43 protein-coding genes and 2 pseudogenes are annotated in these 57,671 nt (G+C 72.4%); 18 read left to right on the top strand and 27 right to left on the bottom strand.

What is annotated here, in order from left to right:
• On the bottom strand, window positions 1–5,695 hold a 5,695-nt coding region (locus GTY47_RS12480; protein ID WP_158688453.1), incomplete at its 3' end, for a type I polyketide synthase.
• A gap of 226 nt (window positions 5,696–5,921) precedes the next feature.
• Window positions 5,922–6,917 carry an NADPH:quinone reductase gene (locus tag GTY47_RS12485; protein ID WP_010045472.1) on the bottom strand — a complete coding sequence of 332 codons (996 nt, stop codon included), beginning with the start codon at window positions 6,915–6,917 and terminating at the stop codon, window positions 5,922–5,924.
• A gap of 214 nt (window positions 6,918–7,131) precedes the next feature.
• Here GTY47_RS12485 and GTY47_RS12490 point away from each other — a divergent pair, with 214 nt between their 5' ends.
• Window positions 7,132–8,697, top strand: coding sequence for an AMP-binding protein (locus GTY47_RS12490; protein WP_029181554.1), 1,566 nt, complete (start codon window positions 7,132–7,134; stop codon window positions 8,695–8,697).
• 54 nt (window positions 8,698–8,751) lie between these two features.
• Here GTY47_RS12490 and GTY47_RS12495 read toward each other — a convergent pair whose 3' ends face one another.
• Window positions 8,752–10,794, bottom strand: a complete 2,043-nt coding sequence (locus GTY47_RS12495; protein WP_010045476.1) for a CocE/NonD family hydrolase — start codon at window positions 10,792–10,794, stop codon at window positions 8,752–8,754.
• 61 nt (window positions 10,795–10,855) lie between these two features.
• Window positions 10,856–12,151: an ATP-grasp domain-containing protein gene (locus tag GTY47_RS12500; protein ID WP_010045478.1), complete on the bottom strand. Its 1,296-nt coding sequence runs from the start codon at window positions 12,149–12,151 to the stop codon at window positions 10,856–10,858.
• A 213-nt stretch (window positions 12,152–12,364) separates the two neighbouring features.
• On the opposite strand from GTY47_RS12500, the gene GTY47_RS12505 reads away from it, so the two are divergent.
• Window positions 12,365–13,270 carry an SDR family oxidoreductase gene (locus GTY47_RS12505; protein WP_010045479.1) on the top strand — a complete coding sequence of 302 codons (906 nt, stop codon included), beginning with the start codon at window positions 12,365–12,367 and terminating at the stop codon, window positions 13,268–13,270.
• 7 nt (window positions 13,271–13,277) lie between these two features.
• On the opposite strand, the gene GTY47_RS12510 is transcribed toward GTY47_RS12505, so the two are convergent.
• Together GTY47_RS12510 and GTY47_RS12515 are read right to left on the bottom strand one after the other, a co-directional pair.
• Window positions 13,278–15,686, bottom strand: a complete 2,409-nt coding sequence (locus GTY47_RS12510) for a SpoIIE family protein phosphatase (protein ID WP_010045481.1) — start codon at window positions 15,684–15,686, stop codon at window positions 13,278–13,280.
• Window positions 15,687–15,783: 97 nt separating this feature from the next.
• The gene (locus GTY47_RS12515; protein WP_029181555.1) at window positions 15,784–16,401 is read right to left on the bottom strand and encodes a LysE family translocator; all 618 of its coding nucleotides are present in this window, start codon (window positions 16,399–16,401) and stop codon (window positions 15,784–15,786) included.
• A 111-nt stretch (window positions 16,402–16,512) separates the two neighbouring features.
• Between GTY47_RS12515 and GTY47_RS12520 the strand changes: the two genes are divergently transcribed.
• The gene (locus GTY47_RS12520) at window positions 16,513–16,965 is read left to right on the top strand and encodes an Lrp/AsnC family transcriptional regulator (RefSeq protein WP_029181556.1); all 453 of its coding nucleotides are present in this window, start codon (window positions 16,513–16,515) and stop codon (window positions 16,963–16,965) included.
• 20 nt (window positions 16,966–16,985) lie between these two features.
• Here GTY47_RS12520 and GTY47_RS12525 read toward each other — a convergent pair whose 3' ends face one another.
• Window positions 16,986–17,924 (bottom strand): phosphotransferase, encoded by a 939-nt coding sequence (locus GTY47_RS12525; RefSeq protein ID WP_010045487.1) that lies wholly within the window; start codon window positions 17,922–17,924, stop codon window positions 16,986–16,988.
• A 188-nt stretch (window positions 17,925–18,112) separates the two neighbouring features.
• Between GTY47_RS12525 and GTY47_RS12530 the strand changes: the two are divergent.
• The 4 genes and pseudogenes from GTY47_RS12530 to GTY47_RS12540 all read left to right on the top strand — a co-directional run bounded on the left by GTY47_RS12530 (window position 18,113) and on the right by GTY47_RS12540 (window position 20,414).
• Window positions 18,113–18,876, top strand: a pseudogene (locus GTY47_RS12530) (alpha/beta hydrolase).
• A gap of 196 nt (window positions 18,877–19,072) precedes the next feature.
• Window positions 19,073–19,279: pseudogene (locus tag GTY47_RS41830) on the top strand (hypothetical protein); the annotation flags it as partial.
• A 41-nt stretch (window positions 19,280–19,320) separates the two neighbouring features.
• Window positions 19,321–19,812, top strand: a complete 492-nt coding sequence (locus tag GTY47_RS40785) for a helix-turn-helix domain-containing protein (protein WP_010045492.1) — start codon at window positions 19,321–19,323, stop codon at window positions 19,810–19,812.
• On the top strand, window positions 19,758–20,414 hold the full coding sequence (locus GTY47_RS12540; protein ID WP_010045495.1) for a DUF5701 family protein: 657 nt from the start codon (window positions 19,758–19,760) through the stop codon (window positions 20,412–20,414). Before GTY47_RS40785 ends, GTY47_RS12540 begins: the two co-directional genes overlap by 55 nt.
• 107 nt (window positions 20,415–20,521) lie before the next feature.
• Here GTY47_RS12540 and GTY47_RS12545 read toward each other — a convergent pair whose 3' ends face one another.
• Entirely contained in the window at window positions 20,522–21,043 is a 522-nt protein-coding gene (locus GTY47_RS12545; RefSeq protein ID WP_324604466.1) for a helix-turn-helix transcriptional regulator, read from the bottom strand.
• Between the two features lie 78 nt (window positions 21,044–21,121).
• The gene (proP, locus tag GTY47_RS12550; protein WP_010045496.1) at window positions 21,122–22,618 is read right to left on the bottom strand and encodes a glycine betaine/L-proline transporter ProP; all 1,497 of its coding nucleotides are present in this window, start codon (window positions 22,616–22,618) and stop codon (window positions 21,122–21,124) included.
• A 219-nt stretch (window positions 22,619–22,837) separates the two neighbouring features.
• Between proP and GTY47_RS12555 the strand changes: the two genes are divergently transcribed.
• Entirely contained in the window at window positions 22,838–24,346 is a 1,509-nt protein-coding gene (locus tag GTY47_RS12555) for an MFS transporter (protein WP_010045497.1), read from the top strand.
• Window positions 24,347–24,404: 58 nt separating this feature from the next.
• Here GTY47_RS12555 and GTY47_RS12560 read toward each other — a convergent pair whose 3' ends face one another.
• Complete coding sequence (locus GTY47_RS12560) at window positions 24,405–24,905, bottom strand: ATP-binding protein (protein ID WP_010045498.1); 501 nt, start codon at window positions 24,903–24,905, stop codon at window positions 24,405–24,407.
• A gap of 236 nt (window positions 24,906–25,141) precedes the next feature.
• On the opposite strand from GTY47_RS12560, the gene GTY47_RS12565 reads away from it, so the two are divergent.
• The gene (locus GTY47_RS12565) at window positions 25,142–26,884 is read left to right on the top strand and encodes a SpoIIE family protein phosphatase (protein ID WP_010045499.1); all 1,743 of its coding nucleotides are present in this window, start codon (window positions 25,142–25,144) and stop codon (window positions 26,882–26,884) included.
• 37 nt (window positions 26,885–26,921) lie between these two features.
• Here GTY47_RS12565 and GTY47_RS12570 read toward each other — a convergent pair whose 3' ends face one another.
• Complete coding sequence (locus tag GTY47_RS12570) at window positions 26,922–27,929, bottom strand: alcohol dehydrogenase catalytic domain-containing protein (RefSeq protein WP_029181558.1); 1,008 nt, start codon at window positions 27,927–27,929, stop codon at window positions 26,922–26,924.
• A 103-nt stretch (window positions 27,930–28,032) separates the two neighbouring features.
• On the opposite strand from GTY47_RS12570, the gene GTY47_RS12575 reads away from it, so the two are divergent.
• Entirely contained in the window at window positions 28,033–29,748 is a 1,716-nt protein-coding gene (locus GTY47_RS12575) for an IlvD/Edd family dehydratase (RefSeq protein ID WP_010045501.1), read from the top strand.
• A 20-nt stretch (window positions 29,749–29,768) separates the two neighbouring features.
• Here the strand turns inward: GTY47_RS12575 and GTY47_RS12580 are convergent, their stop codons facing one another.
• Entirely contained in the window at window positions 29,769–30,980 is a 1,212-nt protein-coding gene (locus GTY47_RS12580; protein WP_010045503.1) for a cytochrome P450, read from the bottom strand.
• A gap of 127 nt (window positions 30,981–31,107) precedes the next feature.
• On the opposite strand from GTY47_RS12580, the gene GTY47_RS12585 reads away from it, so the two are divergent.
• A complete protein-coding gene (locus GTY47_RS12585) occupies window positions 31,108–31,776 on the top strand; it encodes a TetR/AcrR family transcriptional regulator (RefSeq protein ID WP_102514906.1) in 669 nt (222 codons plus the stop codon).
• Between the two features lie 14 nt (window positions 31,777–31,790).
• Here GTY47_RS12585 and GTY47_RS12590 read toward each other — a convergent pair whose 3' ends face one another.
• Window positions 31,791–32,504: a phenylalanine--tRNA ligase beta subunit-related protein gene (locus tag GTY47_RS12590; protein ID WP_010045509.1), complete on the bottom strand. Its 714-nt coding sequence runs from the start codon at window positions 32,502–32,504 to the stop codon at window positions 31,791–31,793.
• Window positions 32,505–32,684: 180 nt separating this feature from the next.
• Here GTY47_RS12590 and GTY47_RS12595 point away from each other — a divergent pair, with 180 nt between their 5' ends.
• Together GTY47_RS12595 and GTY47_RS12600 are read left to right on the top strand one after the other, a co-directional pair.
• Window positions 32,685–33,269, top strand: coding sequence for an XRE family transcriptional regulator (locus GTY47_RS12595; RefSeq protein WP_010045511.1), 585 nt, complete (start codon window positions 32,685–32,687; stop codon window positions 33,267–33,269).
• 406 nt (window positions 33,270–33,675) lie between these two features.
• On the top strand, window positions 33,676–34,224 hold the full coding sequence (locus tag GTY47_RS12600) for a DUF1062 domain-containing protein (protein ID WP_029181560.1): 549 nt from the start codon (window positions 33,676–33,678) through the stop codon (window positions 34,222–34,224).
• Window positions 34,225–34,348: 124 nt separating this feature from the next.
• Here the strand turns inward: GTY47_RS12600 and GTY47_RS12605 are convergent, their stop codons facing one another.
• Window positions 34,349–35,254, bottom strand: a complete 906-nt coding sequence (locus tag GTY47_RS12605) for a helix-turn-helix transcriptional regulator (RefSeq protein ID WP_010045514.1) — start codon at window positions 35,252–35,254, stop codon at window positions 34,349–34,351.
• A gap of 150 nt (window positions 35,255–35,404) precedes the next feature.
• Between GTY47_RS12605 and GTY47_RS12610 the strand changes: the two genes are divergently transcribed.
• Together GTY47_RS12610 and GTY47_RS12615 are read left to right on the top strand one after the other, a co-directional pair.
• Window positions 35,405–36,319, top strand: coding sequence for an SDR family NAD(P)-dependent oxidoreductase (locus tag GTY47_RS12610; protein ID WP_010045516.1), 915 nt, complete (start codon window positions 35,405–35,407; stop codon window positions 36,317–36,319).
• Window positions 36,320–36,370: 51 nt separating this feature from the next.
• Window positions 36,371–37,501 (top strand): acyltransferase, encoded by a 1,131-nt coding sequence (locus GTY47_RS12615; protein ID WP_231911191.1) that lies wholly within the window; start codon window positions 36,371–36,373, stop codon window positions 37,499–37,501.
• 6 nt (window positions 37,502–37,507) lie between these two features.
• Here the strand turns inward: GTY47_RS12615 and GTY47_RS12620 are convergent, their stop codons facing one another.
• The 7 genes from GTY47_RS12620 to GTY47_RS12650 all read right to left on the bottom strand — a co-directional run bounded on the left by GTY47_RS12620 (window position 37,508) and on the right by GTY47_RS12650 (window position 44,877).
• Window positions 37,508–38,071 (bottom strand): CGNR zinc finger domain-containing protein, encoded by a 564-nt coding sequence (locus GTY47_RS12620; RefSeq protein ID WP_010045520.1) that lies wholly within the window; start codon window positions 38,069–38,071, stop codon window positions 37,508–37,510.
• 69 nt (window positions 38,072–38,140) lie between these two features.
• Window positions 38,141–39,352, bottom strand: a complete 1,212-nt coding sequence (locus tag GTY47_RS12625; RefSeq protein WP_010045521.1) for an FAD-dependent oxidoreductase — start codon at window positions 39,350–39,352, stop codon at window positions 38,141–38,143.
• Window positions 39,353–39,455: 103 nt separating this feature from the next.
• Window positions 39,456–40,400 (bottom strand): RNA polymerase sigma-70 factor, encoded by a 945-nt coding sequence (locus GTY47_RS12630; RefSeq protein WP_010045524.1) that lies wholly within the window; start codon window positions 40,398–40,400, stop codon window positions 39,456–39,458.
• A gap of 26 nt (window positions 40,401–40,426) precedes the next feature.
• Window positions 40,427–41,431 (bottom strand): TAXI family TRAP transporter solute-binding subunit, encoded by a 1,005-nt coding sequence (locus tag GTY47_RS12635; RefSeq protein WP_010045526.1) that lies wholly within the window; start codon window positions 41,429–41,431, stop codon window positions 40,427–40,429.
• Window positions 41,428–42,819, bottom strand: coding sequence for a HAMP domain-containing sensor histidine kinase (locus GTY47_RS12640; RefSeq protein ID WP_010045528.1), 1,392 nt, complete (start codon window positions 42,817–42,819; stop codon window positions 41,428–41,430). Before GTY47_RS12640 ends, GTY47_RS12635 begins: the two co-directional genes overlap by 4 nt.
• A gap of 27 nt (window positions 42,820–42,846) precedes the next feature.
• Window positions 42,847–43,506: a response regulator transcription factor gene (locus GTY47_RS12645; RefSeq protein ID WP_010045530.1), complete on the bottom strand. Its 660-nt coding sequence runs from the start codon at window positions 43,504–43,506 to the stop codon at window positions 42,847–42,849.
• A gap of 21 nt (window positions 43,507–43,527) precedes the next feature.
• Window positions 43,528–44,877 carry an MFS transporter gene (locus GTY47_RS12650; protein ID WP_010045532.1) on the bottom strand — a complete coding sequence of 450 codons (1,350 nt, stop codon included), beginning with the start codon at window positions 44,875–44,877 and terminating at the stop codon, window positions 43,528–43,530.
• Between the two features lie 238 nt (window positions 44,878–45,115).
• On the opposite strand from GTY47_RS12650, the gene nshR reads away from it, so the two are divergent.
• Window positions 45,116–45,925: an NshR/TsnR family 23S rRNA methyltransferase gene (gene nshR / locus GTY47_RS12655; protein WP_010045534.1), complete on the top strand. Its 810-nt coding sequence runs from the start codon at window positions 45,116–45,118 to the stop codon at window positions 45,923–45,925.
• 121 nt (window positions 45,926–46,046) lie between these two features.
• Here nshR and GTY47_RS12660 read toward each other — a convergent pair whose 3' ends face one another.
• From GTY47_RS12660 to GTY47_RS12685, 6 genes are all read right to left on the bottom strand, one after another.
• Window positions 46,047–46,400 carry a hypothetical protein gene (locus GTY47_RS12660; protein WP_040903945.1) on the bottom strand — a complete coding sequence of 118 codons (354 nt, stop codon included), beginning with the start codon at window positions 46,398–46,400 and terminating at the stop codon, window positions 46,047–46,049.
• A 59-nt stretch (window positions 46,401–46,459) separates the two neighbouring features.
• Entirely contained in the window at window positions 46,460–47,227 is a 768-nt protein-coding gene (locus tag GTY47_RS12665; protein WP_102515047.1) for a DeoR/GlpR family DNA-binding transcription regulator, read from the bottom strand.
• Between the two features lie 29 nt (window positions 47,228–47,256).
• Window positions 47,257–47,631 (bottom strand): hypothetical protein, encoded by a 375-nt coding sequence (locus GTY47_RS12670; protein ID WP_010045540.1) that lies wholly within the window; start codon window positions 47,629–47,631, stop codon window positions 47,257–47,259.
• Between the two features lie 53 nt (window positions 47,632–47,684).
• A complete protein-coding gene (locus GTY47_RS12675; protein WP_010045543.1) occupies window positions 47,685–49,085 on the bottom strand; it encodes an FAD-binding oxidoreductase in 1,401 nt (466 codons plus the stop codon).
• A gap of 17 nt (window positions 49,086–49,102) precedes the next feature.
• Window positions 49,103–52,180, bottom strand: coding sequence for an AAA family ATPase (locus tag GTY47_RS12680; RefSeq protein WP_010045544.1), 3,078 nt, complete (start codon window positions 52,178–52,180; stop codon window positions 49,103–49,105).
• Between the two features lie 180 nt (window positions 52,181–52,360).
• Window positions 52,361–54,973: a LuxR family transcriptional regulator gene (locus GTY47_RS12685; RefSeq protein WP_010045545.1), complete on the bottom strand. Its 2,613-nt coding sequence runs from the start codon at window positions 54,971–54,973 to the stop codon at window positions 52,361–52,363.
• A gap of 85 nt (window positions 54,974–55,058) precedes the next feature.
• Between GTY47_RS12685 and GTY47_RS12690 the strand changes: the two genes are divergently transcribed.
• Both GTY47_RS12690 and GTY47_RS12695 read left to right on the top strand, forming a co-directional pair.
• Window positions 55,059–56,387, top strand: a complete 1,329-nt coding sequence (locus GTY47_RS12690; protein ID WP_010045546.1) for an NAD(P)/FAD-dependent oxidoreductase — start codon at window positions 55,059–55,061, stop codon at window positions 56,385–56,387.
• Window positions 56,388–56,531: 144 nt separating this feature from the next.
• The gene (locus GTY47_RS12695; RefSeq protein WP_010045547.1) at window positions 56,532–57,509 is read left to right on the top strand and encodes a nitronate monooxygenase; all 978 of its coding nucleotides are present in this window, start codon (window positions 56,532–56,534) and stop codon (window positions 57,507–57,509) included.
• Window positions 57,510–57,671: the final 162 nt, after the last annotated feature.

A 57,671-nucleotide genomic window follows, 5' to 3' on the forward strand; every position in this document is an offset into this window, starting at 1 on the left:
CGAACGCCACCTTCGAAGCGGCCTTCGCGCTGCCTTCGAGCACGCCCTTCGACGGATCACCGGACAGGAAGGACTCCAGCCCCTCCACCAGTTCTCCGGACGACTCACCCACGACAGCCAGCCGACGCCGCGCCGCGGTGCGCCCCGCCAAAGCAGCCGCCACCGATCCGGCACCCACCTCGGACCGCGCACCCAGGAACGACGCCAACCGCTCCACCCGGCCCCGCATCTCACCCTCGTCGTCCCCGGAGAGCAGCCACGGCACGGGCCGGGCCGGCTCGATCTCCCGGTACCAGTACGGGCGGTGCTCCCACGGGTAGCCGGGGAGGCTCACCACACGGCGGCCGGGCGGTGTCGGCTGCGGGGCCGGACGGTATCCGGCCGCGTACAGTTCGGCGGCGACCAGAGCGGGCCGGTCGCCGCGGATGCCGTCGTGGGGGAGCGGGGTGGGGCCGAGCAGGACGTCCACCGCGGTCGTGGCGGGGACCGTGTCCCAGTCGACGGTGTCCGCGGCGGGCGCGTGCAGGAACGGCACCCGTGCGGGCCGGGTGAGGTCCTCCGGGAGCTCTGAGCGGCCGCTCAGCAGCTGTCGTAGGGCCTCCTCCACGGTGAGTTGTCCGGCGGCGCACGCGGCGGCGAGTCGGCCGGCGCCCACCCCGACGACAGCGGCGGGGACGATGCCGAGCGCGTACCAACCGCTCGTCGCGGCGGACTGATGGGCCAGCAGGAAGGCGTCGCCCAGCCCGGCCGGCGGTTCCGCGGTCAGGTCACAGGGGGCGCCGAGCAGCCGGTTCAGCGTGTCGCCGCAGTGGGCGAGGGCGGCCTCGTAGCCGGGCGTGGCGAGGGCGAACGCCCGACGGGCGGCCGCGGACGGGAGGGCCGTGCCGTAGAAGAGGGCGACGGATGGTTCCTCGTCCTCGACGGCACGGCCGAGGCGGGTCTTTGGCGTCGTCCGGCCCGCGGCGACCTCGTCCAGCGCCTCGGCGAGTGTGGTGGCGTCGGAGCCGACGACGACGGCACGGTGCTCCAGCAGGGTACGGCGGTGCCGTGCCGTGAACACCACGTCGGCCACGTCGTTCCCGCCGGTGCGCAGCGCGTCGGCCAGCCGTCCGGCGGCGGTGCGCAACGCGGCCGGGGTGGCCGCGGTCACCGGCAGGACGTACGGCGCGGTTCCGGGGGCGGTGGCCGGGGCCGGTGCGGGGACGTACTGCTCGACGAGGACGTGGGCGTTGCTGCCGGTGAACCCGAACGCGCTGACGCCGGCCCGGGCCGGGCGGCCCTCGGCGGGCCACTTCCGGGGGGTGTCGACGAGTGCCACCGGCAGCCGGTCCCAGTCGATGTGGGGCGTGGGGCGGTCGACGAGGTGCGGCGGAAGCTCACCCGCGGACAGGGCCAGTACGACCTTCAGCAGTCCGACGACACCGGCCGCGGCGCCGAGGTGGCCGACGTTCGCCTTGGCCGACCCGATGAGCAGCGGCCGGTCGGGCGCGCGCCCGGTGCCCAAGGACTCGGCGAGGGCCCGCACTTCGATGGGGTCGCCGAGCGGGGTGCCGGTGCCGTGCGCCTCCACGTAGTCGACGTCGGCGGGTGACCAGCCGGCCCGGTCGAGGGCCTGCCGCACGACATCGGCCTGGGCCGAGGGATTGGGCACGGTCAGGCCCCCGGTCGCGCCGTCCTGGTTGAGGGCACTGCCACGCAGCACCGCGTACACGCGGTCGCCGTCGGCGACGGCCGCGCGCAGCGGCTTGAGGACCAGGGCGACGGCGCCCTCACCGCAGGCGAACCCGTCGGCGTCCTGGTCGAAGACCTTGCAGCGGCCGTCCTCGGAGAGGGCCCCGCCGCCCGCCATGGACGCCACGAGCGGGCTGGGTGCCACGATGGCGCTGGCACCGCCGACGACGGCGACCTCGCACTCGCCGGCCCGCAGCGCCTGGCAGGCGAGGTGCACCGCGGTCAGCGACGAGGAACAGGCGGTGTCGACGGCGAAGCTCGGGCCGCTGAGACCGAGGGTGTACGACAGCCGGCCGGCGACGGCCGCGTACGAGGTGCCCGTGCCGTGGTGCAGGCCGAGGTCCTCGACCGTCAGGTGCCGGGCGATCAGATGCTGGTAGTCGGCGATCGAGATACCGGCGTACACGCCGACCGGCCGGGACGCCAGTGTGTGCGCGGGGCAGCCGGCGTCCTCCAGTGCCTCCCAGGCGACTTCCAGGTACATGCGCTGCTGCGGGTCGAGCAGCTTGGCCTCGCGCGGTGAGATACGGAAGAACGGGGCGTCGAAGTCGGCGATGCCGTCGACGTACGAGCCACGGGTGGGGATGGCGGCGCCCAGCTCGTCCCACAGGGGGTCGGCCCGTCGGCCGGGCGGCGGCTCCGACGCGGTGTCGCGCCGCTCCATGAGCAGTCGCCAGAACTCCTCCGGGGAGGCGGCGGCCGGCAGTCGGCAGCCGACTCCGATGACCGCGACGGCGTCCGCCTCCGCGACGGCGTCCGCGCCGACGTCCACAGCGTCCACGGACGCGGGAGCGGCGGGTGCCGCGGGCGTGGCGGCCGGAGTGGCGGAGGTGGGGGCCACGTCCGTGAGATGCTCCGCGAGCGCCGCCACCGTCGGTCGTTCGAACACGATCGGCGTGGGCAGGTCGACGCCGAACTCCTCCTCCAGGCGCCGCCGCAGCGTGACCGCGGTCAGGGAGTCAAGCCCCTGCTCGAAGAGCCCCCGGCGACGCCCCAGCCGGTGCCCGTCGCGCAGGCCGAGGACCTCACGCACCAGCGCCTCGACGCGGTCGGCGACGGGGCCGGCGGAGGAGACGGGTGCCGTGGAGGAGACGGGCGCCGCCCCGGGCCGGGTGTCCGGCCGGGACTCGGCGACCGGTGAAGGCTCCACGGACCTCGGCGTGCCGCCGCCGGGATCCGCCCACAACTCCCCGGTCACCCGGTCGTTCTCGTCCAGCAGCGTGAGCCGGATCCGCGCCGGGGCTCCACCGGACGCCGGGGCCCCGGCCGCCGATGCGGTCTGCCGACCGCGCGGCACCTCCGGCAGCCAGTAACGGTCGCCGCCCCAGGAAGGCACCGGCAGCGAGCGATAGCGGTGCGGCCGGCCGGTGACCCGCTCCCAGCGCACCGGAACACCCGCCACGTGCAGACGGGCCAGGGCCTTGTGCGCGGCCAGCGGCCCCGGCTCGTTGCGGTTGAGCACCGGCAGGGCCGGTGCCTGCCTGCCCCGGCGGCGCTGTGCGTCGGCGAGCGGAGGCACCAGCACCGGATGCGGGCCGATCTCCACCAGCGGGTGGTCGTCTTCGGCCAGCAGCCCGTCGACGGCGGGCCACAGCAGCACGGGGCTGGTGAAGTTCCGTGCCCAGTACGCCGCGTCGAACGAAACGTCCCGCGCGTCCGGGTCGACGGTCGACACCAGCCGCACCGCCGGTGCCTGCGCGGTGATCCCCTCCAGTGCCCTCTCCAGCAGCGGTCCGCAGTGCGCCACCAGCGGGCTGTGGGCGGCGGCGTCCACCCGCAGCAGCCGGCAGCTCATGCCCCGCGCGTCCAGGGCCGCGGCGGTCTCCTTCACCGCCGTCGTCTCCCCGGCGACGATCAGCGACTCCGGGCCGTTGACGGCCACCACGGTCACCGGCAGCCCGATGTCGGCGAGCGCGTCCCGCACCTGGTCCCGGCTGCCGCGGACCGCGTACATCAGGCCGGTGCCGGCCGTCTCGCCGAGCAGACGGGCCCGGCGCACGATGACCTTGACCGCGTCCGGGAGGCTGAGCGCGCCCGCCGTGTGGGCCGCGGCCACCTCGCCGAGACTGTGCCCGACGATGGCGCCCGGGACGACACCCCGCTCGCGCAGCCACCTGGCGAGCGCGACCTGCACGGAGAAGATCGCGGGCTGCACGATCTCCGTCTGTGCGAGTCGTGACGACTCCGTGGGACGGCGTATCTCGTCCAGCAGCGACCACGAGGCCTCGGCGGCGATCAACTCGGCGCACTCGTCGAGGGTTTCGCGCACCAGCGGGTCGGAGCCGTACAGGTCGGCGGCCATGCCGGCCCACTGGCCGCCCTGGCCGGAGAAGACGAACACGGGCGGCGGCACGGCCTCCGGGTCGTCCACCACACCGGTGTAGACACCCTCCGGCGGATCCAGCGGGTCCTCCAGCGCCGCCGCCAGACCCGACCGGTCGGTGGCTACGACGGCGTAGCGGTGTGCCTCGTGGGTGCGGCGGGTCGCCGCGGAAGCCACCAGGTCGCCGAGCGGAACGTCGTCCTCGGCGACGGCCGCGCGCATCTGCGCCACCTGCTCGCCCAATGCCGTCTCACCCGCGGCGGACACCAGCAGCACCCGGGGCCCGTCCTCCGGCGCCGGGCACGGGGCCGCCGCAGCCGGTTCCACGGCCGGCGGCGCCTCCACGATGACGTGCACGTTCGTGCCGCTGAGCCCGAAGGAGCTGACGCCCGCGCGCAGCGGCCGTCCCCGGCCGGACAGGTCGACGTCGCCGAGCGGCACGCTCACGGCCCCGCCGCGCCAGTCGACCGCGGGGTTCGGGCGCTCGACGCGGGGCTGCGCGGGGACCCGTCCGGAGGAGACCACCCAGATCGTCTTCAGCAGGCCACCGATGCCGGCCGCCGCGTCCATGTGCCCGAGTACCGCCTTGTGCGAGCCCACGAGCACGGGGGAGTCCGCGGTACGCCCCGCCCCGTACACCTCGCCCAGCGCCTCCACCTCGATGAGGTCGCCGATCGGCGTCCCGGTGCCGTGCGCCTCGACGTAGTCCACCTCGTGCGGGGCGAGTCCGGCCCGGTCCAGGGCGCGCCGCAGCAGGTCGCCCTGAGCGGCGGCATTCGGCACCGTCAGGCCCAGACTGGCGCCGTCGTTGTTCACGGCCGACCCGCGGATGACGGCGTGGATCCGGTCGCCGGCCGCCACGGCGTCGGCGTACCGCTTGAGGACGACCACGCCGCAGCCCTCACCACGGACGATGCCGTCGGCGGCGGCGTCGAACGGCCGGCAGGCCCCGGACGGGGACAGCGCGCCGACGCTGCTGAGGAACACACTCAGGTCCGGCGTGATGAGCAGGCTGACGCCGCCGGCGACGGCCGTGTCGCAGTCCCCGGCACGCAGGCTCTGGGCCGCCTGATGCACGGCCAGCAGGGAGGAGGAGCAGGCGGAATTGACCGTCGACACCGGCCCGCTGAGGTCGAAGGTGTAGGCGAGACGGCCGGCGGCGAAGCTGAACTCCATGCCGCTCACGTGGTGCGGGCCGATACGGTCCAGGCCGAGGGTCCGGGCGTGCAACAGCTCGTAGTCCTTGGCGAGCATGCCCAGCACCACGGCGGTACGCGAGCCGCGCCACTCCTCGCGGGGGCGGCCCGAGTCGGCCATCGCCTCCCAGGCCACCTCCATCACCAGGCGCTGCTGCGGGTCCAGCACGCCCGCCTCACGCGGTGTGATGCCGAAGAAGGAGGCGTCGAACCGGTCGATGTCCTCCAGGAAGACGCCCACGCCGTTGGAGATGGTGCCCGGCCCGCCGGCCGGGTCGGCACGCTCCGGCCCCCACCGCTCCGCCGGCACGTCGGCGAACAGGTCGGGGCCGCTGCTCAGCAGACGCCCGAAGGAGCCGAGAGTCCGCACCCCGCCCGGGAAACGGCAGCCGACGCCGACGACGGCTATCGCCGTAGTGAAATCTCCTGGCGGTCGGGTCGTCATGTTCTGCCCCTCCGAATGGTCGAAGTAATCTCGTTCGGGAAGGCAGGCAAAACAACCCCCCGTGCAGATGTCCGTATCGCTCCGCAGCAATTCCGCAAGGCGCGGAAGGCCGATTCTGAGAAGGCCGATTGGCGACACGAGATTACTGTCGGGCGGTCCTGGAGTCAGCCCCTATCCGTCCCCTACGGGCAGGTCCCCACGGCAGGCCCCGCCCGGGGCCGCACCCCTATCGCAGGGCCCCGGCCCCCGGTGGGGTGAGGATGACGCGCCGCGCGTTCAGCTCACCGCGCTCCATGCGCCGGTGCGCCTCCGCCGCGGCGGCCAGCGGGAGCGTCTCGGTCCGCCGCGGCCGCAACAGCCCGTCCGCGAGCAGGGTGTTGATGACGTCGGCCGCTTCGGCCAGCTCCGTCACCCGCGCCCGGGAGATGACGAAGCCGACGATCGAGGCGTCCTTCATGTACATCTCGCCGGCCGGCAGGGCGGGCCGGGACGCGGCCCCAGCGAGCACCACGACCCGGCCGCGCGGCGCCAGCAGCGGCACCACCCGCTCCAGGTCGTTGCGGCCGGAGGTGTCGGTGTACAGGTCGATGCCGTCGGGTGCGGCCGCCCCCAGGAGTTCCCACTCCTCCTCGGCCCGGTGGTCCACGACCTCGGCTGCTCCCAGCCGGCGGCAGTACTCGGCGTCGCGGGGACGGGCGGTGGCCACGACCCGGGCCCCGGCCCACGCCGCCATCGCCACCAGCGCGCTTCCGACGTTCCCCGCCCCGCCGGCCACCACGACCGTCTCCCCTTTCCGCAGCCGGCCGTGGGTGAACAGCGCCAGGTGTGCCGTGGCCGCCGGATGCACCGTGGCGAGCGCGGCGTACGGGTCCACGCGGTCCGGCAGCCGGTACAGCCGGTCGGCCGGCACCACGGCCTGCTCGGCCGCGGCGCCCTGCCGGCCGCCGTGTCCCAGGCTGTTGCACCACACGCGCTCGCCGACCGCGAAGCCCCGCACGTCGCCGCCCGTCGCGGCCACCGTGCCGACCAGGTCGCGGCTGATGACGAACGGGAAGTCCATGGGCGTGCGGAACAGACCGGAACGCACGAAGGTGTCCACCGGGTTGACCGTGGTGCCGGCGACGTCGACAAGGACGTCCGCGGGTCCGGGGACCGGTGCGGGCACTTCGCTGTACCGGATGACGTCAGGGGGACCGAGTCGCTCGATGAAGGCTGCCTGCATGCGCCCAGAGTGGCGCAACCGTGCGAGCGGGTCCGTGGCGCCCGGGAATCTCTGTCACCTTCCGTGGAGACGGCCCCGCGCGACTTGACGAATTCACCGGACACTTCTTGAGGGCCGCGGAAAACACTGACACGCTCCCGGTCACTGAAGCCAGGCCGCTCTCTGCGGGCGATGCCGAAATACACCCCGAATCTGATGGTGGAAGCGTGACAGCATGATTCTGCAACGCATAGCGAACCGTGGTTTCCGGCTGGGGTCATTGTTCGAGCGGGCGGCGGCGCGTCATCCTTCGAATGTCCTCATCCTCGACCACGACCTCGACGTGGCCCCGCAGCTCGGCCGCCGGGCCACGATCGCCGAGGTCGCCGAGACCGTCGCCGACCTCGCCTCGCGGCTGTGGGCGGCGAAGGTCCGGCCGGGAGAGCGGGTCGTGGTCTACAAGTCGAACGCCTTCGACATCGTGCTGCTCGCCTGCGCGGTGGCGCGGGTCGGCGCGGTCCCCGTGCTGCTGTCGCCGAAGCTCGACGGCGACACCGTCGCGACACTGGTACGCCGGGCCGGCCGGCCCCACCTCGTCACCGACCAGGCCAAGCTGGAGCAGGAGCTGCCGGCCGACATCTTCGAGGTGAGCGAACGTGTCCTTGTCACCTCGGGCACCTTCGAGGGCACCGTCGACCTGCACGCCCTGGCCGGCTGCGAGCCCTTCGACGGCATCACCATGCCACCGGACCACCCCACACTGATCACGCACACCTCCGGCACCACCGGTACGCCCAAGCTGGCCGTGCACACCGGCCGCACCCTCCAGGCGCGCTACCGCCCTCAGGTCTCCGCGCTCGCCCCGATCGTCCGGGGGCGCGAGACGATCGCGGTACACGTGTCCTTCGTGCACTCCAGGATCTTCACCGCGCTGGCCATCTCCCTGTTCCGCGGCTTCCCGATCGTGATGATGGCCGACTCCGACCCCAAGCGCGCCGCCGACCTGTTCGCGCGGCTGCGGCCCGGCATCCTGGAGGCGCACCCCAACTCGTTCATGCACTGGGAGGAACTGGCGGACGACCCGCGCGGCCCGCTGCGCAACGTGAAACTCTTCAGCAGCACCTTCGACGCCATCCACCCGCGCACCGTGCACCGGCTGCTGAGGGCGACGCGCCGCCGCGCCCCGATGTTCGCCCAGTTGTACGGGCAGAGCGAGGTCGGCCCGGTGGTGGCCCGCTCCTTCTCCGCACGGCGCGCACCGGACGCCGACGGCCGCTGCGTCGGCATGGCCATCCCCGGTATGACCGAGGTACGGGTGGTGAGCCGCAACGGCATGCCGCCGTCCCCCGAACACCCGGGCTACATCGAGGTGCGCAGCGACGGCAGGATCGTCACCTACCTGGGCGAGCAGGACCGTTACGACCAGCAGGTCACCGACGGCTGGTGGCGGATGGGCGACGTCGGCTACCGCACGAAATGGGGGTGCGTGCACCTGCTCGACCGCGAGGTCGACCTCATCGAGGACTTCGGCAGCACCCTGGCCGTGGAGGACCAGCTCTTCGGGAAGCTGGACAACCTGCTGGAGGTCGTCATCGTGCCGGGCCGGGGCAACCTGGCCACGCCCATCGTCTGCACCAAGGACGACGTCCCCCTGGATCTGGAGGCGTGGCGCTCGGCGGTCGTCGGACTGCCGAAGATGGCCGACCCGGTGCAGTGGCGGCACGAGGACCTGCCCCAGACCGCGACCACCAAGATCAAGCGGCTGGAGCTGGCCCGTCTCCTCGCGGAACGGGCCGCCTGACCGCAGGAGTCGCGGTGGTAGCCCGCGACCTGCCGAGCTCGGGGTCTGGCGCCGCTACAGCAGGTCGCGCGGGATCTTCTCGTTCCAGGTGCGGGAGAACACCCGGCGGTCGGCCTCGTACGCGTCGAGGGTCGCGTCCACGAAGAAGTCCGTGTCGTCACAGGTCAGCTGGGTGTGCGTCACCACCCGTACGTCCCAGTCGTCCCGCTGGAAGCGCATGGTCCACGTGGACTCGCCGCTGACCGAGGTGAAGTCGTCGGCGACCGCCGTGTAGCGCTCGTGGGCGCGGCGCCCCGCCTCCAGGTTGATGTCCTCGAAGCGGACCGTGCCGCGGTCCTTCATGATGTCCAGCTCGGAGTGGTAGCCGATCAGGTCCCGCTTGACCTCCCAGCGCTCCTCGGGGGGCGTCACCTGGCTCGTGGCGAGCGGGGGAGTGCCCTCCGGTTCGCCGAAGGGGGACGCCGGCACCTCGTCCGGTTCGTCCACGGGCCGCACCGGGAGCGTGAGCGTGCTGGAGTGCTCGTGGACGCTCAGCAGGGCGGGCTTCGGCGGCGGCCAGGCCAGCGGCCAGTAGGACGTGGAGAGGGAGAGCCGGATGCGGTGGCCGGGCGGGAACGCCTGGGCCACTCCGTTCAGCGGGACGGTGGCGCGGTAGCGGCGGCCCGGCTCCAGCGGCTCGGGGGACTCCGTGCTGTCACGGCGGGTGAGGTTCAGGATGCCGTACGAGACACGGGTCGCGGAGCCGTCCGGGCTCACGTCGGAGAGCCGCGCGGCCACCATGGCGACCGGTTCGCTGACCGACAGGTCGAGTTCCACGGTCGGTGAGCCGAGGATCTCCAACTGCTTGGTCAGCGGCTCGGTGTCGAAGACGAGGGAACCGCCGTCCTCCTCCCGCTGGTCGTACGGCAGGTCCGGGGGCGCGTTGTAGGAGGCCCACTTGCCCGCGAACTGGCCCACGGACAGCGGCGACTGCACGGTCATCGCGTCACCGTCGGGGACGTCTTCCTCGCCCGCCGCCTCCCGCGGAGGTCCGATCGTGTGCCGGGTGAGCGGATGAACGGCCTGCCGGATGTGCGGAGAGGGCCATTCCGGCTCGCCGACCCAGCGGCCCGGCCGCTCCTCGTACGCGGTGGAGGGCGGCACGCTGTCCTGCATCCACGTCCGCAGCATGGGGCCGTCCATGACGCCGTTGTCGACGCCCTTGAGCCAGTGGTCCCACCACCGTACGAGCTCCTGGAGGTAGCCGATGGCGGGGCCGGGCTCCCCGAGGTGGGGGAACTTGTGCGACCAGGGGCCGATCAGCCCCTTGCGGGGCACGTCCAGGTGGCCGAGCAGCCGGGTCACGGCATTGGAGTAGCCGTCCGCCCAGCCGCTGGAGGCCAGGACCGGGCAGCGCACGCTCTTGTAGTCCTCGCACACCGAGGCGTGCCGCCAGTAGTCGTCCCGGCGCTGGTGGCGCAGCCACTGGAGGACCCAGGGTTCGGTGTTCTCCAGCCGCTCGTGCCACATCTCGCGCCAGCGGTCGCCGACCACGGCCGGGTCGGGCGGGCAGGTGCCGTAGGCGAACATCGTGCCCGCCTCGGCCAGGTTGTCCGACAGCAGGGCGCCGCCCATGTAGTGCATGTCGTCGGCGTGCCGGTCGTCGGTGAAGGAGGCGATGGCGATGGCCTTCAGTCCCGGCGGCTGCCGGGCCGCCACCTGGAGCGCCGCGAACGCGCCCCAGGAGATGCCCATCATGCCCGTGCCGCCGTCGCACCAGGGCTGCTCCGTCAGCCAGGCCAGGACCTCCTCCGCGTCCGCCTGCTCCCGCTCCAGGTACTCGTCCCGCAGCACGCCCTCCGAGTCGCCGGTGCCGCGCAGGTCGACGCGGACACAGGCGTAGCCGTGCCCCGCGAGGTACGGGTGGTGGATCGAGTCGCGTACGGCCGTGAGGTCGCGCTTGCGGTACGGGATGTACTCCAGCACCGCGGGCACCGGCTCCTGGTCCGACGAGGTGGGGCGCCAGATGTGCGCGGAGAGCCGGACCCCGTCGGACATCGGGATCGTGACGTGCTCTTCTTCCTTCGTCGCGTAGGGCAGGTTGGTCACGTAACGCATGGAACCCACGTGCTCCTCACTCTCGTGGGGTTTCACTCCGGCGGGGTTTTCCCGGAGGGTTTCACTCCGGAGGGGCTTCGTCGAAGGCGAGGCCGAGCGCCGCCACGCAGTGGTCGAACTTCTCCCGCAGCTCCTTCTCGTCGGCACCGCCGGTGAAGATGTGCGCCAACTCGTAGCTGTAGCTGTCCTGTCCGGGCAGTTCCGAGAGCCGGGTGCCCTCCTCGGGGACCACCTCGATGCGCACGCCCGGCGTTTCCCGCTCGATGCGGGCGATCTCCTCGCGCCCGGGCACCCGGCGCACCACGCCGTCGGTGAACCAGCGGTGGTACCACTTCGCCGCCATCGCGTACGGGCCCTCGCGGTGCGGCATGCGCGGGTCCTCGCCGAGCGCGAGGCGGACCATGCAGTGGTGGTTGGGGACGCCGTCGACGTACTGGAACAGCTCCGCGTGCGACTGGGAGTGCCGGGGGTTGATCTCCAGCAGGCTGATCGACTGTGTCCGGGGGTCGTAGAAGTACTCGATGCTGAAGGTGGCCGAGTCCATTCCGATCTGCCGCATCACCCGCTCCGAGACGTCGTGGAGCTCCGCGATGACCGCCGGTGGCAGCGACGAGGGGTACTGGTGGCGCAGGAAGCAGGGGGAGTCCGGGTACTGGATGGAATCCAGGACCCCGTAGACCGTCACCTCGCCCCGGTGGACGTAGCCCTCCACGGCGACCTGGACGCCGGACATCGCTTCCTCGGCCAGACAGACCCGGCCGCCGACACCGTCCATCTCCGGCGGCAGGTCGATGCGTTCGAGGATGTGCTCGAAGGGGCGGCCGATGCGGGAGATGCCGTCGCGGATCTCGGTCACGGCCTTGCGGAACTCCTCTTCGTCATCGACTCCGAAGGCGAGTTCGGACGAGTAGGAGAGCGCCGGCTTCACCCACATCGGGAAGGTCACGTTCTCGGGCGGGCGAGGCGGCTCGGCCGACAGGTCGACCCTGTCGAAGGCCGGGTGCCGGTCGGTCGCCTTCTGCTGCTCAAGACGGCTCCAGTACTTGTGCTCGCACTTGACCACCGACTCCAGGCTGGTGCTCCGCGTTCCGTAGCGTTGGCTCAGCATCGGCACGAGGGTGCTGACCGGGAAGTCCCAGTAGCCGACGATGGCGTCGATGCTGCCGTCGAAGGCGTCCAGCACCTCCCGGGCCTTGTCGAACAGCGTGGGCAGGTGCACCTCGCCGACCTGGAGTTCCTCCACGGTCAGCAGTTGGTGAAAGCGCAGCCGGTCAGCTCCGGGAACCTCCCGCAGCGTCGGCAGATTGGCCTCGTCGAGCCCGATCACGAAGACGTTCTTCACCGTCTCGTCAGACACGGATCTCCTTCCGGACAGCAGGCCCTCCCGCCGGGCCTTCCAAGATCGACTGAGTACCCCTTGCGGGTGCGGCCATGCCGGTCGGCGCCGACGCTCGTCCGCGACCACGGGGAACATGTCCGCCGCCGTTGTGGGCACCCCGTGCGGGGAAGCAACGGCGTGGCCCGAGGTGAGCGGCCGTGCCGTGGACGACACCGGCGAAAGGAGCAGCCCGTGCAGCCCGAGCAGGAACAGACCGCACCGCAGGTCGTGTCCGAGCCCGACCCGCCCTACGACTCCGACAAGCAGCAACGCCCCGGGCTCGAGGCCGACATGCGCACCGCGCCGCGCTACCGGGCGAGCCGCTACCGGGCCAGCGGGAAGCTGGAGGGCAAGGTGGCGCTGATCACCGGCGGCGACTCGGGCATCGGCCGGGCGGTGGCGTTGCTGTACGCGCGGGAGGGCGCCGACGTCGCCCTCGTCCACCTGCCCGAGGAGCAGGTGGACGCGGAGCGGGTCCGGCGCGAGGTGGAGGAGCAGGGCCGGCGCTGCCTGCTGCTGCCCGGCGACCTCAGCGACCCGGAGTTCTGCCGTGAGGCCGTCGAGCGGACCGCGGCGGAACTCGGCGGGCTGAACATCCTGGTGAGCAACGCCGCGTACCTCAACAGCAAGCTCGAACTCGACCAGTTGACCGCCGAGGACTTCGACCGGACGTTCAAGACGAACGTCTACGCGTTCTTCCACCTGCTCATGGCGGCGCTGCCCCATCTGGAGCCCGGCGACGCGGTCATCGCCACCGCGACCGAAGAGGCGCTCAAGGGCAGTACGACGATGATCGACTACGCGGCGTCCAAGGCGGCGCTGATCACCCTGACCAAGTCCGTCGCCGTGCACCTGGCCAAGCGCGGCGTGCGCGCGAACGTGGTCGCGCCGGGCCCGACCTGGACGCCGCTCAACGAGGCGGACCCGAACATGCCGCCGGACGGGCTCGCCCACATCGGCAGCGAGGCCCCGCTCGAACGCGCGGCCCAGCCGGAGGAGATCGCACCTACGTACGTCTACCTCGCCTCCGACGCCGACTCCAGCTACACGGTCGGCGAGGTCATCGCGGTGACCGGCGGCATCGTCGACACCCGCTAGCCGCAGGTCAGAAGGACCGCTCCGTGGGCAGCGGTTGTTCCGCCCAGATGGTCTTGCCCGTCGGGGTCTGGCGGCTGCCCCAGCGTTCGGAGAGCTGGGCGACGAGCAGCAGTCCTCGTCCGCCCTCGTCGAAGACGCGCGCCCGGCGCAGGTGGGGTGCGGTGCTGCTGCCGTCGGACACCTCGCAGATGAGGGCCGAATCGCGGATCAGCCGCAGCTCGATGGGGGAGCCGCCGTACCGCAGCGCGTTGGTGACCAGCTCACTGACGATGAGTTCCGTGGTGAACTCCGCCTCCGCCAGCCCCCAGGCGGCCAGTTGCCCGGCCGCCACCTTGCGGGCCCGGGCCACGGCCGTGGGTTCGGGCGGCAGTTGCCAGGTGCGCACCTTCCCGGCGCCGAGCGCGGCGGTACGGGCCAGCATCAGCACGATGTCGTCGGCGGGACGGCCGGTCAGCACCGCGCGCAGCACCTGCTCACAGGTCTCCTCGAGCGCCTCGGCAGGCCGGCCGAGCGCCTCGCGGAGCAGGGTGAGCCCGACGTCCACGTCGTGGTCGGGGGCCTTGACCAACCCGTCGGTGTAGAGAGCGAGGAGGCTGTTCTCCTCCAGCTCCACCTCGACGGCTTCGAACGGCAGGCCTCCCAGGCCCAGCGGTGGCCCGGCCGGCAGATCGAGGAACCGTACGGCGCCGCCGGGCGTGACCAGAGCGGGCGGCGGATGCCCCGCCCGGGCCATCGTGCAGCGGCGGGACACCGGGTCGTACACGGCGTACAGGCAGGTGGCGCCGACCTGCCCCGACGCCTCCGCCGCCTGCCCGCGCACCTCCGGGCCCTCTTCCCGGTCGATCCGGACGACGAGATCGTCCAGCTGGGTGAGCAGCTCGTCGGGGGCGAGATCGACGTCCGCGAGCGTCCGCACGGCGGTCCGCAGCCGGCCCATCGTGGCCGAGGCGTGGATGCCGTGTCCCACCACGTCGCCCACGACCAGGGCGACCCGGGTGCCGGACAGCGGGATCACGTCGAACCAGTCGCCCCCGATGTCCGCTCCGGAACCGGCCGGCAGATAGCGGTAGGCGACCTGCATCGCCGCCAGGTCCGGCGGCCGGTCGGGCAGGAGGCTGCGCTGGAGCGCCAGCGCCGTCCGGCGCTCCCGGGTGTAGCGGCGGGCGTTGTCCACGCTCACCGCCGCCCTGGCGACGATCTCCTCCGCGAGCAGCAGGTCGTCCTCGCTGAAGGGCTCCGGCGTGCGGTGCCGCAGGAAGTGCACCAGCCCCAGGGTCACCCAGCGGGCGCGCAGCGGCACCATCATCACCGAGTGGATCATGTACCTGCCCACCGACCTCGCGCGGGCCGGGGAGGACCTGATCCACTCCCGCAGCCCCGGATCCCCCGGCCGGTGCCGGGAGCCCCGGCCTGCGACCAGCGTCCGCACCGGCAGCGTGCCGACGGGGTACAGCGTGGTGTCACCCGAGGCGACCACCGACTCCGGGCAGCTCTCCAGCACCGACCGCTGGGCGGTGCGCCGCACGGTGACCGGCGCGTCCAGCGGCACCGGTTCCGGCTCGTCGCCCAGGGCCACGGACTCCAGCAGGTCCACGGTGACGAAGTCCGCGAACCCTCTCACCGCCACCTCGGCCAGCTCCTCGGCCGTCCGGGTCACGTCCAGGGTGCTCCCGATGCGCAGGCTCGCGTCGTTGAGCACCGCCAGCCGGCGGCGGGCCCAGTACTGCTCCGTGGTGTCGAACACGGTCGCGGACATGCCCTGCACCGCGCCGGTCTCGTCCGTCAGCGGCGACATGAACATCGACCAGGCATGGTGCCGGGTCTCGCCCGGGGCCTGGCCGTGCTCCTCGTGGAAGATCATCTCGCCGGTGCGCAGGACCTCGCGCTGCAGGCGGTCGTACTCGTCGAAGGGCGGGCTGGGCTCGATCTCCCGGAGCGTCAGGCCCTTCATCTCCTCCTCGGACCGGCCCATCACCCGGGTCATGATCTCGTTGGCGGCCACGAGTCGGGCCTCACGGTCGTAGACCGCCACCGGCACGGGGAGCTGTGCGAGCGTGAGGTCCCACAGGGTCAGGGCTCCGTGTCCGGCCCGCCGCGCCGTGTGCGCCGGTGCGGTGCCGGTGACGAGCCAGAGCCGCCCGCGGTCCGCGTCCAGCATCGGAGTGCCCTGCAGCCGGACCACGACCCGGTCGCCGTCCCGGTGCCGAAGCGCCACCTCACCGGCCCAGCGCTGCCCGTCGGCCACGTGACGTCGCGTGGAGCCGGGCAGGTCGGCGGCGAGCAGGCGGGTGACGGCCCGGCCCACGATCTCGTCGGGTTCGTATCCGAGCAGCCGTCGAGCACCGTCGCTCCACACCGTGATCACCCCACGGGCGTCGACGACGACCGCCAAGTCCTCCGGTACGCGTTCCTGCACGGTGCCTCCGGATGTGACGCCCCTGCCGCTTCCCCGGTCATCATCTCAGGAAGGGCCGCCGGTGACCCCTTGCCGGCTTCCCGGAGCGCGCGCGTCGTCAGCAGGCCAGGCGTTCCACCAGCAGGAAGCCGCCGATGGCGATCATCATCGCGCCGGAGACGCGGGTGACCGCCCGGGCCGCCGAGGGTCTGGTCCTCAGGACGGTGCGGGCCAGGACTCCGACGGTGAGGTAGACGACGGCGCAGGCGGTCATGTGCAGCGTGCCGAGCAGGCCGGTCTGCGTGGCGACCGGCCAGCCTCCCGCGGGGTCGATGAACTGCGGGAACAGCGAGAAGTACAGCAGCAACGCCTTCGGGTTCAGGCCGCTGATCCCGGCGCCCCTGAGCATGATCCGCAAGCGGGAGGAGCCCACCTCGCCCTCGGGGGCCGTCAGGACGGCAGGCTGCCTCAGCACGCCGCACCCGAGCCACACCAGGTAGCCGGCCCCGGCCACGGTCAGCGCGGTGAGCAGGGTCGCCGAGTTCGCCACGATCACCACCAGGCCCGCGACCGCGAGCAGGGTGTATCCCGCGTATCCGGCTATCAGCCCGGCGACCGCCGGGACGACCGACCGGCCCCGGATGCCCGCGGTGATCGCGTAGGCCCAGTCCGCGCCGGGGGTGAACACCAGCAGCAGATCCACTGCCAGAAATGCCGCCAGCGTCGTCGTATCCATGGATCGGTCCCTCTCACGTGCCGTGTCGCGAGAGGAAGGCTAGGTCGGATCAGCCCGAAAGTGTTCCCTTGTTTACTCCTTGATCCCGCCTTCTGGGGCAGAATCTTCTGCATGGATGCCCTTGACCGGAAAATTCTTACCGAGCTCCAGTTGGACGGCCGTCTCACGGTCACCGAGCTGGCCGCCCGAGTGAAACTGAGCGTTTCGCCCTGCCACCGCCGCCTGCGCGACCTCGAACGCGAGGGCGCCATCCGCGGTTACCGGGCGGTCGTGGATCCGGCCGCCGTGGGCCTCAATTTCGAGGCCCTCGTCTTCGTCACCCTGCGCTGGGAGGACGCCGACACCGTCTCCGCGTTCGAAGAAGGCGTGACCGCCGTCCCGCACGTACTCCAGGCGCAGCGCCTGTTCGGCGACCCCGACTACCTCCTGCGCGTCGCCACCACCGACCTGGCCGCCTTCCAGCAGCTCTACGACCGGCAGCTCGCCCGACTGCCCGGCGTCCTGCGCCTGAACTCCACCCTCGTCATGAAGCACGTCGTCGACGACCGGCCCCTGCCCGAGTGAGCGCAGCCGCCGCCCCTCGCTCAGCCGTCCAGACCGCCGGCGAACGGCATCGTCCGCCACTGTTCGACGGCTGGCTTCAACGCCTCAACCAGCAGGGGCAGTTGCGGCGCGAGCGCGAGGCACGCCACCGCGCGGGACATGCCCACGGCGTTGACGACGCGCAGCACACCCTCGTCCAGCCGGCGCAGGCCCCGGCGCTCGGCGGCCGTGTTGTAGGCGGCCTCGCACGCGGGGCCCAGAGCCGCCAGGTCCCACTCGACCGGCCCGAACGTGGTCAGCTCGAAGTCGGAGTACAGCTCGCCGCCCCGGGCGGAGACGATGTTGGCCGCGGGGGAGTCCCCGTGGACGGGCTGGAACTCGATGCCGGGGAACGCCGCCTCGAACGCCGCGCGTGAGCTGATGACGGGCTCCAGGACGTCCCACTCGCGCCGGGCGCGGTCGAGGTCGGCCGGGTCCAGCAGGTCGGGCCGTCCTTCGAGTGCGGCAAGTCCCTCGGACACGAACCGTGGTTCCGCCGCCGACAGGAACGGCAGCTCACCCGGGTACGAGCGCAGCGCGGCGTGCAGGCCGGCGACCAGTCCGGCGTTGTGCACGTAGTCGGGCTCCACGCTCCGGTCCAGCTCGACGAACTGCCAGAACGTCATCGAGAAACCGTCCCGCAGCACGGGCTCCCGCGGCACGAGCGGACTCGGTGGAACCACCGGGTGCCCCTGGTCCGCGAGCCACCCCACCACATCGAGCTCCAGCCGCTGCTGCGCCGCCTGGGACTCGGGACCGGAGTACGAGGGCAGGACGGTCGGCACCCGCACCACCACGGGCGACGGAGCCAGATGCACCACGACGGAGAACACGTCGTGGAGCACCCTCGCGTCGGTCACCGCGAGCCCCAGATCACGACCCGCGGCGACGGCCGCCGCGAGAGCACGTGACGTGCGGGCGTCGATCTGATCAGACGTCAAGAACCCATCCATACCGAGAATGCTGTCACGCCGGTCTCGGCGGTGCGACGGATTAACGATCTCCGGAGGCATGCTCCCGCGCGCCCCCGGTCAAGAACCGGTGCGCTGCCCGGCAACCGGCCGTACGGCCCCGGGCCTAGCGTGGCCGGGTCCCGTCACCAGCCACCCGGAAACGAGGAAGCCAGCGCATGCCGTACATCACCGTGGGCCAGGAGAACTCCACCGCCATAGACCTGTACTACGAGGACCACGGATCCGGACAGCCGGCTACCGCGTGATCACCTACGACCGGCGCGGTTTCGGGCAGTCCTCCCAGCCGACGACCGGCTACGACTACGACACCTTCGCCGCCGACCTGAACACCGTGATGGACACCCTCGACCTGCAAGGCGCTGTCCTCGTCGGGTTCTCGACGGGCGCCGGCGAAGTCGCCCGGTACGTGTCCGCCCACGGCTCCGGCCGGGTCGCCAAGGTCGCCTTCCTCGCCTCGCTGGAGCCCTGCCTGCTCAAGTCCGACGACAACCCGCAGGGGGTCGCCCCGAAGGAGTTCTTCGACGGGATCGTCGCGGCCGTCAAGGCGGACCGCCACGCGTACTACACCGACTTCCACAAGGACTTCTACAACCTCGACGAGAACCTCGGCACCCGGATCAGCGAGGAGGCCGTCCGCAACAGCTGGAACGTCGCTGCGGGCGGCGGGTTCTTAGCGGCGGCCGCCGCGCCGTCGACCTGGTACACCGACTTCCGGGCCGACATCCCGGCGATCGACGTGCCGGCCCTGATCCTGCACGGCACGGGCGACCGCATCCTGCCCGTGGACGGCACCGCCAGGCAGTTCCACAAGGCTCTTCCGGCCGCCGACTACGTCGAGATCGAGGGCGCCCCGCACGGTCTGTTGTGGACCCACGCGGAGGAGGTCGACTCGGCCCTGCTCGCCTTCCTGGAGAAGTGAGCCGGATTCTTCCTCCGGTTCTTCCTGGACCGCCGAGGGCCGGGATGGTGACATCGTCAAGGCCGGCAGCGTACGAACCTGCCGGCCTTGATGATGCCCACCAGCTGGGCTCCTGAGGGACGGCAAGCAGCACCTCATCCTCACCCCTCAGCAGCGGGGCACCGCCCTCAAGGAGCAGGACGGCAGGGAGGCGCGGATCGGGCCGGGCGACTTCTCCCTCTCCGACTCCTCCCGGCTGTTCCGGAAGACAGTGCCGAGCGACTTCGCCTTCACCTCCTTCCACTTCCCCCGCACCGACCTCCGCGTGCGCGACGAGGATCTGCGGGCGGTGACCGCCACGGCGTTCTCCGGACAGGAGGGCAGTGCCGCACTCGTGGCGACGTACTTCGCGCGCCTGGCCCGCGAAGCGCCGAGCCTGCGCCGGAGACCGCCGCGGCCACCCTCGTGCGCGTCAAGGACCACATCCTGCGCAACCTCTCCGACCCGGGCCTGTCACCGTCCGACATCGCCGCCGCGCATTTCATGTCGGTCCGCTATCTGCACAAACTGTTCGAGCTCGAGCGCGTGACGGTCGGGGAGTGGATCCGCACGCAGCGGCTGGAGCGGTGCCGCAGGGACCTTCTGCGCTCCCCGGCACTCGGGTACGGGGTCGCGGCCGTCGCCCGGCGCTGGGATTTCGTGAGCCCCAGCCATTTCAGCAGCGCCTTCCGCGCCGCCTACGGTGTGACGCCGCGCGAGTGGCAGACGAACGGCCTGTCCGGCGACGGGCAGAACGGAGGTGAGGACCGGCAGTACGGAGGTGAGGGCGAAAGGGAAGGAACGCCTCCGCCAACCGGCTCGTTGCACGGGAGTTCACCCACGTCACCGACCATGGGAGCATCGTGCCCGACACCACGCCCGGCCCGTCCACCCTCCTCCCCGCACTCCCGCCCCTGAGCGCGCAGGCCGAGTTGCTGATCGAGCTGGGGGTGCACGAGATCGCCGGGCTGTCCGCCGGCGAGATCCGTGACTTCGCCGCCGAGACCGACAGCGAGGGCGCCCTGCTGGCCGTGCACCCGGACAGAGCCCCCGCCTCCGCCGTCGCGCCGCTGCTGCGCCGCGACGGCAAACCGGGCTTCGTCGTCGTCGACATGCCCGACGTCGACGCGTTCACGCCCTGCGCCGTAGAACTGCCCGACGCCCCGCTCTACGTCGTCACCGGCCTCGATCGCGGTGACCACATGGGCAACTGGAGCCCGGACGAGGCACTGCCCGCCCTCACCAAGGAGGACCGCACCCCGCTGCTGCTCACCGAGGGCATCCACTGGGTGCTCCAGCAGCCGGAAGCCCTGGAGCGCAACCGCTGCTTCATGACCATCGGGTCCCGGCTGCGCAAGACCGACGGCAGCCTGGACGCCCGCACCCCGGCGATCTGGATCAGCAACGGCACCGGGCGCGACGGCCGCGAGCGCCGCAACGCCCCGAAGGTCGGCTGGTGCTGGTGGAACAACCGGCACACGTGGCTGGGCTTCGCCTCCACGACGGGCCGCAGGCCCTGAGGGGCCGTCACTGCCCGAACCGGGTGGGTGGTGCGGGCCGGCCCGCGGTCAGGGCGGCGAGGCCGGCCGCGCCTCGTCCCGGACGTCCGCGGGCAGGCGGTCTTCCATCACGTTCCCGGCCGTCCCGGCGAGACGCAGCGCGCGGGTGGCCGCCGCCACGCCTCGTCGTGTCTGCGCGCACCGCCGCCACCGCCTCGTCGTGTCGCGCACAGGCCCAGTACGCCCCCGCCAAATAGTTGCGATGGGTCGCCTCCAGCCCCGCGTCGCCCAGCGCGGCGCCGGCCGCGGCGGCACGCTCGTAGACCTCGACCCAGTGGCCCAGGACACCCAGTGGTCGGAGAACCAGTGCATGGCCTCCGCGGCCTCGACGACCCGGGCGTGCTCGCCGGACGTCGCCGCCTCGCGGAACACTCGGCGGGCTGGGCGCCGGGCGAGCCGCGCGGGCGGCCGCGAGGAGTCGCGCGTGTGCCGCCTCGTCCAGGTCCAGGCCCTGGGAGAGGGCGGTGATGGTGCCTCGGTGCGGACGCCGGCTCCGCCCGCTCCATGTCGCCGATGGCACGCCCCGACACCCCCGGTGCCTCGGCCAGTTCCTCGGTCGTCAGCCGACGGTTGTGCCGCAACTCCCGCAACAGCCGCCCGAACGGCTCCGAGAGCCCCCTCCTGTGCCCACCGCGCGATGATGCGTCCGGTCGGCGGGCGCAGGAGGGTCAGAACCTGGGGCGGGGGGCCTGCTCCTCGACGATCTTCGCGGCCTCGGCCTCCGTCTCCACGGACGGCGGGGAACCGGCCAGGGGCTTGTTGGCGGTCTCCTTCATGCACAGGACGGCGATGACGCCGATGACCGCGGCCCCCGTGGAGTAGTAGGCCGGCATGAGGGTCGAGTCGAAGGCGCTGATCAAGGCGGTGATCACCAGGGGAGTCGTGCCGCCGAAGATCGACGTGGCCAGGTTGTAGGCGACCGAGAGGGAGCCGTACCGGACGTGGGTGGGGAAGATCGCCGGGAGCGCCGCCGACATCGTGCCGAGCATCATCACCAGGGAGAGCCCCAAGAGCAGCAGCCCCAGGGCGATCAGGGCGACACTGCCCTGCCGGACGAGCAGGAAGGACGGCAGGGACAGCAGGAGGAACCCGAGCATCCCCGCCATCAGCAGCGGCCTGCGCCCGAAGCGGTCCGACAGCCGCCCGACCTGGTTGATGACGCACATCTGGAGCACCATCACGATCAGCAGGATCAGCAGCCCGTGATTGGTCCCGTACCCCAGCTCGTCGGACAGGTACGTCGGCATGTACGACAGCAGCATGTAGTCGGTGATGTTGTACGCCGCGACCAGCGCGAGGCACAGCAGCAGCGGCCGCCAGTACCGGGTGAAGATCTTGCCGAGGTCGGCTGCGGCCGAGGTCTCCACGGCCTCGGCCGCCTCGCTCGCCTTGACCTGGCCGCCCTCCAGCTTCTGGAAGGCGGGCGTCTCGTCCAGCTTCAGCCGCAGGTAGAGGCCGATGAAGCCGAGCGGGGCCGCGACCAGGAAGGGGATGCGCCAGCCCCACGCCAGCATCTGGTCGTCGCTGAGGAGGGTCTGCAGGACGACGACGAGACCGGAGGCCCCGACGTAGCCGGCGAGCGTGCCCAGCTCCAGGAAGCTGCCGAAGAAGCCGCGCCGCTTGTCGGGCGCGTACTCCGCGATGAACGTCGAGGCGCCCCCGTACTCCCCGCCGGTCGAGAAGCCCTGCACCAGCCGGAAGAAGATCAGCAGGGCCGGGGCCCACAGACCGATGACGGCGTGCGAGGGGACCAGGCCGATGGCGAAGGTCCCCACCGCCATCATGATCATGGTGAGGGAGAGGATGCGCTTGCGGCCGACCTTGTCGCCGAGCGGCCCGAACACCATGCCGCCGAGCGGTCGTACGAGGAACGCCACCGCGAACGTCGCGAAGGAGCTGAGCAGCTGGGCGGTGTCGTTCCCGGAGGGGAAGAACACCTTCCCGATGGTCGAGGCCAGATAGCTGTAGATGCCGAAGTCGTACCACTCCATCGCGTTGCCGAGGGCGGCCGCCTTCGTGGCGCGCTTGACGGCCGCCTCGTCGGTCACGGTGATGTCGCTGCGGCGCAGCTTCGGGTGGCGTCGTTTCTCGATCGCCCGGAACAGCACCCGGTGTCGTCTCACGGCTGCGGGATCCACCGACTCGTCGTTGTCGGGCGCCGTCATTACGTCGTTCCTTTCGCCGGTCGTCTGTCCCAACCACCACGCCTGCACAGATCTCGCGCGCTCAAACGAACCCCTTCGCGCGGCGCCCGGATGACTACCGAGGGTCATGACCGGGTGCTTTCGGTGAGATCCGCGCCGCATGCCGGCTGCGGTGTGTCCGGTGCCCCCGAAGGGGAACTTGATTCGCCGCGGTGCCCACCCGGGTGAGAGGAGCCCCACGTGACAGCGTCAGCGGCGGGCGACCGGAACCAGGGCGCACCGGAGGCCGGCTACGAGCCGGATCCGCGCCGGTGGCGGGCCCTGTGGGTCACCCTGGTGGCCGGCTTCATGAGCCTGCTGGACGTCTCGATCGTGGTGGTCGCCCTGCCCTCCGTCCAGCGCGGCCTGGACGCCTCTCCCGCGCAGGTGCAGTGGGTGGTGTCCGGATACGCCCTCGCCTTCGCTCTCGCGCTCGTCACCGCCGGCCGTCTCGGAGACGCGCTGGACCGGCGCCGCATCTTCCTGCTGGCCCTCAGCTGCTTCGTGCTCTTCAGCGTGGCCTGCGGGGCGGCCCCCGGCATCACGCTGCTGGTGGTGGCCCGCCTCGCCCAGGGCCTGGCGGCCGGGTTCATGGCCCCCCAGAACTCCGCGCTGATCCAGCAGATGTTCCGCGGTGCCGAACGCGGCCGGGCCTTCGGCTTCTTCGGCGCCACCGTCGGCGTATCGTCCGCAGTCGGCCCGCTCGCCGGCGGCATGATCCTCGCCCTGGCCTCCGGCGACCAGGGCTGGCGGTGGATCTTCTACGTCAACGTGCCCATCGGGATCCTCGCCGTCCTCCTCGGGCGCCGTCTGCTGCCCCGCACCCGGCGGTCCGGTCGGCAGCACGTGGACCTGCCCGGCGTCCTGCTCCTCGGCGCCGGCGTCCTCGCGCTGATGTTTCCGCTGGTCCAGGCGGGCTCCGGTGGTCTCGGCCGGCTGTGGTGGATGTTCCCCGCCGGGGCCGCGATCCTCTTCGGCTTCACCCGGTGGCAGCGTCGCCTCGTCGAGCGGGACAGCCCGCCGCTGCTCGATCCGCGGCTGTTCACCACCGTGCGCGGCTACGCCGTCGGCGCCGGCGTCGGCACCCTCTACTTCATCGGCTTCAGCGGCGTCTGGCTGGTCTTCGCGCTCTTCTACCAGGACGGCCTGGGCTTCTCCCCGCTCCGGTCCGGCCTCGCCGTGACTCCCTTCGCCCTCGGCTCGGCCTGCGGGGCCGCGGTCGCCGGCCGGCTGGTGGACCGGCTCGGCCGCATGCTCACCGTGGGCGGCCTCACGGCCGTGATCGCCGGTCTGGGCGGTACCGCGCTGCTGCTGCGCTTCGCGCCCCTCGACATCGCGCCCTGGGCCGCCGCGCCGGTGCTGTTCCTCGGCGGCGTCGGCAGCGGCTGCGTGATCTCACCGAACATCACCATGACGCTGCGCGACGTGCCCGTGCGCATGGCGGGCGCGGCGGGCGGCGCCCTGCAGACCGGGCAGCGGCTCGGCGCGGCGGTGGGCACCGCCGCCCTGCCCGGCCTCTTCTACCTGGTGCTCGACGGCGGCGACTACCGCAGCGCCCTCGCCACCGCGCTGGGCGCCGCCCTCCTCGGCATGCTCGCCTCCCTGGCCCTCGCGACGTCCGACTGGAGGCGCGACCGGCGGACGCGGCAGCAGCACGGGAAGTGCCCGGAGGACGTCGCCAACAGCCCCATACACGCCCGGCAGAACTGATCCCGCGGCGCGCCCGGCCGGGGACCGGCACCACCCCGGCCGAGTACCGGGCCCGGGCTCAGCCGGCGGCCAGTACGGTCCTATCGGCACCGGCGTTCACGTGGTCGTTCGGAGCCAGCCGCAGATAGGCCGTGATCTGCTTCCCCCTGGCGCGGGGCGCCACGGCGACCCGGTCGCTGACCGTGTGCACCAGCCGCAGTCCATGGCCGCCGACGCGGAACCGGTCGCCCTTCTGCACCGCGGGCTGCTCCGCCGAGGTGTCCCGCACGGTGATGGCCAGCTTTCCCCGGAACAGCCGCAGGATCAGCTCGCAGGGCCCGGGAGCATGCCGGATGGCATTGGTGACCAGTTCGCTGACGACGAGTTCGGCATCCATGGCCAGAGAGGCCGGAATCAGGGCGGGGGCGGGGTGCGGGCCGTGGGCGAGGAAGGCGCGCAGGGCCAGACGCGCGTCGACGGCGCTTGCCGCGCCGTCCGCCCACGCCGCGCCGAAGCGCAGCGTGGCGTGCTCGTCCGCGCCCGGCCGATCTGCCGCCTGCTTCCCAAGCGGGAGGACCATACGGAGGCTCTTTCGTTGTGTTCGCCCCTGCCGGGGCGGCTCTGTCGCCCTGCGTTTACCCGGGTGCGCACCACACATACCAGGGCAACCTCCGGGCGTTCCCGGGCTGCTCCGAGCGGCGGCAGCCACATGGGGCTGGATTCGCCGCCACGGGGCACACGGGGAACGCCGGAGGGCCTCCCGCGGAAGACGAGCCGACAGCCGGCAGGGCGGCCGATCAGCAAGGAGGCGACGACATGGCAGGGCCGGACCGCACGGAGACTGCCGCACAGCAGTCCGTGGCCGCACTCGACACCTCGCTGACCCGAAGGCTGGACGCCATCGGAACCGGGGCCTACGTCGTGGACGAGGAGGGCCGCATCCTCGCGGTCAACACCCGCGCCCGGGACGTACTGGCCCGGACCGCCGAGGACCTGCTCGGGCACGACGCGCACGACCTGCTGCACCGGGACGCCCACGGGCAGCCGCTGCCCAGGCACCGGTGCGGAATGCGGCAGGCCTTCCACGCCGGGCGGACCGCCCAGGCCGACGAGGACTACTTCGCCCGCGGAGACGGTTCCCTGCTGCCCATCGCCTGGCTGCTCACCCCGTACGACATCGGGGACGACGGACCCGGCACGCTCGTGCTCTTCCACACCGTCGGACCCACCCCGGGAACCGCCCCGGAGCCGGAGCCGACGGCCGGGCCGTTGCGGGAGCTGGAACGGCTGGCCCTGCTGGCCGACGCCACCACACGGCTGACCTCCACCCTCGACGTGGACGAGGCGCTGGAACGACTGGTGGGCCTGGTCGTGCCCCGGCTGGCCGACTGGGTGATCATCGATCTGATCACCGAGCACGACGAAGTCTGGCGTACCGCGGTCGTCCACGCCGAAGGCGGCACCCTGGTGCGCCGGGACGACCTCCAGGGCCCGATGCCGCCCGTCCCGGAGGCGTCCCCGATGCCCCTGTCCAGAGCTCTGCGCGGCGTGGCCTCCACGGTGGCCGGGCCCGACACCTACCAGCGTGAACCGGACTCCGGCATCGCGGTCGAGCAACGCCGGCTGTTCGACATCACCGGCATGCACTCGGCGGCCATCGCGCCCATCCGCAGCACACGCGCGGTCCTGGGAGCCCTGACCCTCGGCCGGGCCGAGGACCCGGTCGCCTTCACCCCCGCCGACCTCCCGCTGGTCGAGGACATCGCACGCCGGGCCGGCCTCGCCCTGGACAACGCCCGCCTGTACCAGCGCCAGCGCAAGGTCGCCGAGACCATGCAGAACCATCTGCTGCCCCAGATGCCGGGTGTTCCGGGCCTGCAGATGACCGTCCGCTACCTCCCCGCACCCGACGCCTCACAGGTCGGCGGCGACTGGTACGACGCCTTCCCCATGTCCGACGGATCCACCGCCCTGGCCGTCGGGGACGTCGTCGGGCACGACCTGGAGGCGGCGGCCGGCATGGCGCAGGTGCGCAACATGCTCCGCGCCTACGCCTGGTCCCAGCACGAACCGCCCAGCCGGATCGTCACACGGCTCGACGAGGCGCTCCAGCACATCACCGACGTCGACATGGCCACGATGATCTTCGCCCGGATCGAGGCGTCGGACGGCGACGGCCAGTGGCAGCTGTCCTGGACCAACGCGGGCCACCCGCCACCCTTGCTGATCAGCCGCGACGGCCTGGCGCGCTACCTCACCGACGGCCACGGCATCGTCCTGGGCACCGGGTCCGGCTCCCCGCGCCCCGACGCCACGACCCTGCTCGCGCCCGGATCCACCCTCGTGCTGTACACCGACGGCCTCATCGAAGCACCCGGCCACAGCCTCGACGAGGGCCTGAACCGGCTGAGCCGGCACGCCGCCGCCCTCGCCCACCGCCCCCTGTCCTCCTTCACCGACCACCTGCTGCGCCGCGTCCGCCCCGCCGACAACGAGGACGACGTCGCCCTCCTGGCCCTGCGCACACCCTCCGCCACGGCACGGGCCGGCAGTCGCTGAGCCGACGGTGATCCGGTGGTGGCTCGCCGTCGGACCCTCAGGGGTCGACCTGGATCTTGGGGCCGGGCCCGGAGCCGGCCGGGCGCTCGCCGGCGAGGACGGGGCCCACTTCGTCGAGGCCCACGGTGGCGGCGACCAGTGGCCTGGGGTCGACCGATCCGGCGGCGTACGCCCGGATGGTGGCGTCGAGGCCGGGGGAGGCGGACAGGACACCTGTCGCGGTCACGTCCTTGAGGACGAGCGTGCGGGTGTCGATCCTGCTGGGCTCGCCGGCCAGCCCGATGTACACGAGGCGGCCCCCGGGTTCGACCAGCTCCAGGGCCAGCCCCGGCAGCGAGGTGGCGTTCGAGGCGTCGACGACCGCGTCGAAGGGCACGTCCGGCACGGACTCCTCCGTCCACACGTGCTCGAAGCCCAGGGAGCGGGCGAAGGCGAGGGAGCTCTCGGTCGCGCCCATGAGGTGCACCTCGGCACCGGCCGCGCGCAGGAACATCGCCACCAGCAGCCCGATCGTCCCCGGGCCCAGGACCAGGGCGCGGTCCCCGGGCGCCGGCGCGGCGGCCCGAGCGGCGCGCAGGGCGTTGCCGCCGGGCTCGACGAGCGCGCCGAGCACGGCGTCGACGGAGTCGGGCAGGGCGTGCAACGAGGAGGCGGGTACGGCGAGTTGCTCCGCCAGCGCCCCGGGCCGGTCGCCGCGTATGCCGACCTCCCGCCGCTGCTCGCACACATGCTGACGGCCGCGCAGACAGCGGCGGCAGGTGCCGCAGCCGAGCATGGTGTCGCCCATGACCCGGCGGCCGAGCCAGGCGGGATCGACACCGTCACCGACGGCCGCCACACGCCCGGCCCACTCGTGACCCGGCCGCATAGGGTAGGCGGAGTGGCCTTGGTGGAGGTAGGCCATCGCGCCGGTGAAGAACTCCGCGTCCGTGCCGCACACACCGACCCGCTCGACGTCGACGACGACCTCACCGGGGCCGGCCACCGGTGCCGGGAGCTCCTGGACCTCGTACGCGCCGGGGCCGGTCAGGACGAACGCGCGCATCACCGGACGGCGCACGGTCGGGGATGTCGCTCGCCCGACCGTCTGCCTATGCTTCATGACGTTCCGGAATCTAGACCGCTGTTCCGTCTATGGGAAGGGCTCCATGGAGAGACTCCGCAGCGCGCAGTGGTACGAGGGACAGGACCGCAACGCCTACATCCACCGGGCATGGATGCGGCGCGGCGTGCCCGGTGACGCGTTCACCGGCCGGCCGCAGATCGCCATCGCCAACACCGCCTCGGACCTGACTCCTTGCAACGCGCATCTGAACGAGGTCGCGGCCTCGGTGCGCAACGGCGTGTACGAGGCGGGCGGCATCCCGCTGGACCTGCCGGTGGTGTCGCTGGGTGAGACGCAGGTGCGGCCCACCGCCATGCTGTGGCGGAACATGGCCGCGATGGCCACGGAGGAGATGCTGCGGGCCAACCCCGTCGACGGCGTCGTCCTGCTCGGCGGCTGCGACAAGACGATCCCCTCGCTGCTCATGGCCGCGGCCTCGGTGGACCTGCCCGCGGTGGTGGTCCCCGGCGGGCCGATGCTCAACGGCACCTTCCGCGGCGGACTGCTGGGCTGCGGCACCGGCGTGTGGCAGCTGTCGGAGGAGGTCCGCGCGGGCACGCTCTCCCAGGAACAGTTCACCCGCTCCGAGTCGGCGATGATCCGCAGCCGCGGCCACTGCAACACGATGGGCACGGCCTCGACGATGGCGCTCGTGGCGGAGGCGCTCGGCACGGTCGTCCCCGGGACGGCCGGGACACCCGCCCCCGACAGCCGGCTGCTGGAGGCCGCGCACCACGCCGGCCGGCTGGCGGTGGACATGGTGGGCGCCGACCGGCGGCCCGCGACGTTCCTGACCGAGGCGTCCTTCCGCAACGCGATCGTCGCGCTCGCGGCCATCGGCGGCTCGACCAACGCCGTCGTCCATCTCCTGGCCATCGCCGGCCGGTTGGGCATCGACCTGTCGCTCGACGACTTCGACCGCATCGGCTCCCGCGTGCCGGTCCTGGTGGACCTCCAGCCGGCCGGCCGCTTCCTCATGGAGGACTTCCACCGCGCCGGTGGCCTGCTCGCCGTCCTGCGCGAGGTCCGCGATCTGCTCGACCCCGACGCGCTGACCGTCACCGGCGGACCGCTCGCCGCCTACCTCGACGACGCCGAGATCTGGGACGGCGAGGTCATCCGCACCCGCGACCGGCCGCTGGTCGCCGAGGGCGGCATCGCCGTCCTGCGCGGCAACCTCGCACCCGACGGCGCGCTCGTCAAACCGGCCGCCGCCTCCCCGCACCTGCTCCGGCACCGGGGCCGGGCCGTCGTCTTCGACAGCATCGAGGACTTCCGCGCCCGCATCGACGACCCGGACCTCGATGTCGACGCCGACTCCGTCCTGGTGCTGCGCGGCTGCGGCCCCAGGGGATACCCGGGCATGCCCGAGGTCGCCAACATGCCCCTGCCGAAGAAGCTCCTCGCCCAGGGCGTCCGGGACATGGTCCGGGTCTGCGACGGCCGGATGAGCGGCACCGCGTACGGCACGGTCGTCCTGCACGTGGCCCCCGAGGCCGCGGCCGGCGGCCCCCTCGCCCTCGTCCGGACCGGGGACTTCATCACCCTCGACGTCGCGGCCCGCCGTATCGACGTCGACGTGCCGGACGCCGAACTCGCCCGCAGGGCCCCCGACAAGGCCACGGTCGCCGGCTTCGCCGCTCCCCGGCGCGGCTGGGAACGCCTCTACGTCGACCACGTCCGCCAGGCCGACACCGGAGCCGACCTCGACTTCCTCGTCGGCTCCAGCGGCTCCGAGGTGAGCCGTGAGTCGCACTGACACCAGGTCGCCCCGGGGCATCACCACGTCACGGGCAGCTCCGTGACGCCACCGGTGAGGGTGGTGCGCACCTCCAGCTCGTCCAGCTCCTTGGCGAGCCGCAGCCCGGGCAGACGGCGGGCCAGCGTGGCGAACACGATGCGCAACTCCACCCGGGCCAGGCTCGCGCCGATGCAGAAGTGCACGCCGTGGCCGAATCCGAGGTGCGTGCGCTCGGGGCGGTCGGGGTCGAAGGTCTCGGCGTCCGTGTAGACGGAGGCGTCGCGGTTGGCGGAGTTGACCGACAGGACCACGGCGTCGCCGCGCCGGATGGTGACGCCCGCGACGTCGACGTCGGTGTGCGCGTACCGCAGCAGCCCGAGGTCGCCGGGCGCGCCCAGGCGCATGATCTCCTCGACGGTGGCGTTGACCCGGCCGTCGGGGTCGGCGGTCAGCGCCTGCCACTGGTCGAGGCGCGTGAGCAGGAAGAGTGTGCCCAGGCCGATGCGGTTGACCGTGGTCTCGTGGCCGGCGAACAGCAGCCCGACGCAGAGCTGGATCATGTCGGCGTAGTCGTAGTCCGCGTCGGTGCTCTGCGCGCGGACGAGGTCGGAGATCACGTCCTCGCCCGGCCGCGCGCGCTTGGTCTCGGCGAGTCGGGTCATGTACGCGTTGAACTCGTCCCGCGCCCGGTGGGCCTCGTCGCCGATGGCGTAGTCGGACATGCGGTTCGACAGCGACGCGAAGAGCTCACGGTCGCTCTCGGGCACCCCGAGCAGCCGGCAGATGACCGCGACCGGCACCGGGAAGGCCAGCCCGGCGTGGAGGTCTACGACCCGGTCGGGGGCGGCGGCGTGGTCGGTGACCAGCCGGTCTACGCAACGGTCGACCAGGTGCTGGACGTGGTCGGAGAGCATCCGCATCCGCTTGGCCGAGAACGCCGGGGTCAGCAGCCGGCGCATCCGCGTGTGGTCGGCCTCCTCGGTGTCGTAGTTGCCCGTGGGGCCGTCCAGGACCGCGGCTGACGTCAGACGTGACGCCCGGTCCGGGTCGGGGTGGGAGCGGCCGAGTCGCTTGTCGCCGAGCAGGTCGCGCACCTCCTCGAAGCGGGTGACCAGCCAGGCGGGGTCACCGGCCGGTGTGGTGACCGGCGTGACCGGCGCCTCGCGGCGCAGTACGTCGTACAGAGGCGCGAGGTCGAGAACGTTCGGCCTCGGGAAGGGCAGTTGCTGACGCTCGGCGGTAACGCTCATGGCGCTCCTCCTGTGATCTCCACATGCGATCTTCGAGCCGCCCCGACCGTAGCAGTTTGTTGGCAGTGACTGTCATTAAAGTTTCGGCCAGTCGTCTCCCCTGTCGCGCGCGTGTTTAGATCGCCTGATGGAGGACGTCAGGGTGGGCAGCGGTCGTACATCCCGCCGGGGCCGGCCGCCGGTGAGCGACGAGCAGCGCGGGCGGCAACGCCTCGACATCTCCCGCCACGCGGTCCGGCTGTTCGCCGAACAGGGCGTGGCAGCCACCTCCGGCGAGCAGATCGCGCGGGCCGCCGGAGTCTCCGAGCGCACCCTGTGGCGCTACTTCCCCACCAAGGAGAGCTGCGTCGAACCGCTGCTCACGAAGATGCTCGACGCCTTCCGTGCGGTCCTGCACGCCTGGCCGCCCGGATCCGGTCTGATCGAGCACCTGCGCGCGGCCTACCAGCCCGTCCTCGACTCGTCATCCGGCGAGGACGTCGAGGCGGTTCTCGCCGTGGTCCGGATGACCCATGACGAACCCGCGCTGCGCGCCGCCTACCTCGTGCTGCGGGAGCGTGCGGAAGAGACATTCACCGAAGTGCTCGCCGCACGCATGGGCATGCCGGCCGAGACGTTCGACGTGCGGGTGCAGGCCGCCACCATGAACGCCGTGCTCAAGGTCGCGGCCGACGAGTTCGCCCGTGAGACGGCCGGCCGGGGCATCAGCCCCGAGGTCCTGAACGATCACCGTGAACAACTCGCCCACGCGCTCGGCCTCGTCTCCGGGAGAATCCCGGCCACGGACGCCGACTGACGAGCCCGGCCCGCTCAGGGACGCGCCGTGGCCCGGGGCTGTGCCGGGCTGAGGTAGTGAACGGTGGTCTGCGCGGTGTGCGGGGCCAGCAGGCCCTGCAGCTCCTCCGCCGCGACCTCGAGGAGGTCGCCGTCGCGGGTGGCGTGGAGGGTTTCCAGGACGAAGGCGACGTGTGCGGAGTCCTCGGTGACACGGGTGCGGTGGGCGTCGCGGTGGTTCCAGTGGCGCGTCAGGACGCCGGTGGCGTCCGCGTAGATGATCTCGCCGGGCTTGGGGTGCTCGACGGTGCCGGGTTCGCCGAGCGGGGTGAAGGGTTCGGTGCCGTCCGCGTACCGGATGACGACGTCCCCGGCGACGTGGTCCAGGTCGAAGGCGCCGGCGGGCAGGCCGTGACGGACGGAGACGGCGTTGTAGGAGTCGACCGCCGGGTTGATGCGCGGCAGCGTCCCCTTCTTGGCGAGGCGTCGGCCGAGCGCGTCGACGCTGGGGCGGATGCGGCGCGGGTTGGTCCCGAAGGAGCGATAGGCGGTGTGCCAGGCCTCGATGCGCGGGTCGGTCTCGTCGGCGGGCTGCCAGGTGCCGTCGGAGAGCTGCCGCTCCAGGTCCTCCAGGGCGGTGGCGGTGTGCGGCCAGGGTGCACCGCCGCGCAGGCCGGTGGCGCTGACCAGGGCGATGAGGGTGTCGGGGAAGGCCTCCGCCACGGCGGGGGTGAGGTGGAAGGTGGGCACGGCGGTTTCCGTTTCTCGACTCGGGGCGGGCCATGGCTCGGTGGTGCACGCACAGCGAACACGGCATATCCCTTACCATTCAGTGGAACGACCAGACCGTACAACGGAATGACCGTCCGGTGTCAATCAAACGACCGTGCGGTGCAGTCGAATGTTCCAGCCGGCAAGGATGGTGATCAGGTGGCCGAGACAGCCGCAGCCCTGCGGACCGTCGCGCACAACGTCCGGGCGGCCCGCGTCCGCGCGGGCCTCACGCTGGAGGAACTCAGCCGGCGCGCCCAGGTCAGCAAGGGCGCCCTGGTGGGTCTGGAGAAAGCCCAGGGCAACCCCAACCTGGCCACCCTGGTCCGGCTGGCCGACACCCTCGGCATCTCGGTGTCCGCCCTGATGCAGGGACCGCCCGAAGGCCGCGTCCGTGTCGTGTCCGCCGAGGCCGTGGCCCCCCTGTGGACCGGAGAGCGGGGCAGCGAGGCCCGATTGATGCTGACGACGTCAGGGCCGGCGCCGGTCGAGGTCTGGCGCTGGCGGCTGGAACCGGGAGAGGAGTACGCCAGCCATCCCCACCAGGGCGGCGTCGTGGAAACCGTCAGTGTCACCTCCGGCCGGATGACCCTGATCGTCGACGGCACCGAGCACATCCTCGAGGCGGGCCGGACCGCCACGTTCGACGGCGACACCCCGCACACCTACCGCGGCTCCGGCTCCGAACCCTGCCACCTGATCATGACGGTCCATCTGCCGCCCGGCCCGGCTCCGGCGAGCTGACCGGCACGACAGGCTCGGAACCTCATCCGCCACTCACGTGCCAGGCCTCGGCGTTTCCGCCAACTCGCATCGCCGAGGGGCCGCCCCACCACCGCGTCCACCCGTTCGAGCCCTTGCCGCGTCTGGGGCACACGCGTCCGGAATCGATCGCGTTCGAACGTCGACGGGACGCCGCGTGACCTCACGGAGCCGGTGGCGGACCCGGGCGTGCGGACTGGCGTGGGCGCCCGAAAACCGGTGGAGCCGTGCCGTAGTGCGCCCTTACCGTGCTGCCGGACCGAGTCGTCGAGGCAAGGACGTGCCGTTGTACACCGTGTGACCTCCCGAGCGCTGATCGGTCGCGCGGCGCGCATGTGCGCCGCGCTGCTTTCTGCTGCGGACTTCTCACTGAAACCGGTGTACTTCTGTGCTCAAAAACTGGGTGGTCATGCCCACCTGCCTGCCGCTCGTTCTCCGCCGTTGTCACGCGTGCGGGTCCGAGCGTTTCCGGGCGAGCGGCAAATTTCGCGTCAACGCCAACCACAAGCTCATCGACGCCTGGCTCCTCGTGCTCTGTACCGCTTGCGGGGAAACCGCGAAGCTCACGGTCCTGGAGCGGATGAACGTGCGCTCCGTACGACCCGAGATGCTGGACCGGCTGCATGACAACGACCTCGGCCTGACAGCTGAGTTGCTCCAGGATCCGGTCGTGCGGCGCCGCAATCGCATCGCCCTCCACTGGGACAACGCCTGGCGCCTCGACACCGGCGGATCGGATCACCTGGACCGCGAGGTGATCGACGTCTCGGTCCGCTTCGCGGCGCGGATCCCTGTCCGGCCGGTGCGCTTGATCGCTGAAGGCTGCGGTCTTTCGCGGGCCGAGGTCGAGAGACTGATCACGCAGGGGAGGCTCGTTTCGGCAGTCCGGCTGAGCGGCAAGCTCTCCGGCGACTTCACCTTCACGCTCAAGCGCTGAGCCCTCCTCAACACCAGGGCCTGCCCGGCACGACCCGCCGGACTGGCCCTGGTGCCGGCCGGAACACCGACGCGGACCGGGCCGCCCGGGACTTCTCACACCCGGCCCGCGTCCCTCACCGGAGTCAACCGCTCCCCGGCCTGCCGAGGGGCTCGCCCTGCGGCTGAGCGTGCGACCGGACCTGATGTCCGCCTGAGACGCGCAGAAGGCCCAGTTTCCCCGCACCGCTGCTTCCGGCCGCCGCCGTGTAGGTGACCATGCGCAGGTCGGCTCCGGGGACGATGAGGACGTCGCAGTCGAGCAGGATGTCGCCGATCTCCGGATGCCGGATCGTCTTGCGGTCGGTCGTGTGCTGCGCGGCGGTCGTCTGCGTGGCCCAGAGGTGAGCGAAGGCGTCGGACGATTCCCGCAGTTCCCGTACGAGGCGATCGAGCTGGGCGTCCGCGGGATAGCGCGAGACGGCGTCCTTGAGGTCGGCGACGATCGACGCCACGAGGGCGTCCGCTCCACGCTCGGACCGTACGGGGAGCATCGAGGCGCGTGCGGCGCCGTTGCCGAAGAGCGCACGGGCGAGGTTGCGTTCGGCGGTCGGAAGAACGGCGGGGTCACCGTGCAGGGCGCTCCACATGGTGTTCCACCACACCAGTGTCCAGTCGGCGGTGAACACGCCGATCGGAACGTCGCCGAGGCGGACGGCGAGCCGTTGGACGCCCGCGGGCACGTGGGTGCTGACCGTCCCGTCCTGCGGCGGAAGGAGCCCGGCGGCGCGGTACAACCGGTCGCGCTCGGCGCGGGAGAGCTGAAGGGCCCGGGCGAGGGCACCGACGACCTGGGACGAGGGGTTCCGCGCGCGTCCCTGTTCCAGGCGCAGGACGTAGTCGACGGAAAGCCCGGCCAGTTGCGCGAGTTCCTCCCGGCGCAGCCCCGGGGCGCGACGGCCGTCCGTGACGGTGAAGCCGGCGTCGGCCGGGGAGAGACGGTCGCGCCAGGCGCGCAGGAGTTCGGCGAAGCCGGAGCGGGAGGGAGCCATGCCTTCATTCTCACCGCGCGGCGCCGCATCAGCCTGGGTACTGCCAGTCCTGGTGACGGGGACGGCACTGGTTGGCGGTGGCACACCCGGCGAACGTGGCCCCGTGCCCAAGCCGGGCGCCGACACCGCCGGCCAATGAAGGAGCCTCTTATGAAGCACACCATCGTGATGACGGGCGCGGGCCGTGGGATCGGCCGCGTCGCCGCGGGGCACATCCTGCGCCGGTCGACGGACGTGCACTTCCTCGTCGTCGCCCGCGGGTCCTCCGGTACACAGCTCGCCGCGGAACTCGCCACGGGTGGGCACACGGTCTCGCACGTCCCGGCGGACCTCGGCTCGCTGGACAGCGTCCGCTCGGCCGCCACCGAGATCCGTGACCGGCTCGATCGCGGTGAACTGCCGCCGCTGCGCGGCTTCGTGGGCAACGCGGGCATCCAGTACGCGAACGCGCTCACCGAGGGACCGGAAGGATTCGAGTCCACCTTCACGGTCAACGTGCTCGCCAACCACCTGTTCGTCCGCCTGCTCCAGGACCGCTTCACCGCTCCCGCCCGGATCGTGATCACCGTCAGTGACACGCACTTCGGTGACTTCAGGCACAACTTGGGCATGGTGCCGGGCCCGGCCTGGAAGTCCCCGGACGTCCTCGCCCGCACCCGTGCCTTCGCCGAGCCGGACACCGCGGTCGCCGGGCGCACCGCGTACTCGACGAGCAAGCTGGCCGCCATCTACCTCGTGCACGAGTACGCGCGCCGCCTGCCGGCCGGGATCGACGCAGTCGCCTACAACCCGGGCTTCGTCCCCGGCACGGGCCTCGCCCGCAACGCCGACCCCGTCTCCCGGTTCGCCATGCGGCGCATCCTGCCCATGATGACCCTCACTCCGTTCGCCAGCAGCCGCGACACCGCGGGCCGCTACCTCGCCGACGTCGTCCTCGGCACGACCGTGGCCCAGACCGGCTCCTACGTCGACCGCAACCGTGTGGACCGCTCGTCCGAGGAGTCCTACGACCCACGGCGCGAAGGCGAACTCTGGGATGCCGCCGAACGGTTCACCGCAGCATGAGCAACTGGCGACGCGTACGGTGTCACCGCGGGCGCCGTCACCGCAGCGGCGGTGGCGGAGCTGGACGCGTTGCGGATGGTGGTGGTCATCGGGCTGGTCTTCTTCCACTCGGCGCTGGTGTACGCGACCGAGGGCGACTTCTACGTCACGAACACCGAGACCACCGAAGCCATCACGGTCATCGCCGGGTTCGGGGTCGTCTGGGCGATGCCGCTGCTGTTCCTGATCTCCGGCCTCGGCGCCTGGCACTCACTGCGGAGCCGTGGCGCGGGCACCTTCACCACGGAGCGGTTGCTTCGGCTGGGCGTCCCCCTCCTCCTCGGGACCCTCCTTTTGAACCCGCTCCCGCAGTGGCTGCGGCAGCGCTCGTCCGACCCCGGCTACGACGAGTCGTACGCCGGCTTCCTGCCCCACTTCTTCGACGTGCACGTGGAGTTCGACGAGTTCCCCTTCCTCGTCCAGGGAGAGCACTTCGAGACCGGCCATCTCTGGTTCGTCGTGCTCCTGCTGACGTTCTCCCTGATGCTGGCCACCCTCCACCGCTTCCTGCCGCACGCGCCCTTCCGCCGGCTCGCCGACCGCGTGGCGGCCGTGACCCTGCGCCGGCGCGGCGTCGTACTGCTCCCGGCCCTCGCCTCCGCGGAGATCTGCGCCTTCGCCGGCATGGAGGAGGACTACGCGGGCTGGCACCGCTGGTCGTACCTCCTCTTCTTCGCCGCCGGCTTCACCCTCGCCGGCGACACGCGCTTCCGCGCCGCCATGCGTCGCGACGCACGCTCCACGGCCTGTCTCGGCGCCCTCCTGTTCATGGCGGCCGCCCCCGGTTTCACCACGGCCGACGACCCCTTCACGGAGACGACCCCCCTGGCCGTCGTCTCCCGGGCCCTGTTCGGGGCGGCCGGCTGGTGCCTGGCGGTCGCCGTCCCCGGCCTCCTCGACCGCCCCCGTCAACAGCCGCCGGCGGGGCCCCCGGGGTACCTCGCGGCCGCCGTCCTTCCGCTGTACGTCCTCCACCAGCCGATCGTCGTCGCCGTGGCCTACTTCCTGGTGGGCTGGCCGGCGCCGATTCCGGTCGAGTACGTGGTGCTGGTGACGATCTCCCTCGCCCTGACGCTCGTGGCGTACGAACTGTTGGTGCGCAGGACGCGGGTGACGCGTTTCCTGTTGGGGATGCGGGCCTGAGGCGCGTCAGTCCGTGGCCGCCACGGATGCCGTCTTCTTGCGCGCGCGGTACGCGGCCGCCTTGATCTTGTTGCCGCACGAGTCCATCCCGCACCACTGCCGTCGCATGCCCCGCGAGCGGTCGATGTAGACGCGGGTGCACTCCGGGTTTCCGCACTCCTTGAGCAGGGGCACGTCCGGCCCGCTCAGAAGCTCGACGGCGTGGCGCGCCACCAGGGAGAGGGCTTCGTCCGGGGTCGCCTGCGTCCATCGGCCCGCCGGGGTGAGCTGCGGCACCGCGGCCGGCCTGCGTGCCGCCTTGTTCACGACGGTCAGCGCCGTCGCGTCGTACCCCTCCCCGAGCCGGCGGGCGGTGACCAGCTGGTAGATCGCTTCCCGCACGGTCTTCGCCTGCTCGACGTCCGCCTCCCGGCCGGCGGAGACCGCGTCGACGATGCCGGACTCCACGTACCAGGCGTTCAGCCTGTCCGGCGTCACGAACATCTCCGAGCGCTCCGAACGGCGCGCCCCGAGCGTGGCGGCGAAGTCGAGTGCCGGGTTTCCGCATACGAAGACATGGTCGAGGTTCACATCACCATTCTGACCGGTGACTGCGGCACGGACCATGCCGACGACCCCTGGGGGTCGTCGGCATGCGCGTCAGGCCGCTGTGCTGACCGGCGAGACCGCCCGGGCCGGCTGCCGTACGACGTGGCGGCGGCGGGTCGGCAGTCCGAGCGTCGGGTGGGCGACGCCCCAGACCGCGCCCTTGCAGACGAGTTCCTTGTAGACGGCGGCGAGCCGGCCCGTCAGGGCCGCCCGGACGGCGCGGTCGTCGGCGGTGACGTACTGGATCAGCCCCTCCTCGCGGCCCAGCGAGATGCACTGGTTGAAGTAGCGGAGCGGCGCGTTCGGGAGTTTCCCGCCGGTCAGGCGGGCCGCGATGGCGTCGGCGGCCTGCCATGCCATGGGGGTGCCGGAGGCGCACGACATCCGCAGCGGCTTGTCGCCCGGGCCCATGGCCAGGGCCGCGTCACCGATGGCGTACACGTCCGGGTGCGAGACCGAGCGCATGGTCCCGTCGACGAGGATCCGGCCGGTGTCGGTGACGTCCAGGGTGGTGGCCTTGGCGATCGGGTGGACGGCGAAGCCGGTGGTCCAGAGGGTGACCGTGGCGGGGATCGTCCCGCCGTCGGCGGTGGTGACGCGGTCGGCCTCGACGGCGGCGACGGAGGCGTGCTCGTGGACGGTGATGCCGAGCCTGTCGAAGACCTTCCGCAGGTGCCGGCGGCCCTTGGGGGAGAGCCAGTCGCCGAGCTCGCCGCGGGCGGCGAGGGCGACGTCGAGGTCCGGGCGGGCCTCGGCGATCTCGGACGCGGCCTCCAGGCCGGTGAGTCCGCCGCCGACCACGACCACCGACTCTCCGGCGTCCAGGCGGGCCAGACGCTCGCGCAACCGCAGTGCGCCGGGTCGGCCGGCGATCTGGTGGGCGTGCTCGGCGGCGCCCGGGACGCCCTGGTCGCTCCAGCCGCTGCCGAGGGCGTACACGAGGGTGTCGTACTCCAGCTCCTCGGCCTCCGGTTCCCCGGGGGCGTTGGCGTCGACGACGGCGACGGTCCTGCGGTCGACGTCGACGCCGGTGACCTTCGCGAGCTTCAGTTCGACGCCGGTGCCCGCGAACATCTCACTGAGGGGCCGGCGCGTGAGGTCCTGGCCGGTCGCGAGCTGGTGCATCCGGACACGCTCGACGAAGTCGGGCTCGGTGTTGACGAGGGTGATGGCGACCTCTGCGCGGTGCAGCCGCCTGGCGAGGCGGCCGGCGGCGATGGCTCCGGTGTAGCCGGCTCCGAGGACGACGATGCGGTGCTGCATTTCCGGGCTCCTGTCTTGAGCGGGACTCGCCCCCTGAACCGGGCAGCCCGCCGTTTCCTGACAGGAACGCGGTGTGAAGCACGTCACATCTTCGTCGGCAGGGTCAGAAGACCCTGAGCAGCGGATCGCCGTGGTCGGTGGCCGCCCACCGCCTGGTCGCCCGTTCGAGCTTGTCGGGGTTGACCTGGTTGCGGAACGCGGCGATGCCCTCGGTGGTGACCTCCAGACACATGACGCCGATGACCCGGCCGTCGAGCACCACGACGACGGCGGGGTCGCCGTTGGCGGTCGTGGCGTAGACGTCGGGTGAGCCGCCGACCAGGTCGCGTTTGGCCTTGCCGGGTTTGAACAGACCCCGCATGAACTTCGCGACCGCGAGGGCACCCTCGAACGCCTTGGCGCGGGCCGGGACCTTCCCGCCGCCGTCGCCGACCGAGATGGCGTCCTGGGTGAGCAGCCGCACGAGCGGTTCGGTCCGGCCGCTGGTGGCGGCCGCGAGGAACTCGTCGACGATCCGCCGGGCGGCGGCCTCGTCGACCTGGGTGCGGGCCTTGCCGTCCGCGACGTGCTTCTTGGCACGGTGGAGGATCTGCTGGCTGGCGGCCTCGGTGATGTCGAGGATCTCGGCGATCTCCCGGTGCGGGTAGTCGAACGCCTCCCGCAGGACGTAGACCGCCCGCTCGGTGGGGGAAAGGCGCTCCAGCAGGGCGAGGACCGCGAACGAGACCGATTCGCGCTGTTCGGCGGTGTCGGCCGGGCCGAGCATGGGGTCCCCGGCGAGCACCGGCTCGGGGAGCCACTGGCCCACGTAGGTCTCTCGCCGCGCGCGGGCCGAGGTGAGCTGGTTGAGGCACAGGTTGGTGAGCACCTTCGTCAGCCAGGCCTCGGGGATCTCGACGCGGTCGACGTCGGCGGCCTGCCAGCGCAGGAAGGTCTCCTGCACGGCGTCCTCGGCCTCGCTCGCGGAACCGAGGAGACGGTAGGCGATGGCCTCCAGGCGGGGCCTGGCTGCTTCGAACCGGTCCACGTCGTTCATGGTCAGGGCCATGACCATGATCCTAGCGTCGCTGGGCCCTAGCCGTGCAGTTCGCGATAGGCGGCGACCGCCCCCGGATGCAGGGGGACGGCGCCCGTGGAGATCAGGCTGCGGGCGTCGAGGAACTGGGTGCCGAGGGCCGGGGCGGGGACGAGGCGGGTGGCCCGGCGGACCAGGACGTGGGTGAGGGCGGCGGCGACGGGGGCGGGGAGGTCGGGGCGGCAGAGCAGGAGATTGGCGACGCCGATGGTCGGAACCTCGGGGGTCTCCCGGTACGCCCCGGCCGGCACCGTCACCGCCTCCAGACCCGATCCTTCCGGGCCGAGGCCGGCGCGCAGCCGGGGCAGCAGGCCGGACAGGGGCAGCAGACGGATGCCGGGGCGGGTGTCGAGCCCGGACAGTACGGGGAGCGGTACACCCCCCGCGACCAGCAGCGCGTCGATCGCGCCGGCCCGCATCGCACGCGCCGCCTGCGGCATCAGCAGATGCCGGACCCGGACGTCGGTGCCGGGGGTCAGGCCCGCGACGCGCAGCAGACGGTCGCCGAGCACGGCGCCGCCGGACGCGGGCGCGCCCAGCGAGACGGTGCGGCCCGCCAGGTCCGACACGGTGTGGATGGGCGCCCCGGCGCGCACGGCCAGCTGGACGTAGTTCTCGTAGACCCTGCCGATCGCGCGCAGCGGGACGCGGCTGCCGAACGGTGCGGTGCCGCCGTACGCCGCCCACGCGATGTCCGACAGGGCCAGGGCCACGTCGGCCCGGCGGGCCCGGAGCAGCCGTACGTTGGCCACGCTGCCCTCGCTGCTGACCACCTCGCAGGACAGCCGGGGGTAGGTGGCCGTGACCTGGGCCGCGAGCAGTCGGCCGAAGGCCGCGTAGAACCCGTCGGTCTCGCCGGTCGCGATCCTCAGAACTCCCTCCGGGCCGCTGTCCGCGCGCCGCGCGTCCGCCGCCACGGAGCCGGCGAGCAGGCCGGTGCCCGCCGCTGCGAGTGCGGCGCGCAGGACGGTGCGGCGGGTCGTCAGGCGGGCGGGGCCGGTCATGCCGTGTGCCCCTTCGGGAGCACGACCCGGACGCGCAGGCCGTGCGGTTCGGCCGCCGTGAACTCGACGTGTCCGGCGTGACCGGCCACCAGTCGCTCGGCGATCGCCAGGCCGAGACCGCTGCCGCGTACCTCGCGGTGGCGTTCCGAGCGCCAGAAGCGGGTGCCGGCCCGGGAGAGTTCGCCGGTGTTCAGGCCCGGCCCGTCGTCCTGTACCTCGAACACCGCGTCCGCGCCCTCGGTGGAACAGCGTGCCTCCACGCGGGCGCCGCTCCCGGCGTACTTGATCGCGTTGTCGAGGAGGATGTCGGCCACCTGGGCCAGCTCTCCCTCCGGGCAGGCCATGAGGACCGCGGGGCCGGGCACGAACTCCAGGCGGACTCCGGCCCGTTCGGCCACCGGCTGCCACAGCCGGACCTGGGCCGCCGCGACCGCCGCGGCGTCGCAGCACGACTCCCGCGCCCGCGTTACGGCCAGTTCGCCGGCGCGGTGCTCGGCGTTCGCCAGGGTGAGCAGGTCGTCGAGGAGGTGCTCCATGCGTTCGAGTTCGGCCGTCACCCCGGTGTAGGTGCGGGTGCCGGAGGTGCGCAGGTGGGGCTGGAGCGAGTCGATGCGCAGCCGCAGGGCGGCCAGGGGGTTGCGCAGTTGGTGCGAGGTGTCGGCGACGAGCCGGCGCTGCTGTTCCAGCGCGGTGGTGACCGCGTCGGCCATGCGGTTGAAGCCGGTGGCCAGCTGGCGCAGCTCCGGCGGGCCGCCGGCCCGCGCGTGCTCGGGCGGCAGGCCGGCGGCCAGGGTGCCGACCGCGCGGTCGAGGCGGTGCAGCGGCCGTACGACCCACCGCGTGGCCCGGCGGGCGAGCAGCACACAGGCCACGGCGAACAGACCGGCGCCGGCCAGGACGAGCGTCCAGCGCAGGGCGATGTCGTCCGCGGCGGCCCGCACCGAGGCCCGCAGCACCACGGCGCCGGACACCCTGGTGCCGGTGCCCACGGGGCGGGCGAGCAGCCGGTCGGCCCGGGACCAGGGCCGCAGCGTCCCCCCGGGTGAGACGGGCTGGTTGCGCAGCGCCGCGTCGACGAGCCGGGCGACGGCCGGGTCGGCGGCGCGCAGGCCGCCCGTCTGCACCAGCGGGGCGCGGCGGGCGTCGACGACCACGACGGCCTCGCCGTACAGCTCGGTGTAGCGGCGCACGTCGGCCGTGAGCGTGCCGGTGTCGTCGCTCTCGGCGGCCTGCTCGGCCAGCCCGGCGAAACGGTCGAGGTCGGCGGTGCGCGCCGCGACGAGTTGCTGAGTGCGCTGCGCGGCGGTGACGGCCAGCAGCGGGACGGCGAAGCCGGCCACGGCAAGGACCGCGAAGGCCAGGACCACGGTGAGGACGCGGGTGCGCATGAACAGGGCCTGCCGTGAGAAGCCGGCTCAGTCGCCGAAGCGGTAGCCGAAGCCGCGGATGGTGGTCAGCACCTCGGGGCGGCCGAGCTTGGCCCGCACCTGGGTGAGGTGCACATCGAGAGAGCGGGACACGGCGAGGAAGGCGTCGCCCCACACCTCGTCCATCAGCTGCTGGCGGCTGACCGCCGTGCCGGCCCGGGCCGCCAGCGCGGCGAGGACCTCGAACTCCTTGGCGGTCAGCCGCACCTCCGCGCCGCCGACCGTCACCCGGCGCGCGTCGAGGTCGACCTCGACGTCGGCGACGCGGACGGTGCGCGGCGCCGGGGCGGCGGGTGCCGTGGCGCGGCGGGTGACGGCCTCGATGCGGGCCAGCAGCTCGGCTAGCCGGACCGGCTTGACCAGGTAGTCGTCGGCGCCCAGCCGCAGACCACGCACCACCGACCGTTCGTCGCCCCGCGCGGTGAGCACCACCACCGGCAGGGCGCTGACCGCGCGCAGCTTGCGCAGCACCTCCAGGCCGTCCAGGTCGGGCAGGCCGAGGTCGAGCAGCAGCAGGTCGGCCTGCCGGTGGCGGGCCAGAACGTCCTCGCCGCGCCGCACCCGGGCCGGCTGGTGGCCGTTGTCGTACAGCGCCTCGGTCAGCGCGCCCGCCACCCCGTCGTCGTCCTCGGCCAGCAGCACCCGCACGGTCGCCTCCTTCCCGCCTCGTCAGTCGCGAGACCGGGAAACGCCCTCGTCCAGCGGCGACGCGTCGGAGGTCTCGCGCATCCGAATGTAGACGAGCAGCGAGATCAGGACACAGGCGGTGACGTAGTAGAAGTACCAGTTCTCGTGTCCGGCGTTCTTGAACCAGAGGGCGACGTACTCGGCGGTCCCGCCGAACACGGCCACGGTCAGTGCGTACGGCAGGCCGACGCCGAGCGCCCGGATCGAGGTCGGGAACAGCTCGGCCTTCACCACCGCGCTGATCGAGGTGTACAGGGAGCTGACGGCCAGCGGCACGACCATGAGCAGGAACGCGTACCCGGGGTCACTGGTGTGCGACAGCAGGGTGAGCGAGGGCACCACCACCACGGTGCCCAGCGCCCCGAACGCGATCAGCATGGGACGCCGCCCCACCCGGTCGGACAGCAGGCCCATCACCGGCTGGAGCACGACGAACACGAGCAGCGCGAAGAAGTTGATCCACGCCGCCGTGGGCTTGGCGATGCCGCTGGTGTTGACCATGAACTTCTGCAGGTAGGTGGTGTACGTGTAGAAGAACAGCGTGCCGCCCATGGTCAGCCCGACGACGACCAGGCACTGCCGGGGGTAGGACAGCAGCAGCCGCAGACTTCCGCGGGCCGGGCCGCTCTGCTCCTTCTCGCCTTCCGACGCGGCACGTTCGAAGCTCTCGGACTCGTCCATGCCGCGCCGCAGCCACAGCACGACCACCGCCCCCGCGGCGCCGACGACGAACGCGATCCGCCAGCCCCAGGACTCCATCTGCGCGGGGCTGAGCACCTGTTGCAGGACGATCTGCAGACCGAGCGCCGTCAGCTGCCCGGCGATGAGGGTGACGTACTGGAAACTGGAGTAGTAACCGCGGCGGCCGGGCGAGGCCACCTCGGACATGTACGTGGCGGAGGTCGAGTACTCACCTCCCACCGACAGACCTTGCAGCAGCCGCGCGGCGACCAGCAGGATCGGCGCGGCGACCCCGATCGAGCCGTACGACGGGGTCAGCGCGACGATCAGTGAACCGGCCGCCATGAGCGTCACCGACAGCGTCAGCGCCGCGCGGCGGCCGCGGCGGTCGGCGTAGCGGCCCAGGACCCAGCCGCCGATCGGCCGCATCAGGAAGCCGACCGCGAACACCGCCGCGGTGTTGAGGAGTTGGGCGGTCTGGTCGCCGGAGGGGAAGAAGACGGAGGCGAAGTAGACGCTGAAGGCGGTGTACGCGTACCAGTCGTACCACTCGATCAGATTGCCGATCGATCCGCGCACGATGTTGCTGACGACCCTGCGTTCGTCGCGGCGCGGTGTGCGCGCACGCTCGGCGGTGGTCTGTGTGGCCATCGGAACTCCCTTGTCTGCGGCCCGGAAGCACACAGAGTCGGCGGCGCGAACAGCGTCGCTCAATGCCGGGAGCCAAGTCCTTACAGTCCCTTAGGGCTCGGGCACGCCGGGAGTCGACTCACCGCGTCCGACGATCGGCGACCCGGCGGGCGGACGGGGCTCCACCGGCCGCTCGCGGGCGAACGAGATCTTGCTATCGTGAGCCGCGCGGCCTCGAACGGGGAAGAACAGGACGACCATGACCGAGTTGGACACCATCGAAAATCCCTCCGATCCGGCTGTGCAGCGGATCAGCGATGTCACCAAGCCTTCGCGATCCAACATCAAGACCACGTTGATCGAGGACGTCGAGCCCCTCACGCACTGCATCGCGGCCGGAGTGGAGTTCATCGAGGTCTACGGCAGCGACAGCAGTCCCTTCCCCGCCGAATTGCTGGATCTGTGCAGGCGGCAGAACATTCCGGTCCGCCTCATCGACTCGTCGATCGTCAACCAGTTGTTCAAGGGGGAGAGGAAGCCCAGGACGTTCGGCATCGCCCGCGTCCCTCGCCCGGCCAGGTTCAGCGATATCGAAAGCCGGAGCGGGGACGTCGTCGTTCTCGACGGGGTGAAGATCGTCGGGAACATCGGCGCGATCGTACGCACGTCGCTCGCGCTCGGAGCGTCCGGGATCATCCTGGTCGACAGTGATATCGCCAGCATCGCGGACCGGCGTCTGCAAAGGGCCAGCCGTGGCTACGTCTTCTCGCTCCCCGTCGTCCTCTCCGGTCGCGAGGAGGCCCTCGCCTTCATCCGGGACAGTGGTATGAAGCTGATGACGCTCAAGGCAGACGGCGATATTTCCGTGAAGGAACTCGGCGACAGTCCGGATCGGCTTGCCTTGTTGTTCGGCAGCGAAAAGGGCGGGCCGTCCGACCTCTTCGAGGAAGCGTCTTCCGCCTCGGTCTCGATTCCCATGATGAGTTCGACCGAGTCCCTCAACGTGTCCGTTTCCCTCGGAATCGCGCTGCACGAGAGGATCGACAGGAATCTCGCGGCCAACCGATAAGCGCCCCTTGCGGTCACAGCGGCTGCGGGACGGTGAGGAACGGCATGGCGGTGCACGCTTCCTCAGGCGTGTCACCGTCCAGCAGAGGCCTCCACATCGACAGGTGTGTCGATGCCCGCGGTCACCGTGCGGCCGGGACGTCGTCGAGGCTTGTGTAGACGGCCCTGCCCCGGGCGCGGGCCCGGGCGACCATCCGGTCGGCACCCTCGGACGGGCCGCCGATCCGCAGCACCGCGTCGCAACGGGACAGCAGCTGCTCGGCTACGGGGTGGAAGATCTCCTCGTACGCCGCATCGCCGGGGCCGGTGCTGCCGGCGGTCTCCAGCAGCGGCAGGGCGAGGGCCTCACCGGTCACGCCGAGGTGGCCGGCACGGAAGAGCTTCAGGGCCACTTCGTTCATGGCCCGGACGTTCGCCTCCAGCTTGTGCGGGTCGTCGCCGGTGCCCGACCGGTAGGGTCCGGCGACCAGGATCATGAGCGAGCGCGTGGCGGTCTGCACAGAATTACTCCTTGATGTGATGTGAGCGGCGGGCGTCAGACCAGGTGGGTCTCGACACCCGCCTGCCGCAGGGCCTTGAGGGTGGCCGGGCCATTGGGGTGGGTCTGCGCGTCATCGGCCGCGGCGTCAGTGACGAAACAATCGGCGGCGCCCGGCGCGGCGACCTGGCTGAAGGCCCGGACGCCGAGTTTGGTGGCGTCCGCGACAGCGACCGTGCGGGCCGACTGGGCAAGCCCGACCTGCTTGACCGCCGCGTCGTCCAGGGAGAACTCCGACCAGCCATGCTCGGCGTGCACGCCGCCGATGGACATCACGAAGCAGTCGAAACTCAACGACTCCAGCGTGCGCAGGGCCAGCGGCCCCACCAGCGAGCGTTCCCCCGGACGGGAGCGGCCTCCGACGATGAGGAGCTCGATCCCCGGGCGGTCCGCCAGGGCGAGGGCCGTCTGCAGGCTCAGCACGGCGACCGTCAGCGGAGCGCGTTCGGCCAGATGTTCCGCCACGTGCACGGTGGTGGTCCCCGCGTCCAGCAGCACCCGTGAACCGGGCTCCACCATCGCGGCCACGGCCGCACCCAGACGGTCCTTGGTGGCGGACTGCCACTGTTCCCGTGCGGCGAACCCGCCGCCCTCCTCACGGGGACGGTGGGCGACCGCACCGCCGTGCACCCGGCGTACCAGGCCCTGACGCTCCAGCGCGTCCAAGTCCCGGCGCACGGTCATCTCCGAGACCCCGAGACGCTGAGAGAGCTCCGACACGGACACCTTGCCCGAGCCCTGCACCAAACGCAGGGATTTGAACAGGTGAGTGTGTGAATCTGGGGTTGGGGGCGCTAGGGGGAGGGCTTGATGTCTCCCGCGAAAACGATGATCTGATCGATGAGGTTTCTCCTCAGATGGACGACGTCCGTTCCCGCGAGACGTGGACCTCCGTCCGGCAGCGTGAAAACCCACTGGTACCGCGCCCACTCATCGGGCATGTCCACTCCCGAACAGCGGATCATCGTGCCCGCCCCCGCCGGGTGGCGCCGGATGTCCAGCACGAACCGCTCCACTGCCTCGATCCCCTCACTGCGCCCCAACGGCCCCCAGAGGATGACGTCCGGGGTCAGCGCCTGGGACAGCAGAGAAGTCACGTAGCTGTCTTCTGAGGCATTGAACGCGGAGATGAACGTGTCGATCGCCGACTGTGCGGTTTCTTCCTGCATGCACCAGTCATACCAGTCGGTTCACCGGTCACGGTCGTCCCGGGACGATCGCTTCAGCCGACGAGCGCGGAGTGGCTGGGGCGGATGTTCTGATTGAGCCGGAACAGGTTGGCCGGATCGTAGGTGTCCTTGATCGCCACGAGACGTGCGTACGTCTCGTCGGTGTAGGCATCGCGGACCCGGTCGGCCTCGGGAGTGAAGTTGAGGTAGGCGGCGCCGGTGCCGAACGGTCGCATGGCGGACGCGAAGGCGCGGCCGGCTGTGATCATCCGGCTGTCGTCGGACGGGTCGTCCCACATGCAGATCGGGTGGAACAGGTAGCCGGCGTCGCGGTGGGAGAAAGCGGTCGCCGCGTCGGGCACCGCAGCGACGCCCTGCCCGACGCGGAAGATGACCATCTCGCTCAGCGGCGCTCCGAGCGAGGTCAGTTCGACGGCGTGGGACAGGAACGTGTCGATCGCGTCATCGGTGAGTTCTCGCAGGTATTCGCCACGCCAGTAGCTGCGGAAGCCGCGGGGCGCGAGGGGGTCGAGGGCCGCCTGGAAGGCGGTGTAGGGCATCGGGGCGATGTGGTCGACGGCGGGGCGGAGATCCCTGAGCGGCTGCACCACGTCGTCGCCCCGGTCGGCCGCGCCGACGTACAGGGCCGCGACGCCGAGGACCGGCTCGCCCCGCAGTCGGGCCGGGACGAACGGCTCGGGTGGTGCGGTGAGCACCACCAAGGCGGTCGCGAGTTCGTCGGGTGCGGCATCGGCGCAGTCCCGCCAGCCGCGCAGCACCTCCGGAGCGCGCTCGACCGGGAACATCGTCAGCCCCGCGAGGACCGTCGGGCCGAGCGGGTGCAAACGGAACTCGAACTCGGTGACGATGCCGAAGTTGCCGCCGCCGCCGCGCAGGCCCCAGAAGAGGTCGGCGTGCTCGCGTTCGCCGGCGCGCACCACCCTGCCGTCGGCGAGCACGACCTCGGCCGAGATGAGGTTGTCGCAGGCCAGCCCGTACTTGCAGGACGTCCAGCCGTAGCCGCCACCGGTGGTGAAACCGCCGATACCGGTGGTGGAGACCCGCCCGCCGGGCGTGTGCAGGCCATGAGCCTGCGTAGCCGTGTCCAACTCTCCCCACAGGACACCGCCGCCGGCCCGCGCGGTCCGCGCCCCCGGATCGACGGTGATCGACTTCAGGCCGCTCAGGTCGATCAGCATCCCGTCGTCACAGGTGCCCAGCCCGGCGACGCTGTGGCCGCCGCAGCGGACCGCCACGACGAGCCCGTGGTCCCGGGCGACATCGACGGCCGCCACGACGTCCGCGGTGGTCGCGCACCGGGCGACGATGGCCGGGCGGCGGTCCATCATCGCGTTGAAGACCTGGCGTGCCTCGTCGTAGCCCGGTTCGCCCCGCCGCAGCACCTGGCCGGTGAATCCCTGGCGCAGCACGGCCGCCGGATCGGTGAGGGTCATGGCTCCTCCTCCGGTCGTCATCGGATGGCGCCATCGTGTCCGGGCCGGCGTTCCTCGAGCGTTGCCCGGATCCGCCGCTCGAACGCGCGGGCGCCCTGGCGGTGCGCCACCGCGAGGGCGTGGTCGCGTTCGGCCGCGACGTCGTCCCCGGGGGCGCCGAGCGCTTCGAGGCAGGCGGCGCGCAGGCGCCGGATCTCGGCCTCCCAGAGTTCCGCGCCGCGGCCCATGCCGAGTGCCTCGTCGGCCAGTGCGAGTCCGGCGGCCGGCTCGCCCGCCAGCGCGTAGTCCTCCAGGAGCAGTCGCGTCGCCACACCCGGCAGGCCTGGTGCGGGTGCCGGGCCGCGTACGACGTGCTCGCGCACGTCCCGGACCCGCGCCAGTCCGGCGGCCGTGCGCCCCTCCAGGACGTCGAGGTGGCCCGCCAACACCTCCGCGGCCAGCAGGATCTGGGCGGGAGCGTCGTCCCCCGTGTGGGCATCGAGCATCCGCGCACAGCGGCGCACCTCCTGGGTGTCGCCGCGGTCCGCGGCGAGGATGGCGGAGAACACCCAGACGGTCGCCCGGCTGTATCCATGAGCGGACTCGTCGGCGGCGCGCAGGGCGAGGGCTTGCTGCCGGTCGGCTTCCGCGGGGCGGCCGAGGAGCCACAGCGTGTGGGCCAGGCGCAGCCGGACGATCAGCTCCGGATCCTGCCCGTAGCGCAGTACGTGGGCCTGGCGCAGGGCGGGACGGAAGTTCCGTACCGCGGCTTCGAAGTGGATGCGTGCCTTCGTCAGCCGGCCGGGCCAGTAGGCGGTGATGCCTCGGATGTAGTCGCTCTCCACCTTCAGGACCTGGTCGTCGTCGCGTGCGGCGCGTATCCGCAACTGTTCACCGAACGTCCGGGCCTGTTCCCAGTCACCACGGGTCAGCGCGGCCAGCGCGAGAGACCACACCAGCGGCGGCTCGGGGGCACATCCGAGCCGCGAGGCCAGGCGCAGGGCCCGTGCGTGCACCCGCGCCATCCGCTCGGTCGCGTAGCCTTCGCAGGCGACGAGCGGAGCCGGGAGCGCGGTGAGCAGGCGCAGTTGGAGCCGGGCGGCGTCCGGCCCGGGTGGCAGACGGTCGGAGAGCACCAGCGCGCGGTCGAGTGCCCGGACGGCATCCGCGTGGGCGTGCAGCCACTGGGCGGTCTCCGCCGACCTCTCGTACCAGCGGACCGCCTCAGCGGTCGCGCCGGCCTTGTCGTAGTGCAATGCGCGAGCCGAGGGCGGGGCCTCGCCGGTCTGCTCGAGGGCCCGGGCGATCGCGAGGTGCGCCTGTCGCCGGCGCGGCGGGCCGAGCGAGGCGTAGGCGGCGTCACGGACCCTCCCGTGGCTGAAGTCATAGGCGTTGGGGCCGTGCGCCCGGATGATGCCGCGGTGCCAGAGCTCGTCCAGGGCACCGACGAATGCCTCCTCCGTGAGTCCGGACGCGGCCGACAGAACGTCGGCGGTGAACGCCCGTCCGATCGCCGCCGCGACGCCCGCCAGCGCCGCGGCGGGCCGTGACAGCCGGGCCAGGCGGCCGGCGATCACCGCCTGCACCTTGGGCGCGTCCGTCGGCGCGTCGGGCTTGAGCGCCTCGACGACGAACAGCGGATTGCCCTCGCTGTCGCGGTAGAGGCGCCGCATCGCCGTCGCGTCGAGCGGCCTGCCGGTGATGCGCTCGGCGAGCAGTGCGGTCTGCGCCCGGTCGAGCCGGTCGAGTGCGATCTCTGTGCAGCGGCCCTGCGACTGCAGGGTGGTGGCCAGTTCGACCAGCGGGTGGCCGACGTCGCAGTCCTCGCGCCGCGCGGTGGCCGCGACGAGCAGCCGTGCGGACGGTGCCGTTCGCACCAGGTGGTGAACCAGGCGCAGCGACGGCGTGTCGGCCCACTGCGCGTCGTCGAGGATCAGCAGCAGGGGCGTGCCCGCGGCCAGCAGCGCCTGGCCGATCGCCTCGAACAGCCGCCGCCGCAGTTCGGCTCGGGGCAACGGTTCGGGCGGCGGCACCCTGCCGGTCAGCTCCGGAAGCAGGCGCGCCAGCTCGACGAGGTGAGGGCGGTCGAGCCGGGACAGGCGTGCGGCGACCGGGCGCGAGCGCAGCCATGCCGTGACGACCCCGTACGCCACCGAACCCTCCGCGGGGTAGGCGCGGGCCGCCACTGTCACGGCACCGGCCTGCGCGTGCATCTCCGAGACCAGCCGCGTCTTCCCCACGCCCGCCTCGCCGCTGACGAGCACCAGCTGTGCCCGTCCGGACACCGCGGCGCTCCACACGGCGGCCAAGCGGGCCCTCTCCGCCTCCCGGCCGACGAACGGGGAAGTGCCGGACGCCTTCCCGCCGACCGCGGGCGGCGGCCGCGAGTCGTTCTCCACTCCGGCCGGTACCGCGGCCACGAGCGACTCGTGGACGGCACGGGTTTCCGGCGACGGCTCGATCCCGAGTTCTCGGTCCAGCACCGTCGCGCAGGCATGGTAGGCGCGCACGGCGCGGGCGCGGTCTCCGGACGCCCGGCACAGCCGCATCAGGAGCCGGTGGCTCTCCTCACGCAGCGGGTCGGAAGCGACCAGCCGCTCAGCCGAGTAAATGGCCTGGGACCAGTTCCGCTCGCGCTCATGTCGGCGAACGAGTTCCTCCAACGCGTTCAGGTGCAGCCCCGCCAGCCGTTCCCGCTCACCGAGCAGCCACTCGTCGTAGCGGCCCTCCAGCAGATCGCCGGCGTACGTCTCGACTGCCTCCTGGAGACGCCCCGCGGCCAGCGACCGCTCGAAGTGCTCCACATCCAGCCACAGGGGCGCGTCCGGGCGCCACTGCAGGCTCCGCGGTCCGATGTCGATCAGCCGGTCGCACTCCGGCAGGACACGGCGCAGCGTGTGCAGCACCTTGCGCAGATTCGTGTAGGCCTGGCGCTCACTCGAACCTGGCCACAGCAGGAAGGCCAGGTGCTGACGCGGCCGCGGCGCGTCGCGGTGCAGCAGCAGGTAAGCGAGCAGCGACTCCGCACGAGCGGAGTCCAGCGGCCCCAGCCGCCGGTCCCCGACGCGCAGGTCCAAGCTGCCCAGCAGGCGCGCCTGCACGGCTTCCGCGTCCATCAGCCCTCTCGCACACACGGCCCGTTCCCCGACGGTTCAGCGGCATCCGGTCCGTCCCATCGCCGGTCGCCGGTCGCCGGTCGCCGGTCGTCACGTCACCAGTTCCAGGCTGCGGCCTCCGGTCTCGTCCCGCGAGCGGTCCGGACAGGTGGAGGCCCGCCCGCACACCGCCGCGCGCCGTCAGCGGACAGCGACGCCGTGGTGCCGGGCGTACCGAGCGGCTTCTCCCCGGTTCGTCACGCGGAGCTTTCGCAGGACGGCCGCCACATGGTGCTCGACGGTCCGCCTCGACAGGAACAGCGCCTCGGCGATCTCTGCGTTGCGCAATCCGTCGGCCAGCAAGGCGAGCACCTCCTGTTCGCGGGCGCTGAGCCCGTCGGAGCCCACCGGGCGGGACCGCCGCCTGGGGATGTCGCGCACCCCGAGCCGGCGTAGCCGACGGGCGGTCGCGTCGCGCATCGGCCCGGCGCCCAGGCGGTCGAACGCCGTGAGCGCCTCGCGCAGCATTCCCGCGTCGGTGGTGTCGGCGAGCGCGAGCGCGGACTCGTAGGGGCAGCCGAGCTCCTGCCAGCGGACGGCCGCCTCCCGCGGGCGGCCGGACAGCTGGAGCCGGTAGGGCTCGGCGGCCCGCACCGGGACGGTGGCGGGTCCGTCGGCTCGGGACAGCCAGTAGGCGAGTTCGCCGAGCAGCCACGGCTCGCCCTGTTCCACGGCGGCGGCGGAGGCCGAGCCGGCGATCGCGCGCACCTGGTCGGTGTCGCCCGCGTAGGCGGCGGCCTCGGCCAGCGCCGGCGCGGCGCCGATGATCCAGCCGACGACCGGTTCGGCGGTGACCATGGTCGTCCGCACCGTGGTCAGGAGGGGGCGGGCATCGGAGTCGCCCCGGCGGGCGCGCAGCCGCCCCAGCACCACCATGCTGAGCATCTTGCGTCCGTCGTCCACACCAGCCGTGCGCAGCACCTCCGACGCGAGCGCCTCGGCCTCCTCCCACCGCCCCTGGTCGAGCAGCGCACGCGAGTGGAACGCGCGGAGCCACTGCCGCCAGACCTCCTGGCCGTGGTCGTCGGTGAAGGCGAGGGCCTCGCCGTACCAGCGTTCGGCCTCCCGGTACCAGCGGCGGGTCACGCAGATCAACTGGAGCCAGAAATACGCGAGTCCCGCCTGGTCGTGAGCGGATGCCGCGCGTGCCAGCCGGACGCTCTCCCCGATGAGGCCGAGGGCGGCCGTGTCGCCCTCCAGTGCGCGGCCGATGCCGATCGACGACAGCGCGAGAGCCCGTCCCTGCGGGTCCGTTCCGTCGCCGGTCATCGCGAGGAGCCGCTCACCCCAGGCGATCGCATCGGCGCCGCGGAAGGCCATTCCGGACAGTTTCGCGCGGACGGCACAGGCCAGTGCCAGCTCGGGCGTCGGTGGCAGCCCGGCCAGCAACCCGAGGGCCTCGTCACACGCCTTCTCACCGAGGGGGATCTCCCGGGCCAGATGCGCCGCGGTGATCGCCAGACCGACCAGCGCCCCGCTCTGCCGGCGTCTGTCACCGGTCTTCCGCCACGCGTCGACTGAGGCCTGCCGGGCCCGCAGGGCGGCTTCGAGGTCGTCGGCGAGATGGCACTCCCGCCCGAGCGCCTCGAGCAGTCCTGCCCGGTCCGCGGCAGGGAGCCCCTGGACGACGTCGAGCGCACGGCGGAGGTGGGCGGCGGCCTCCTTGTGAGCCCCGAGCGCGGATGCCCGTTCTGCCGCGAGGGGTGCGTAGGCGAGCACGGCGGCCCGGTCGTGGGCACGCTGCGCGTGCTCGGCGAGACGCGCCGGTTCCACTTCGCCGGGCGGGCGCGCGGTGAGCACGGCCAGCGCCCGCCGGTGCAGGTCCGCCGCGCGCCCCGGCGGGGTCGCCTGCTCGACGGCGACGCGGACCAGCTCGTGCCGGAACGCGACCGCGCCGTGCTCGGCGGTGAGCATTCCGCGCTCCACGCACTCGTCGAGTTCTCGGGCCGAGCAGCCGGAGACCGCCTCGACCAGCCACGGTGCGGCCCGGGTCCCGAGGCAGGCGAGGGTGTCGAGGGCATCACGAGCCCCTGGTCCCAGGCGCGCGGCGCGGGCGAGCACCGCGTCCCGGACGGTGGCGGGCACGGTGGCGCCGCCGTCGCCCAGTACCTGCGTCACGAAGAAGGCGTTGCCGCCCGTTCGGCGGTGCAGTTCGGCCGGGTGGAGCCCGGTTCCCGCCGCGAGACGCGCGACGGCCGCCTCGGACAGCGGGGGCACGGTCAGCCGGCGCACCGCGGGAAGCGCCGCCAGGTCCCCGGCCAGCACCCGCAGCGGATGGCGGGGCCCCACTTCGTCCTGCCGGTAGGCCACGGCGACCATGGCCGGGCATGCCCCCAGGCGGCGGCCCAGGAAGCGCAGCAGGTCCAGCGTGGCCTCGTCGGCCCAGTGCGCGTCGTCCAGGACGACCAGGGTCGGGACGGCGCCCTCGCGCAGCTCTTCGAACAGCCGGCGACGCACCGTCACGGGGTCGGGGGTGCCGCTGAGCTCCCGGCTCAGGGGGGCGGGCAGGGAGTCGGCCATGTCGCGCAGCGGACCGAGGGGAAGCGGCGTGGTGAGCGGTTCGCTGCTGCCGCTGAGCAGTCGGGCGTTGCCCAGTCGCCGGCCGAACTCGTGGAGCAGCACGGTCTTGCCGGCGCCCGCGTCGCCCCCGACGAGGACGAGGCGCCCGGTGCCGGCGGCCGCCTCCCCCCACCAGCGGGACAGCGATGCGAGTTCACTGTCCCGTTCTTCGAGTGTCCGTGTGCCGGCCGTCACACTTCGATGGTAGGTAGACGGCCGCCCCGAAGGATGGGTATTCACTACCGATGTCGGTGTCCGGCCGCTCTGCGCATGCTTCCTGGTGACCGAAGGGACCATCGGAGCGGCGGAGACGGCCATGGACTACGACGTGATCATCGTGGGCGCGAGCATCGCCGGCTGCACGGCGGCGACGGCGTACGGCCGGGCGGGGCTGCGGGTGGCGCTGGTCGAGCGGCACCGCAGTCCCCAGGCACACAAGACGCTGTGCGGGCACTTCGTGCTCGGCGGCACCCATGACGTCCTGCGGCGACTGGGCTTCTGGCAGCCGATGCTCGACCACGGTGCGGCGGTGACGACCGGACTCGGCGTGTGGACCGGGTCCGGCTGGATCGTCCCCCGGCCGGACAGCGGGGTCCCGCCGGCGATCAGCCTGCGCCGCAGGAAGCTCGACCCGCTGCTGCGGGAGATCGCCGGCTCGACCCCCGGCGTGCACCTCATGACGGGGCACCGTGTCGTCGACCTGGTCGAGGACGCCGGGGGAGCCGTCGCGGGAGTCGTCACGTCGGACGGAGGGACCGGGCGCACCACCCTTCGGGCCCGTCTGGTCGTCGGTGCGGACGGCCACCGCTCCACGGTCGCCCGACTCGCCCGGGTCGCCGAGGACCGTGCCCCGAACGAGCGTTTCCTGTTCTGGACGTATTACGAGGGGGCGACGATGAACGGCCCCGGTGACGGCCAGGTCTGGCCCCTCGGCCGGGACGTCGCCGTGTGCATCCCGGTCGACGACGGCCTGACGCAGGTGGGCGTCTTCCCGGCGAAGGACCGGCTTCCCGAGTTCACCACCGATCGCACCGCCGCCTTCGACCGGTTCGTCGCGCGCCTGCCGGACGGGCCCTCGCTCGCCGGCGCGCGACAGGTGTCGAACCTCGTCGGCACCACCGACTATCCGTGCGTTCGCCGGGATCCCGCACCGCGGCCCGGGCTGGCCCTGATCGGGGATGCCGCGACCGCATCCGACCCCGTACCCGCCGTCGGATGCGGCTGGGCGTTCCGCAGCGCGGCATGGCTGGCCGACGCGACCGCCGAAGCCCTGTGCCGCGGCGCGAACGTTCGCCAGGCGCTGCGCTCGTACCGCCGAGCGCATCGGTTCATCGACAAGTACGACGCCCTCGGCCGGAAGGAAGCTCTCGCCGAACCGCCCAACGCGCTTCAACGGGCGGTCCGCACGGCAGCTCTGTCCGACCCGGACATCGCCCGTCGGCTGGCGCTGTTCGCGATGCGGGCGGCGGAGCCGTCGGTCCTGCTCAACCCCAAGGTGATGGCCAGGGCACTCGTCACGGTGCGGGTGCGGCGGCCGGGGGAGACGCCACCGGTCGTTCCCGCCGGCCGACCGGCGGCAGCCGTCCGGGCCGACCGGCTCGGGTCCTGACCGCAGCTCTCGGCCCGGACGCCGCACGGCCCCGGGCGCCCGCCCGGGAGCCACGGCGCACCGGCGTGCCGTGCGCCGGCGCCGTCGGCGGGTCAGGATGGTCGGGAACGGCACCGACCGACCGGGTGCCGGGAGGAGGCGACGATGCTGCGGACGCGACTGTGTGACGTACTCGGTATCGAGGTGCCCGTCATCGGCGCACCGTACGGGCCGTTCGAGCAGGTCGACCTCGCTGCCGCCCTGTGCGGGGCGGGGGCCCTCGGCAGTCTGGGCACGGCGGTGCGCCCGCTCGCCGACCTACGGCGCCAGTGGGCCCGTATGCGGGAGCTGACCGACCGGCCCTTCGCCATCAACCACACCCTCCGCCCGCTGAACGAGGAGGCGTTCCAGGCCACCCTGGACGAGCGCCCGGCTGCCGTCTCGTTCCACCTCGGCGTTCCCGGCGACCTGATCGAGCGCGCCCACGACGCGGGCATCCTGTGGATCCAGCAGGTCATGGACGTCCAGCAGGCGGAGCAGGCCGTGCGTGCGGGCGCGGACGTCATCGTCGCCCAGGGTGGCGAGGCGGGCGGCCAGGGCGGCGAGGTGGCCACGATGGTGCTGGTTCCGCAGGTGGTGGACATCGCGGGAGACACGCCCGTCGTGGCCGCGGGCGGCATCGCCGACGGCCGGGGCCTGGCGGCGGCACTGGCCCTGGGCGCGCAGGGCGTGGCCATCGGCACACGTCTGCTCGCATCGGTGGAGATGAACGTCGCCACCGAGTGGAAGGACCGGATCGTCGCCGCCGACGCACGCGACACCGTCAAACTGGAACACAGCGACCGCTTCATGCCGCCGTTCTCACGGCCCGGTGGCTACGCCTTCCCCCGCTCGCTGCGTACGCCCTTCCTCGACGACGCCGAAGCGCATCCCGAGCAGCTGCAGCCGGCCGAAGCCGGTCCCCGCATCGTGGGAGCCATGCTCGAGGGCCGCGGGCACGAATTCCTGCCCTTCACCGGCCAGTCGGCAGCCCTCGTCCACGACGTCCTTCCGGCGGCCGAGATCGTACGGAGGATCGTCGACGACGCGGAGGCGATTCTGCGCCGAACAGCCGACACGTACACGCGCGGCATTCCGCGCTGACCACGTGGACCACCGCGAGTCGCACGAATCTGTTCGACCTGTCGGACATTGTTCGAAACCTATTGACGCTGCCCTGGGCGTCGACTGAGACTCTCGCAACACACGTCACCTGCGTGTAACGGCAGGCCCCACGGCAAGGGTTTGCCGTCGCCTCGCCGGCTC

It is taken from the genome of Streptomyces sp. SID5464 (genome assembly GCF_009862985.1).
GTDB classification, from domain to species: domain Bacteria; phylum Actinomycetota; class Actinomycetes; order Streptomycetales; family Streptomycetaceae; genus Streptomyces; species Streptomyces chartreusis_D.

Coding starts and splice junctions, on each gene's coding strand:
- GTY47_RS12625 (WP_010045521.1), bottom strand. CDS start 39,352: ATGCAGCACCGCATCGTCGTCCTCGGAGCCGGCTACACCGGAGCCATC.
- GTY47_RS12580 (WP_010045503.1), bottom strand. CDS start 30,980: ATGAGCGTTACCGCCGAGCGTCAGCAACTGCCCTTCCCGAGGCCGAAC.
- GTY47_RS12560 (WP_010045498.1), bottom strand. CDS start 24,905: ATGGTCCTCCCGCTTGGGAAGCAGGCGGCAGATCGGCCGGGCGCGGAC.
- GTY47_RS12635 (WP_010045526.1), bottom strand. CDS start 41,431: ATGACCGGCCCCGCCCGCCTGACGACCCGCCGCACCGTCCTGCGCGCC.
- GTY47_RS12485 (WP_010045472.1), bottom strand. CDS start 6,917: ATGCAGGCAGCCTTCATCGAGCGACTCGGTCCCCCTGACGTCATCCGG.
- GTY47_RS12495 (WP_010045476.1), bottom strand. CDS start 10,794: ATGCGTTACGTGACCAACCTGCCCTACGCGACGAAGGAAGAAGAGCAC.
- GTY47_RS12515 (WP_029181555.1), bottom strand. CDS start 16,401: ATGGATACGACGACGCTGGCGGCATTTCTGGCAGTGGATCTGCTGCTG.
- GTY47_RS12640 (WP_010045528.1), bottom strand. CDS start 42,819: ATGCGCACCCGCGTCCTCACCGTGGTCCTGGCCTTCGCGGTCCTTGCC.
- GTY47_RS12680 (WP_010045544.1), bottom strand. CDS start 52,180: ATGGACGCGGAAGCCGTGCAGGCGCGCCTGCTGGGCAGCTTGGACCTG.
- GTY47_RS12490 (WP_029181554.1), top strand. CDS start 7,132: ATGATTCTGCAACGCATAGCGAACCGTGGTTTCCGGCTGGGGTCATTG.
- proP (WP_010045496.1), bottom strand. CDS start 22,618: ATGACGGCGCCCGACAACGACGAGTCGGTGGATCCCGCAGCCGTGAGA.
- GTY47_RS12605 (WP_010045514.1), bottom strand. CDS start 35,254: ATGGCTCCCTCCCGCTCCGGCTTCGCCGAACTCCTGCGCGCCTGGCGC.
- GTY47_RS12610 (WP_010045516.1), top strand. CDS start 35,405: ATGAAGCACACCATCGTGATGACGGGCGCGGGCCGTGGGATCGGCCGC.
- GTY47_RS12630 (WP_010045524.1), bottom strand. CDS start 40,400: ATGGCCCTGACCATGAACGACGTGGACCGGTTCGAAGCAGCCAGGCCC.
- GTY47_RS12520 (WP_029181556.1), top strand. CDS start 16,513: ATGGATGCCCTTGACCGGAAAATTCTTACCGAGCTCCAGTTGGACGGC.
- GTY47_RS12570 (WP_029181558.1), bottom strand. CDS start 27,929: ATGCGCGCGTTCGTCCTGACCGGCCCCGGCGCGTACGAGGTCCAGGAG.
- GTY47_RS12565 (WP_010045499.1), top strand. CDS start 25,142: ATGGCAGGGCCGGACCGCACGGAGACTGCCGCACAGCAGTCCGTGGCC.
- GTY47_RS12660 (WP_040903945.1), bottom strand. CDS start 46,400: ATGATCCTGGTCGCCGGACCCTACCGGTCGGGCACCGGCGACGACCCG.
- GTY47_RS12650 (WP_010045532.1), bottom strand. CDS start 44,877: ATGGCCACACAGACCACCGCCGAGCGTGCGCGCACACCGCGCCGCGAC.
- GTY47_RS12670 (WP_010045540.1), bottom strand. CDS start 47,631: ATGCAGGAAGAAACCGCACAGTCGGCGATCGACACGTTCATCTCCGCG.
- nshR (WP_010045534.1), top strand. CDS start 45,116: ATGACCGAGTTGGACACCATCGAAAATCCCTCCGATCCGGCTGTGCAG.
- GTY47_RS12695 (WP_010045547.1), top strand. CDS start 56,532: ATGCTGCGGACGCGACTGTGTGACGTACTCGGTATCGAGGTGCCCGTC.
- GTY47_RS12585 (WP_102514906.1), top strand. CDS start 31,108: ATGGAGGACGTCAGGGTGGGCAGCGGTCGTACATCCCGCCGGGGCCGG.
- GTY47_RS12575 (WP_010045501.1), top strand. CDS start 28,033: ATGGAGAGACTCCGCAGCGCGCAGTGGTACGAGGGACAGGACCGCAAC.
- GTY47_RS12675 (WP_010045543.1), bottom strand. CDS start 49,085: ATGACCCTCACCGATCCGGCGGCCGTGCTGCGCCAGGGATTCACCGGC.